Source organism: Blastococcus sp. SYSU DS0616 (genome assembly GCF_054051015.1).
Genome location: NZ_JBJHAJ010000021.1, coordinates 1 through 53,265, shown reverse-complemented (window position 1 = coordinate 53,265; position 53,265 = coordinate 1). Strand labels below are relative to the sequence as shown.

72 protein-coding genes (1 of these 72 only partly in view) are annotated in these 53,265 nt (G+C 73.2%); 14 read left to right on the top strand and 58 right to left on the bottom strand.

Features of this window, described 5'->3' with window-relative positions; genetic code table 11:
• Positions 1-426: the final stretch of a PspC domain-containing protein gene (locus tag ACI79K_RS15510; protein WP_456600113.1), read on the top strand. The gene continues 504 nt to the left of window position 1, outside the view; only the last 426 of its 930 coding nucleotides appear in the window; its start codon lies beyond the left edge, outside the window; its stop codon occupies positions 424-426.
• Positions 419-712, top strand: a complete 294-nt coding sequence (locus ACI79K_RS15505) for a hypothetical protein (RefSeq protein ID WP_456600112.1) — start codon at positions 419-421, stop codon at positions 710-712. The genes ACI79K_RS15510 and ACI79K_RS15505 overlap by 8 nt, the downstream gene beginning before the upstream one ends.
• A gap of 69 nt (positions 713-781) precedes the next feature.
• On the opposite strand, the gene ACI79K_RS15500 is transcribed toward ACI79K_RS15505, so the two are convergent.
• The gene (locus tag ACI79K_RS15500) at positions 782-1,870 is read right to left on the bottom strand and encodes a sodium:calcium antiporter (RefSeq protein WP_456600111.1); all 1,089 of its coding nucleotides are present in this window, start codon (positions 1,868-1,870) and stop codon (positions 782-784) included.
• 106 nt (positions 1,871-1,976) lie between these two features.
• Positions 1,977-2,561, bottom strand: coding sequence for a dienelactone hydrolase family protein (locus tag ACI79K_RS15495; RefSeq protein ID WP_456600110.1), 585 nt, complete (start codon positions 2,559-2,561; stop codon positions 1,977-1,979).
• A gap of 63 nt (positions 2,562-2,624) precedes the next feature.
• Between ACI79K_RS15495 and ACI79K_RS15490 the strand changes: the two genes are divergently transcribed.
• The gene (locus ACI79K_RS15490) at positions 2,625-3,323 is read left to right on the top strand and encodes a helix-turn-helix transcriptional regulator (protein ID WP_456600109.1); all 699 of its coding nucleotides are present in this window, start codon (positions 2,625-2,627) and stop codon (positions 3,321-3,323) included.
• A 90-nt stretch (positions 3,324-3,413) separates the two neighbouring features.
• Here ACI79K_RS15490 and guaA read toward each other — a convergent pair whose 3' ends face one another.
• Genes guaA through guaB form a run of 3 tightly spaced genes read right to left on the bottom strand, consistent with a single transcriptional unit; the run spans position 3,414 to position 7,625 of the window.
• Positions 3,414-4,976: a glutamine-hydrolyzing GMP synthase gene (gene guaA, locus ACI79K_RS15485; RefSeq protein ID WP_456600108.1), complete on the bottom strand. Its 1,563-nt coding sequence runs from the start codon at positions 4,974-4,976 to the stop codon at positions 3,414-3,416.
• 4 nt (positions 4,977-4,980) lie between these two features.
• Positions 4,981-6,108, bottom strand: coding sequence for a GuaB3 family IMP dehydrogenase-related protein (locus ACI79K_RS15480; RefSeq protein ID WP_456600107.1), 1,128 nt, complete (start codon positions 6,106-6,108; stop codon positions 4,981-4,983).
• A gap of 2 nt (positions 6,109-6,110) precedes the next feature.
• On the bottom strand, positions 6,111-7,625 hold the full coding sequence (guaB, locus tag ACI79K_RS15475; protein ID WP_456600106.1) for an IMP dehydrogenase: 1,515 nt from the start codon (positions 7,623-7,625) through the stop codon (positions 6,111-6,113).
• A gap of 137 nt (positions 7,626-7,762) precedes the next feature.
• Between guaB and ACI79K_RS15470 the strand changes: the two genes are divergently transcribed.
• Positions 7,763-8,161 carry a DUF5319 family protein gene (locus tag ACI79K_RS15470; RefSeq protein ID WP_456590407.1) on the top strand — a complete coding sequence of 133 codons (399 nt, stop codon included), beginning with the start codon at positions 7,763-7,765 and terminating at the stop codon, positions 8,159-8,161.
• Positions 8,162-8,474: 313 nt separating this feature from the next.
• On the opposite strand, the gene ACI79K_RS15465 is transcribed toward ACI79K_RS15470, so the two are convergent.
• Positions 8,475-9,185 (bottom strand): response regulator transcription factor, encoded by a 711-nt coding sequence (locus ACI79K_RS15465; protein ID WP_456590408.1) that lies wholly within the window; start codon positions 9,183-9,185, stop codon positions 8,475-8,477.
• Between the two features lie 362 nt (positions 9,186-9,547).
• Between ACI79K_RS15465 and ACI79K_RS15460 the strand changes: the two genes are divergently transcribed.
• A complete protein-coding gene (locus ACI79K_RS15460) occupies positions 9,548-9,847 on the top strand; it encodes a WhiB family transcriptional regulator (RefSeq protein ID WP_456597866.1) in 300 nt (99 codons plus the stop codon).
• Positions 9,848-10,043: 196 nt separating this feature from the next.
• On the opposite strand, the gene groL is transcribed toward ACI79K_RS15460, so the two are convergent.
• Together groL and groES are read right to left on the bottom strand one after the other, a co-directional pair.
• Positions 10,044-11,687, bottom strand: a complete 1,644-nt coding sequence (gene groL, locus ACI79K_RS15455) for a chaperonin GroEL (protein WP_456590410.1) — start codon at positions 11,685-11,687, stop codon at positions 10,044-10,046.
• Between the two features lie 148 nt (positions 11,688-11,835).
• Positions 11,836-12,144, bottom strand: a complete 309-nt coding sequence (groES, locus tag ACI79K_RS15450; RefSeq protein WP_014377938.1) for a co-chaperone GroES — start codon at positions 12,142-12,144, stop codon at positions 11,836-11,838.
• A gap of 196 nt (positions 12,145-12,340) precedes the next feature.
• Between groES and ACI79K_RS15445 the strand changes: the two genes are divergently transcribed.
• Entirely contained in the window at positions 12,341-13,576 is a 1,236-nt protein-coding gene (locus ACI79K_RS15445) for a THUMP-like domain-containing protein (protein WP_456600105.1), read from the top strand.
• Between the two features lie 67 nt (positions 13,577-13,643).
• On the opposite strand, the gene tsaD is transcribed toward ACI79K_RS15445, so the two are convergent.
• From tsaD to ACI79K_RS15425, 4 genes are all read right to left on the bottom strand, one after another.
• A complete protein-coding gene (tsaD, locus tag ACI79K_RS15440) occupies positions 13,644-14,678 on the bottom strand; it encodes a tRNA (adenosine(37)-N6)-threonylcarbamoyltransferase complex transferase subunit TsaD (protein WP_456600104.1) in 1,035 nt (344 codons plus the stop codon).
• 67 nt (positions 14,679-14,745) lie between these two features.
• On the bottom strand, positions 14,746-15,201 hold the full coding sequence (gene rimI / locus ACI79K_RS15435; protein ID WP_456600103.1) for a ribosomal protein S18-alanine N-acetyltransferase: 456 nt from the start codon (positions 15,199-15,201) through the stop codon (positions 14,746-14,748).
• Positions 15,198-15,836, bottom strand: coding sequence for a tRNA (adenosine(37)-N6)-threonylcarbamoyltransferase complex dimerization subunit type 1 TsaB (gene tsaB / locus ACI79K_RS15430; protein ID WP_456590414.1), 639 nt, complete (start codon positions 15,834-15,836; stop codon positions 15,198-15,200). Before tsaB ends, rimI begins: the two co-directional genes overlap by 4 nt.
• 6 nt (positions 15,837-15,842) lie before the next feature.
• Positions 15,843-16,367 (bottom strand): GNAT family N-acetyltransferase, encoded by a 525-nt coding sequence (locus ACI79K_RS15425; RefSeq protein ID WP_456600102.1) that lies wholly within the window; start codon positions 16,365-16,367, stop codon positions 15,843-15,845.
• A gap of 261 nt (positions 16,368-16,628) precedes the next feature.
• Between ACI79K_RS15425 and ACI79K_RS15420 the strand changes: the two genes are divergently transcribed.
• The gene (locus tag ACI79K_RS15420) at positions 16,629-17,045 is read left to right on the top strand and encodes a hypothetical protein (RefSeq protein ID WP_456600101.1); all 417 of its coding nucleotides are present in this window, start codon (positions 16,629-16,631) and stop codon (positions 17,043-17,045) included.
• A 15-nt stretch (positions 17,046-17,060) separates the two neighbouring features.
• On the opposite strand, the gene tsaE is transcribed toward ACI79K_RS15420, so the two are convergent.
• The 12 genes from tsaE to ACI79K_RS15360 form a co-directional block, all read right to left on the bottom strand.
• On the bottom strand, positions 17,061-17,513 hold the full coding sequence (tsaE, locus tag ACI79K_RS15415) for a tRNA (adenosine(37)-N6)-threonylcarbamoyltransferase complex ATPase subunit type 1 TsaE (RefSeq protein WP_456600100.1): 453 nt from the start codon (positions 17,511-17,513) through the stop codon (positions 17,061-17,063).
• Positions 17,510-18,148, bottom strand: a complete 639-nt coding sequence (locus ACI79K_RS15410) for a uracil-DNA glycosylase (protein ID WP_456590418.1) — start codon at positions 18,146-18,148, stop codon at positions 17,510-17,512. Before ACI79K_RS15410 ends, tsaE begins: the two co-directional genes overlap by 4 nt.
• 44 nt (positions 18,149-18,192) lie before the next feature.
• Positions 18,193-19,398, bottom strand: a complete 1,206-nt coding sequence (locus ACI79K_RS15405) for an alpha/beta fold hydrolase (protein WP_456600099.1) — start codon at positions 19,396-19,398, stop codon at positions 18,193-18,195.
• Positions 19,398-20,534 (bottom strand): alanine racemase, encoded by a 1,137-nt coding sequence (gene alr / locus ACI79K_RS15400; protein ID WP_456590420.1) that lies wholly within the window; start codon positions 20,532-20,534, stop codon positions 19,398-19,400. The genes ACI79K_RS15405 and alr overlap by 1 nt, the downstream gene beginning before the upstream one ends.
• Positions 20,531-21,997: an NAD(P)H-hydrate dehydratase gene (locus ACI79K_RS15395; RefSeq protein WP_456600098.1), complete on the bottom strand. Its 1,467-nt coding sequence runs from the start codon at positions 21,995-21,997 to the stop codon at positions 20,531-20,533. Before ACI79K_RS15395 ends, alr begins: the two co-directional genes overlap by 4 nt.
• The gene (locus ACI79K_RS15390) at positions 21,994-22,380 is read right to left on the bottom strand and encodes a holo-ACP synthase (RefSeq protein ID WP_456590422.1); all 387 of its coding nucleotides are present in this window, start codon (positions 22,378-22,380) and stop codon (positions 21,994-21,996) included. The genes ACI79K_RS15395 and ACI79K_RS15390 overlap by 4 nt, the downstream gene beginning before the upstream one ends.
• 78 nt (positions 22,381-22,458) lie before the next feature.
• Positions 22,459-24,336 (bottom strand): glutamine--fructose-6-phosphate transaminase (isomerizing), encoded by a 1,878-nt coding sequence (gene glmS, locus ACI79K_RS15385; RefSeq protein WP_456590423.1) that lies wholly within the window; start codon positions 24,334-24,336, stop codon positions 22,459-22,461.
• A gap of 84 nt (positions 24,337-24,420) precedes the next feature.
• Positions 24,421-25,767, bottom strand: a complete 1,347-nt coding sequence (gene glmM, locus ACI79K_RS15380) for a phosphoglucosamine mutase (protein WP_456590424.1) — start codon at positions 25,765-25,767, stop codon at positions 24,421-24,423.
• A 20-nt stretch (positions 25,768-25,787) separates the two neighbouring features.
• Positions 25,788-26,207 (bottom strand): 30S ribosomal protein S9, encoded by a 420-nt coding sequence (gene rpsI / locus ACI79K_RS15375; protein ID WP_456590425.1) that lies wholly within the window; start codon positions 26,205-26,207, stop codon positions 25,788-25,790.
• Positions 26,204-26,647: a 50S ribosomal protein L13 gene (rplM, locus tag ACI79K_RS15370; RefSeq protein ID WP_456590426.1), complete on the bottom strand. Its 444-nt coding sequence runs from the start codon at positions 26,645-26,647 to the stop codon at positions 26,204-26,206. Before rplM ends, rpsI begins: the two co-directional genes overlap by 4 nt.
• A 224-nt stretch (positions 26,648-26,871) precedes the next feature.
• Entirely contained in the window at positions 26,872-27,357 is a 486-nt protein-coding gene (locus ACI79K_RS15365; protein WP_456590427.1) for a beta-class carbonic anhydrase, read from the bottom strand.
• The gene (locus ACI79K_RS15360; protein WP_456600097.1) at positions 27,350-28,360 is read right to left on the bottom strand and encodes a PfkB family carbohydrate kinase; all 1,011 of its coding nucleotides are present in this window, start codon (positions 28,358-28,360) and stop codon (positions 27,350-27,352) included. Before ACI79K_RS15360 ends, ACI79K_RS15365 begins: the two co-directional genes overlap by 8 nt.
• A 59-nt stretch (positions 28,361-28,419) precedes the next feature.
• On the opposite strand from ACI79K_RS15360, the gene moeA reads away from it, so the two are divergent.
• From moeA to ACI79K_RS15345, 3 genes are read left to right on the top strand one after another with little or no spacing between them, the layout of a single operon-like run.
• Positions 28,420-29,622 carry a molybdopterin molybdotransferase MoeA gene (gene moeA, locus ACI79K_RS15355; RefSeq protein WP_456600096.1) on the top strand — a complete coding sequence of 401 codons (1,203 nt, stop codon included), beginning with the start codon at positions 28,420-28,422 and terminating at the stop codon, positions 29,620-29,622.
• Positions 29,619-30,092 carry a cyclic pyranopterin monophosphate synthase MoaC gene (moaC, locus tag ACI79K_RS15350; RefSeq protein WP_456600095.1) on the top strand — a complete coding sequence of 158 codons (474 nt, stop codon included), beginning with the start codon at positions 29,619-29,621 and terminating at the stop codon, positions 30,090-30,092. The genes moeA and moaC overlap by 4 nt, the downstream gene beginning before the upstream one ends.
• Complete coding sequence (locus tag ACI79K_RS15345) at positions 30,089-30,589, top strand: MogA/MoaB family molybdenum cofactor biosynthesis protein (protein WP_456590431.1); 501 nt, start codon at positions 30,089-30,091, stop codon at positions 30,587-30,589. Before moaC ends, ACI79K_RS15345 begins: the two co-directional genes overlap by 4 nt.
• Before the next feature lie 140 nt (positions 30,590-30,729).
• Here ACI79K_RS15345 and fdhD read toward each other — a convergent pair whose 3' ends face one another.
• Complete coding sequence (gene fdhD / locus ACI79K_RS15340; protein ID WP_456600094.1) at positions 30,730-31,557, bottom strand: formate dehydrogenase accessory sulfurtransferase FdhD; 828 nt, start codon at positions 31,555-31,557, stop codon at positions 30,730-30,732.
• Positions 31,558-31,597: 40 nt separating this feature from the next.
• On the opposite strand from fdhD, the gene mobA reads away from it, so the two are divergent.
• The 4 genes from mobA (at position 31,598) to ACI79K_RS15320 (ending at position 34,462) form a co-directional block, all read left to right on the top strand.
• Positions 31,598-32,188: a molybdenum cofactor guanylyltransferase gene (gene mobA / locus ACI79K_RS15335; RefSeq protein WP_456600093.1), complete on the top strand. Its 591-nt coding sequence runs from the start codon at positions 31,598-31,600 to the stop codon at positions 32,186-32,188.
• A gap of 9 nt (positions 32,189-32,197) precedes the next feature.
• The gene (locus tag ACI79K_RS15330; RefSeq protein ID WP_456590434.1) at positions 32,198-32,863 is read left to right on the top strand and encodes an NAD(P)H-binding protein; all 666 of its coding nucleotides are present in this window, start codon (positions 32,198-32,200) and stop codon (positions 32,861-32,863) included.
• Between the two features lie 70 nt (positions 32,864-32,933).
• On the top strand, positions 32,934-33,836 hold the full coding sequence (locus ACI79K_RS15325) for an alpha/beta fold hydrolase (RefSeq protein ID WP_456600092.1): 903 nt from the start codon (positions 32,934-32,936) through the stop codon (positions 33,834-33,836).
• On the top strand, positions 33,836-34,462 hold the full coding sequence (locus ACI79K_RS15320) for a TetR/AcrR family transcriptional regulator (protein ID WP_456600091.1): 627 nt from the start codon (positions 33,836-33,838) through the stop codon (positions 34,460-34,462). Before ACI79K_RS15325 ends, ACI79K_RS15320 begins: the two co-directional genes overlap by 1 nt.
• Here the strand turns inward: ACI79K_RS15320 and truA are convergent.
• The 33 genes from truA to rpsJ form a co-directional block, all read right to left on the bottom strand.
• Positions 34,440-35,309, bottom strand: coding sequence for a tRNA pseudouridine(38-40) synthase TruA (gene truA / locus ACI79K_RS15315; protein WP_456600090.1), 870 nt, complete (start codon positions 35,307-35,309; stop codon positions 34,440-34,442). The two genes, ACI79K_RS15320 and truA, sit on opposite strands and share 23 nt — an antisense overlap.
• Before the next feature lies 1 nt (position 35,310).
• Positions 35,311-35,685 carry a hypothetical protein gene (locus tag ACI79K_RS15310; RefSeq protein ID WP_456590438.1) on the bottom strand — a complete coding sequence of 125 codons (375 nt, stop codon included), beginning with the start codon at positions 35,683-35,685 and terminating at the stop codon, positions 35,311-35,313.
• Entirely contained in the window at positions 35,682-36,290 is a 609-nt protein-coding gene (rplQ, locus tag ACI79K_RS15305) for a 50S ribosomal protein L17 (RefSeq protein ID WP_456590439.1), read from the bottom strand. The genes ACI79K_RS15310 and rplQ overlap by 4 nt, the downstream gene beginning before the upstream one ends.
• A gap of 177 nt (positions 36,291-36,467) precedes the next feature.
• Positions 36,468-37,544 carry a DNA-directed RNA polymerase subunit alpha gene (locus ACI79K_RS15300; protein ID WP_456590440.1) on the bottom strand — a complete coding sequence of 359 codons (1,077 nt, stop codon included), beginning with the start codon at positions 37,542-37,544 and terminating at the stop codon, positions 36,468-36,470.
• 166 nt (positions 37,545-37,710) lie between these two features.
• Complete coding sequence (rpsD, locus tag ACI79K_RS15295) at positions 37,711-38,337, bottom strand: 30S ribosomal protein S4 (RefSeq protein WP_456590441.1); 627 nt, start codon at positions 38,335-38,337, stop codon at positions 37,711-37,713.
• A 33-nt stretch (positions 38,338-38,370) separates the two neighbouring features.
• Complete coding sequence (rpsK, locus tag ACI79K_RS15290) at positions 38,371-38,778, bottom strand: 30S ribosomal protein S11 (protein WP_091319594.1); 408 nt, start codon at positions 38,776-38,778, stop codon at positions 38,371-38,373.
• 99 nt (positions 38,779-38,877) lie between these two features.
• Positions 38,878-39,258 (bottom strand): 30S ribosomal protein S13, encoded by a 381-nt coding sequence (gene rpsM, locus ACI79K_RS15285; RefSeq protein ID WP_456590442.1) that lies wholly within the window; start codon positions 39,256-39,258, stop codon positions 38,878-38,880.
• A 14-nt stretch (positions 39,259-39,272) separates the two neighbouring features.
• Positions 39,273-39,386, bottom strand: a complete 114-nt coding sequence (rpmJ, locus tag ACI79K_RS15280) for a 50S ribosomal protein L36 (RefSeq protein ID WP_012950458.1) — start codon at positions 39,384-39,386, stop codon at positions 39,273-39,275.
• Positions 39,387-39,453: 67 nt separating this feature from the next.
• Entirely contained in the window at positions 39,454-39,675 is a 222-nt protein-coding gene (infA, locus tag ACI79K_RS15275; protein WP_012950459.1) for a translation initiation factor IF-1, read from the bottom strand.
• Between the two features lie 294 nt (positions 39,676-39,969).
• Positions 39,970-40,827 carry a type I methionyl aminopeptidase gene (gene map, locus ACI79K_RS15270; RefSeq protein ID WP_456590443.1) on the bottom strand — a complete coding sequence of 286 codons (858 nt, stop codon included), beginning with the start codon at positions 40,825-40,827 and terminating at the stop codon, positions 39,970-39,972.
• A gap of 40 nt (positions 40,828-40,867) precedes the next feature.
• On the bottom strand, positions 40,868-41,476 hold the full coding sequence (locus ACI79K_RS15265) for an adenylate kinase (protein WP_456590444.1): 609 nt from the start codon (positions 41,474-41,476) through the stop codon (positions 40,868-40,870).
• Positions 41,476-42,786, bottom strand: coding sequence for a preprotein translocase subunit SecY (gene secY / locus ACI79K_RS15260; protein ID WP_456590445.1), 1,311 nt, complete (start codon positions 42,784-42,786; stop codon positions 41,476-41,478). The genes ACI79K_RS15265 and secY overlap by 1 nt, the downstream gene beginning before the upstream one ends.
• Positions 42,787-42,905: 119 nt before the next feature.
• Entirely contained in the window at positions 42,906-43,349 is a 444-nt protein-coding gene (gene rplO / locus ACI79K_RS15255) for a 50S ribosomal protein L15 (RefSeq protein ID WP_456590446.1), read from the bottom strand.
• 13 nt (positions 43,350-43,362) lie between these two features.
• Positions 43,363-43,542, bottom strand: a complete 180-nt coding sequence (rpmD, locus tag ACI79K_RS15250; protein ID WP_284491275.1) for a 50S ribosomal protein L30 — start codon at positions 43,540-43,542, stop codon at positions 43,363-43,365.
• A gap of 1 nt (position 43,543) precedes the next feature.
• Positions 43,544-44,158, bottom strand: a complete 615-nt coding sequence (gene rpsE / locus ACI79K_RS15245) for a 30S ribosomal protein S5 (protein ID WP_026857030.1) — start codon at positions 44,156-44,158, stop codon at positions 43,544-43,546.
• Positions 44,159-44,207: 49 nt separating this feature from the next.
• Positions 44,208-44,630, bottom strand: coding sequence for a 50S ribosomal protein L18 (gene rplR, locus ACI79K_RS15240; RefSeq protein ID WP_456590447.1), 423 nt, complete (start codon positions 44,628-44,630; stop codon positions 44,208-44,210).
• Positions 44,630-45,169 (bottom strand): 50S ribosomal protein L6, encoded by a 540-nt coding sequence (gene rplF, locus ACI79K_RS15235; protein WP_456590448.1) that lies wholly within the window; start codon positions 45,167-45,169, stop codon positions 44,630-44,632. The genes rplR and rplF overlap by 1 nt, the downstream gene beginning before the upstream one ends.
• Before the next feature lie 14 nt (positions 45,170-45,183).
• The gene (gene rpsH / locus ACI79K_RS15230) at positions 45,184-45,594 is read right to left on the bottom strand and encodes a 30S ribosomal protein S8 (protein WP_456590449.1); all 411 of its coding nucleotides are present in this window, start codon (positions 45,592-45,594) and stop codon (positions 45,184-45,186) included.
• A gap of 165 nt (positions 45,595-45,759) precedes the next feature.
• Positions 45,760-45,945 carry a type Z 30S ribosomal protein S14 gene (locus tag ACI79K_RS15225; protein ID WP_091929101.1) on the bottom strand — a complete coding sequence of 62 codons (186 nt, stop codon included), beginning with the start codon at positions 45,943-45,945 and terminating at the stop codon, positions 45,760-45,762.
• A gap of 19 nt (positions 45,946-45,964) precedes the next feature.
• Entirely contained in the window at positions 45,965-46,549 is a 585-nt protein-coding gene (gene rplE, locus ACI79K_RS15220; protein WP_456590450.1) for a 50S ribosomal protein L5, read from the bottom strand.
• A gap of 5 nt (positions 46,550-46,554) precedes the next feature.
• Positions 46,555-46,890 (bottom strand): 50S ribosomal protein L24, encoded by a 336-nt coding sequence (gene rplX, locus ACI79K_RS15215; RefSeq protein WP_456590451.1) that lies wholly within the window; start codon positions 46,888-46,890, stop codon positions 46,555-46,557.
• 2 nt (positions 46,891-46,892) lie between these two features.
• Positions 46,893-47,261 (bottom strand): 50S ribosomal protein L14, encoded by a 369-nt coding sequence (gene rplN / locus ACI79K_RS15210; protein ID WP_305998210.1) that lies wholly within the window; start codon positions 47,259-47,261, stop codon positions 46,893-46,895.
• 215 nt (positions 47,262-47,476) lie between these two features.
• Entirely contained in the window at positions 47,477-47,767 is a 291-nt protein-coding gene (rpsQ, locus tag ACI79K_RS15205; RefSeq protein WP_456590452.1) for a 30S ribosomal protein S17, read from the bottom strand.
• Entirely contained in the window at positions 47,764-47,997 is a 234-nt protein-coding gene (gene rpmC, locus ACI79K_RS15200; protein ID WP_097194642.1) for a 50S ribosomal protein L29, read from the bottom strand. The genes rpsQ and rpmC overlap by 4 nt, the downstream gene beginning before the upstream one ends.
• Positions 47,997-48,413, bottom strand: coding sequence for a 50S ribosomal protein L16 (gene rplP, locus ACI79K_RS15195; protein WP_014377986.1), 417 nt, complete (start codon positions 48,411-48,413; stop codon positions 47,997-47,999). The genes rpmC and rplP overlap by 1 nt, the downstream gene beginning before the upstream one ends.
• A 3-nt stretch (positions 48,414-48,416) precedes the next feature.
• Complete coding sequence (gene rpsC / locus ACI79K_RS15190) at positions 48,417-49,328, bottom strand: 30S ribosomal protein S3 (protein WP_456590453.1); 912 nt, start codon at positions 49,326-49,328, stop codon at positions 48,417-48,419.
• Positions 49,328-49,795 (bottom strand): 50S ribosomal protein L22, encoded by a 468-nt coding sequence (gene rplV, locus ACI79K_RS15185; RefSeq protein ID WP_091929107.1) that lies wholly within the window; start codon positions 49,793-49,795, stop codon positions 49,328-49,330. The genes rpsC and rplV overlap by 1 nt, the downstream gene beginning before the upstream one ends.
• Before the next feature lie 20 nt (positions 49,796-49,815).
• Complete coding sequence (gene rpsS / locus ACI79K_RS15180) at positions 49,816-50,097, bottom strand: 30S ribosomal protein S19 (protein WP_236825796.1); 282 nt, start codon at positions 50,095-50,097, stop codon at positions 49,816-49,818.
• Between the two features lie 23 nt (positions 50,098-50,120).
• Positions 50,121-50,954 (bottom strand): 50S ribosomal protein L2, encoded by an 834-nt coding sequence (gene rplB / locus ACI79K_RS15175; protein ID WP_456590454.1) that lies wholly within the window; start codon positions 50,952-50,954, stop codon positions 50,121-50,123.
• 44 nt (positions 50,955-50,998) lie between these two features.
• On the bottom strand, positions 50,999-51,301 hold the full coding sequence (gene rplW, locus ACI79K_RS15170) for a 50S ribosomal protein L23 (RefSeq protein WP_347058012.1): 303 nt from the start codon (positions 51,299-51,301) through the stop codon (positions 50,999-51,001).
• Positions 51,298-52,074: a 50S ribosomal protein L4 gene (gene rplD / locus ACI79K_RS15165; RefSeq protein WP_456590455.1), complete on the bottom strand. Its 777-nt coding sequence runs from the start codon at positions 52,072-52,074 to the stop codon at positions 51,298-51,300. The genes rplW and rplD overlap by 4 nt, the downstream gene beginning before the upstream one ends.
• A complete protein-coding gene (rplC, locus tag ACI79K_RS15160; protein ID WP_456590456.1) occupies positions 52,071-52,736 on the bottom strand; it encodes a 50S ribosomal protein L3 in 666 nt (221 codons plus the stop codon). The genes rplD and rplC overlap by 4 nt, the downstream gene beginning before the upstream one ends.
• Positions 52,737-52,751: 15 nt before the next feature.
• Positions 52,752-53,057 (bottom strand): 30S ribosomal protein S10, encoded by a 306-nt coding sequence (gene rpsJ / locus ACI79K_RS15155; RefSeq protein ID WP_014377994.1) that lies wholly within the window; start codon positions 53,055-53,057, stop codon positions 52,752-52,754.
• Positions 53,058-53,265 lie beyond the last annotated feature (208 nt).

Here is a 53,265-nt window from a genome sequence, read left to right as displayed (position 1 = left end):
CTGCTCACCCTCGGCATCATCCTGGCGGTGGCGCTGGCGATCGCCGACGCGGCGCCGAACGACGCCGGGGTGGGCGACCGCACGTACCGGCCGCAGTCCGTCGCCGACGTGCGCGAGCTCTACGAGGGCGGTGTCGGCACCCTCACCGTGGACCTCTCCGAGGTGCCCGTGGCCGATCTGGCCGACGCCCTCGAGATCCGCGTGGAGCACGGCGTCGGCGACGTCGAGGTCGTCCTGCCCTCCTCCGCGGACGCGAGCGTCCGCGTGGACCAGGGGCTGGGTGAGGCCGACGTCCTCGGTTCCCTCGGGTCCGGCGGTGGCTTCTACCCCGGGACGGGCGCGGCCGAGTGGACCGACGACGGCGAGGCCGAGATCGTGCTCGAGATCGACTCCGGTATCGGACAGGTGGAGGTGTCCCGTGGCTGACTACAGCGAGTTCCCGACCACGCCGACGGCGTGGCAGGAGCAGCAGTGGCAGATGGTGGCGCCGCTGGCGACCGAGGACCACCCGCAGCCGCCACAGCGGCGGAAGCCGGATCTCGTCGCGCTGGTGCCCGGCCTGGTCTTCGTGCTCCTGGCGATCACGACGATGGCCGGCGTGGACCTCGCCCTGGGCCTGCTGGACGACGGTGGCCTGCTCTGGCTGGTCCTGATCGGTGCCGGGATCGCGTTGCTGGTGAAGGAGCTGCGGAAGGCGCGGGGCCGCCGCTGACCGACGGGAGGGGTGGACGCCGGGGGCCCGGGAGCGATGACGCTCCCGGGCCCCCGGCGCTCGCGGCGGCTACCCGACGACGGCCAGGGCGACGGTGCCCACGTAGATCAGCGGGATCGACACGCCCTCGAAGCCGATCCACTTCCGGTCGCGCATGAGCAGCCCTGCGGAGAGCACCGCGGTCATCACCAGCGTGCCGCCGACGAGGACCAGGCTGGTCGGGCCGGCGTCCCGGTAGATCGGCCCCTCCAGGTAGCCGACGTCGGCGACCGAGATCATCAGGATGTCGTAGACGTTCCCGCCGACGATGTTGCCGACGCCGAGGGTCAGCTGGCCCATCCGCACCGCGGTCAGCAGCACGACGAGCTCGGGCAGGGAGCTGATCGCCGTCGTGAGGGTGAATCCCACGACGCCGCTGTCCAGGTCGGCCCGCTCGATGACACTGAGCCCGGCCCGGCCCACGATCCAGCCCGCGACACCGGTCACCAGCCCGAGCGCGGCGAGCAGGCCCCACAGGCGGGCGGTCGAGCGCTCGTCGCCGTTCCCGTTCCCGTTCCCGTCGCCGTCCCCGTCCCCGTCCCCGTCGCCGTCCCCGTTGCCGGTGCCGTTGCCGTTGCCCTCGTCCCCGTCTGCGGTCTGGTCGGTGTGGACCGGCTGCCACATCGGCTCCCGCTGCATCCGCCGGAGCAGCGTCAGCCCGTAGGCGTAGAGGACGGGGATCAGCAGGGTCATGGGGTGGATCCAGCCCAGCCGGAGGTCCGGCGTGGCGTAGGCGATCACCGGAACCGCGAGCATCGCGCTCAGCAGCACCGACTGCAGCACGTTCTGCAGCGACGCCGCCGCGTGCTCCAGGTTCACCCGGCGGTAGAGGAGGTCGGCGATCGCCAGCCACACCGTCTGGAGCGCGATACCGCCGACCGGGTTGGCCAGGGCGAACCCCGGGTCGCCCTCGATCGCGCCGGTGAGCACGGTGACGTTCCCCGGCAGCGAGGTGACCGCCCCCAGCAGCAGGGCACCCCCGATCGCGTCACCGAGGCCGGTGCGCTCGGCCAGGGAGTCGGCGACACGGGTGAGCCGGACCCCCGCGACCACGATGACGACGGCCATCGCGGCGAGCACGCCCAGGCTCGGCCAGAGGGGCCACGGAGCGAAACTCACTCGTCCTCCGGGTCCTCGACTGCAACGGCCGACGACGACCCCACCACACCGACCGGGATCCTGCCGGTCGAGGCCCCCTCCGGAGGGTCTCCGGAGGAGGCGGACCTCAGGCGGCCACCCGCGCGCAGAACTCGAGGACCCGCCGCCACAGCAGCTCGGCGGCGGCGGCGTCGTACTCGCCGGGCAGGCTGACGTCGGTGAACAGGTGGCCGGTCCCCGGGTAGTCGTGGACCTCGATCTCGACTCCCGCACCCCGGGCGTCGGCGACCACGGAGTCGATCCAGTCCTGCTGCCGGAAGGGATCGCCCTCGGTGTAGTGCAGCTGCGCGGGCACACCGTCCGGCCAGCGGTCGGCTCCCAGCACCTGCACCGGCAACGCCCCGGAGAAGAGCAGCAGCCCCGCGCAGCGCCGCTGGGTGGCGACGTACTCGGCCATGCCGGCGCCGTTGGAGAAGCCGGCCGCGAGGAACCCGTCGGGCAGGTGGCGCACCGCCTCCACCGCCCGGGCCATCAGCGCCGGGAACCCGACCTCCTCGACGTGGGCCATCGCCGATGCGTAGTCGTCGAAGACCAGCCCGTCGTACTGGTCGACGACCAGGACGTCGTGCCCGGCGGAGCGGAGCCGTTCGGCCGCCGCCGTGATCCCGGGCCGGACGCCGAGGACGGAGTGGAAGAGCGCGATGGTGGTCATGCGGTCACCCTGCCGGGCTGCTGGTGACACCGTCCTGTCACCGTTTTCTGCCAGGATCCCGGCATGAACCGGACCGACCGGATGCACGCCATCTCGGAGGAGCTGCGCCGCGCCGGCGCACGGGGACGGACGGCGCAGCGACTGGCCGACTGGCTGGAGGTGTCGCCGCGCACGGTCAAGCGGGACGTCTCCGCCCTGCAGCAGGCGGGGGTGCCGATCTGGGCGACCGCCGGGCCGGGTGGCGGCTACGTGCTCGACGCCACGGCCTCCCTGCCGCCGGTCAACCTGAGCCCGGCGCAGGCCGTGGCGCTGGCGGTGGCGCTGGCCGGTGCGTCGGAGGCGCCGTTCGCCGCGGACGGCCGTGCCGCGCTGGAGAAGGTCCTCGATGTCATGGGGCCAGGTGCCCGGGAGTCCGCCCGCGAGCTCGGTGGCCGGGTGTGGGTGCGCGGCGACGAGCGAGGACGACCGGGGGCGGCGTCCGTCGTCGAGGAAGCGCTCCTGCGCCGGCGGGTGGTCGCCATCCGCTACCGCGACGACAGCGGCGCGGTCTCCCGACGTCGGGTGGAGCCGCACCTGCTGGCACGCACCGGCGACCGGTGGTACCTCGTGGCCTGGTGCCGGCTGCGGGACGCGCCGCGCTGGTTCCGCTGGGACCGGATCGAGGCCGCCGATCTCACCACCGAGACGCCTCCCCAGCGCGATCCGGACGCGTTCGGCACACCGCCACCCGACGCGCACACGGTGCGGGTGCCCGCGACGTGAGGCGCTGGAACGACCCAGGTGACGTCCTGGAACGGCCCCCTTCCAGGGACCCGGCCCGAGCGGAGCGAGGGTCGGGGAGGAAGAGGGTCCTTACTCCCACTCGATGGTGCCGGGCGGCTTGCTCGTGACGTCCAGGGTGACCCGGTTGATCTCCTCCACCTCGTTGGTGATCCGGGTGGAGATGCGCGCCAGGACGTCGTAGGGCAGCCGGGTCCAGTCGGCGGTCATGGCGTCCTCGCTGGACACCGGGCGCAGCACGACCGGGTGACCGTAGGTGCGCCCGTCGCCCTGCACGCCGACCGAGCGGACGTCGGCCAGCAGCACCACCGGGCACTGCCAGATCTCGTCGTCCAGCTTGGCCGCGGTGAGCTCCTCGCGGGCGATGGCGTCGGCCCGGCGGAGCACGTCGAGCCGCTCGCGGGTGACCTCGCCGACGATCCGGATGCCCAGCCCCGGCCCGGGGAAGGGCTGGCGCTGCACCAGCCGGTCGGGCAGGCCCAGCTGCCGGCCGACCTCGCGCACCTCGTCCTTGAACAGGGTGCGCAGCGGCTCGACGAGGGTGAAGGTGAGGTCCTCGGGCAGCCCGCCGACGTTGTGGTGGCTCTTGATGTTGGCCGTCCCGCTCCCCCCGCCGGACTCGACGACGTCGGGGTAGAGCGTGCCCTGCACCAGGAACTCCACCGTCTCGCCGTGCGCCTTGGCGTCGGCGACGACGTCGGTGGCCGCCTGCTCGAAGACCCGGATGAACTCGCGGCCGATGATCTTCCGCTTCTCCTCCGGGTCGCTCACCCCGGCGAGCGCCGCGAGGAACTGCTCGCTGGCGTCGACGACCCGCAGGTCCGCGCCGGTGGTCGCCGCGAAGTCGCGCTCGATCTGCTCGGTCTCGCCCGCCCGCATCAGCCCGTGGTCGACGTAGACGCAGGTGAGCCTGTCACCGATCGCCCGCTGGACGAGCGCGGCGGCGACGGCGGAGTCGACCCCGCCGGAGAGCGCGCACAGCGCCCGCCGGTCCCCGATCCGCTCGCGGATCGCCGCCACCTGCTCGTCGACGACGTTGCTCATCGTCCACGTCGGCTCGAGGCCCGCGATGTCGAACAGGAAGTGCTCGAGCACCGTCTGCCCGTGCGCGGTGTGCCGCACCTCGGGGTGGAACTGCACCCCGGCCAGCCGGCGGTCGACGTCCTCGAAGGCCGCGACCGGCGCGCCGGTGGAGGTGGCGGTGACGGTGAACCCGGGCGGGGCCGCGCTGACGGCGTCGCCGTGGCTCATCCACACGTTCTGCTCGACCGGCAGGTCGCCGAACAGCCGCGCCTGCGTGGTGACGGTCAGCGGGGTGCCGCCGTACTCCCGGTCGCCGGTGCGGGAGACGGTGCCGCCGAGCGAGGCGGCCATCGCCTGGAAGCCGTAGCAGATGCCGAAGGCGGGGACGCCGGACCCGAACAGCGTCGGGTCGACCTTCGGCGCCTCGGGTGCGTACACGCTCGACGGCCCGCCGGAGAGCACGATCGCGGCGGGCTTGCGGGCGACGATCTCCTCGGCCGGCACCTCGGAGGACACGATCTCCGAGTAGACCCCTGCCTCGCGGATGCGCCGGGCGATGAGCTGCGCGTACTGGGCGCCGAAGTCGACGACCAGGACGGTCGGGAAGTCCACGCGGTCAGCCTCCGATCACGAGGTCGACCCGCTGGAACTCCTTGAGGTCGGAGTACCCGGTCTTGGCCATGGTGCGGGCGAGCGCACCGAACAGGTTCGTCCGGCCGTCCGCGGAGTCCGCCGGGCCGAGCAGCACCTGCTCCAGCGATCCCGAGGGCTCGACGGGCGCCGACGCTGCTCCGCGCGGCAGGCGGGGGTGCGCGGCCACCGAGTCCCACCACACGCCACCGGCCGGCGCCTCGGCGGCCACCCGCAGCGGCTCCCCCAGCTGGACGGCGTCGGCACCGCAGGCGAGCGCGCGGGCGATCGCACCGCTGGTCTCGATCCGGCCGTTCGCGATGACGTGCACGTACCGGCCGCCGGTCTCGTCGAGGTAGTCGCGGCGGGCCGCGGCGGCGTCGGCGATGGCGCTGGCCAGGGGCACGCGGATGCCCATCACCGCGTCGGTCGTCGAGTAGGTGTCGGCACCCACGCCCACGATGACGCCGGCCGCGCCGGTGCGCATCAGGTGCAACGCGGTCGTGTAGTTGGCCGCGCCGCCCACGATCACGGGGACGTCGAGGTCGGCGATGAACTCCTTGAGGTTGAGCGCGTCGCCCTGGCTGGTCACGTGCTCGGCCGACACGATCGTGCCCTGGATGACGAGCAGGTCCACCCCCGCGGAGAGCGCGGCCGGGGCCAGCTGCTCGGTGTGCTGCGGGGAGATCCGGATCGCCGTCGTCACCCCCGCGTCGCCCATCTCCTTGATGCGGGCGGCGATGAGGTCGGGCTTGACCGGCTCGGCGTAGACCTTCTGCAGCAGCGCCACCGGCGGAGCGCCGGCCGCGGCCGCCTCGGCGATCTCGCGGTAGACCGGCGCCGGGTCGTCGTAGCGGGCCCACAGCCCCTCGCCGTTGAGCACCCCCAGGCCACCCGCGCGCCCCACGGCGATCGCCGTCGCCGGGCTGACGACGGCGTCGCTCGGGCTGGTCACCAGCGGGAGGTCGAACCGGAAGGCGTCGATCTGCCAGGCGGTGGAGACGTCGTCGACGTCACGGGTCCGCCGCGAGGGGACGATGGAGACCTCGTCCAGGTCGTAGCCCCGGCGGGCGAAGCGGTTGAGCCCGATCTCGACGGTGTCGCGCACGCTCATGGTCAGCGCCCCCGGTAGTTGGGGGCTTCGACGGTCATCTGGATGTCGTGGGGGTGGCTCTCCACCAGGCCCGCGGAGGTGATGCGGGTCAGCTGCCCGCGCTCCTTGAGGTCGGCGATGGTGGCCGCTCCGGCGTAGCCCATGGAGGCCTGCAGGCCACCCACGAGCTGGTGCGCCACGCCGGCCAGCGCGCCGCGGTAGGGCACCTGGCCCTCGATGCCCTCCGGCACGAGCTTGTCGTCGGAGAGGACGTCGTCGGCGAAGTACCGGTCGCGGCTGAACGACTGGTTGCCGCGCTTCTGCATGGCGCCCAGGCTCCCCATGCCCCGGTAGGTCTTGTACTGCTTGCCGTTCATGAAGACCAGCTCGCCCGGTGCCTCCTCGACGCCGGCGAACAGACCACCGATCATCACCGTGTCGGCGCCGGCCACCAGGGCCTTGGCGATGTCGCCGGAGTACTGCAGCCCGCCGTCGGCGATGACCGGGACCCCCGCCGGGCCGGCGGCCAGCCACGCCTCGTAGATGGCGCTGATCTGCGGGACGCCGACGCCGGCGACCACGCGGGTGGTGCAGATCGAACCCGGTCCGACGCCGACCTTGACCGCGTCGACCCCGGCGTCGACCAGTGCCTGCGCACCGGCGCGGGTGGCGACGTTGCCGCCGACGACCTCCACCCCGGCATCGCCGCCGAACTCCTGCTTCACGCGGGCGACCATCTCCAGCACCGCGCGCTGATGGCCGTGCGCGGTGTCGACGACGAGCACGTCGACGCCGGCGTCGACCAGCAGGCCGGCCCGCTTGTAGGCGTCCTCGCCGACGCCCAGCGCCGCCCCGACGACCAGTCGCCCGTCGGCGTCCTTGGTGGAGTTCGGGAACTGGTCGCGCTTGACGAAGTCCTTCACGGTGATCAGCCCGCGCAGCCGGCCGGCGTCGTCGACCAGCGGCAGCTTCTCGATCTTGTGCTGGGAGAGCAGGCCCAGGGCGGTGTCCGGGTCGACCCCGACCGGCGCGGTGACCAGCGGCATCGGCGTCATGACGTCGCGCACGAGCCGGTTCATGTCGGTCTCGAAGCGCATGTCCCGGTTGGTGACGATCCCGAGCAGGACGCCGTCGGCGTCGACGACCGGCGCCCCGGAGATGCGGTAGCGCGCCGAGAGCGCGTCGACCTCGGCGAGCGTGTTGTCGGGCGAGCAGGTGACCGGGTTGGTGACCATGCCGGCCTCCGACCGCTTGACCAGGTCGACCTGGCCGGCCTGCTCCTCGGCGGAGACGTTGCGGTGCAGCACGCCCATGCCGCCGACCCGCGCCATGGCGATCGCCATGCGGGCCTCGGTGACGGTGTCCATCGCGCTGGACAGCAGCGGGACCGCCAGGGTGATGCGCCGGGTCACCCGGCTGCTGGTGTCCACCTCCGCCGGGACGACGTCGGACGCCCCGGGGATGAGCAGGACGTCGTCGTAGGTGAGACCGAGGCGGGCGAACTTCGCCGGCAGCTCGGGCACGGAGTCGGGCTGCATGTGCGCGGCCACCCTTCGGCGCGGATCGGGTCGGACACCGGTCGACACACCTCGCGGGCGCGCGGGACCTTGCCCTGATCGTAGGCGGCGGCACGGAGGAGGCGGTGCTCCGCCCGCTCGGCGGCTACCGTGTGACCGTGTCTTCGTTCGACGACGCCTTCGGGCCGGACTTCAGTTCCGCCGACGGCCCAGCCCCTCCGCCGCTCTCGATGGAGGAGCGGGCCGGGGTCCTCGACGACCTGGCCGAGCTCGAGGTCTTCCGCACCCTCTTGGAGCCGACCGGCATCAAGGGCATCGTGGTCGACTGCCCTGACTGCGAGGAGGAGCACCACGTCGACTGGGCGCTGATGCAGGCGAACCTGCGCCAGCTGCTGGACGAGGGGCAGACCGGCCGGCACGAGCCGCCGTTCGACCCGAACCCCGACGACTACGTCAGCTGGGACTACGCCAGCGGGTACGCCGACGGTGTCGCGGCGCTCGCCGAGCGGGACGAGCCCAGCGGCCGGCGCACCGGGCGCCACGCCCGCGACGACTAGAGCTGTGACACTGCGGTCCTCCGGACCGCACCGCGGCCACTTGCCGTCCCCCAGCTGGGCTGAGCGCGTCCGTCGCGCCTGCGCGGACCCTCCGGGCCCACTCGGCGCCACCACACCGCGGCCAGGTGCCGTCCCCCTGCCGAGCTGAGCGCGTCCGTCGCGCCTGCGCGGACCCTCCGGGCCCACTCGGCGCGACCACCCCGGGCCGGGCGCCGTTCCCCCGAGGGCGTGAATGCCTCCGTCGAGAACGCGTCGAGGGCCGCCTCCCGGTTCGGGAGACGGCCCTCAGCGCGTGCGTCGGTCGGGTGACCGCTCAGGTCATGATGCCGCGGCGGAAGCCGGTGGCCACCGCCTCGGCGCGGTCCTTGGCGCCCAGCTTCCGGAACAGCCGCCGGGCGTGGGTCTTGATGGTGTCCTCGGACAGGTAGAGCTCCCGGCCGATCTGGGCGTTGCTCTTGCCCTGGCTCATCCCGGTGAGCACCTGCATCTCGCGCATGGACAGCGCCACGGCCGGGGCGGCGTCACGCACCGTGGACCGCACCGTGGTGGGCGCGGAGCCGGCGAGCGGCGCCGCACCGCTCCACGCGGCCACGGAGGCCGTCGCCTGCTGCGGGATCCGTCCGTCGGCACGCAGCCCCACGCGGGAGAGCCCGAGCCCCATCTCGATCGGGGTGGCGTCCCAGCGCAGGTAGCCGCGGGCCCCGAAGGCCACGGCAGCCCGCACGCTGTCGGCGTCATCGGGAGCGCCGAGCACCAGCACCGGGAGCCCCGGGTGGGACCGGAGCGCCTGCGTGGCGGCGGACAGCCCGGTGTCCACGGCCCGCTGGGTGCCCACGACGAGCACGTCGGGGGTGCGGGTGGCGAGGCGGGCCATGAGCGACTGCGCGTCGCCGACCACCTCCACCCGGCCGACGAAGGGCAGGGCGACCAGCCGCGAGGCGACGTCGTCACGGACCCGCCGTCGCTCGTCGTACACCCACACGGTCGCGCCGTGCACGGGTGCGCGCATCCTGTCGTCGATCACGCCTGCTCCTCGCTCTCCCCGGCCGCGCGGCGGCCGGGTCCCCCCGCCGGCCGGGGAAGGCACCCGGCCGGGTGTCGCTCGGGTGGAGGGCCCACCGGGCCCCCCACCTCCGCGCTGGTCACGCGACCGGTCCGGGTTTCTCCCCCTCCCGGACGCCAGCGCGACCTGGAGCCACCTTGATCGACTCCCGACCGGGGGAACAGACGCCCTCACCCCCGGGGGTGAGCGCCGCACGCGGAGGTGACGCAGGGCGCACCTGGGAAAAGTTGCGAATCGGCTGTGTTTGGACGTGGGACGGCGAGGGCACCGGGCCCCTTGCAGCCGGACAGCCCCCTCCGGCTCAACCGAGTCCTGGAGGAGACATGGCCGACATCCGCAGACTCCCGACGCCCGTGGCCGAGGTCTGGGACTGGCAGCTGCACGGCGCCTGCCGTGGCGAGAACACGTCCCTCTTCTTCCACCCCGACGGCGAGCGGGGGCCGGCCCGGGCGCGACGGCAGTCAGCGGCGAAGGCCGTCTGTGCGCGCTGCCCGGTCGTCGACGCGTGCCTCAAGCACGCGCTGGCCGTCCGCGAGCCCTACGGGGTCTGGGGCGGGATGAGCGAGGAGGAGCGGGCCCGGCTGATCGCCACCGAGCCCGCCGCCGTGGCCGCGGGGGTGTAGCACCCCGCCACGAACGCCGAGAGGGCCCGGTCCAGGAAGTCCTGGACCGGGCCCTCTCGTGTACCCGGACGGCGCGAGCACCGTCCTGGCTCAGCCGGTGGGGTCCTGGCTCACGGTCGACGGGGAGCCAGGACCCCCGGCCCCGTCCAGAGGCTCGCCGCGAGCGTGCGAGCGGCGAGGAGGACGGGGCCCTTTCTCAGTGGCTGTGCCCGTGGCCGTGCGAGTGGCCGTGGGTGTGGTGCCCACCGCCGTCGTGGTCGTGCTCCTCCTCGGGAGCCTCGACGACGGCGGAGTCGGTCGTCAGGACCATCGCCGCGATCGAGACGGCGTTGCCCAGCGCGGCCTTGGTGACCTTCACCGGGTCGATGACCCCCTGCCCGGCCAGGTCGCCGTACTCACCGGTCGCGGCGTTGAAGCCGTTCCCGGTGCCGAGGTCGCGCACCTTGGCGACGACGACGCGGCCCTCGAACCCGGCGTTGTCGGCGATCTGCACCAGCGGGGCCTCCAGCGCGGTGCGGACGGCGCGCGCGCCGGTCAGCTCGTCGCCGGTCAGCTCGAGGGCGTCGATCGCGCTCGCGGCGTGCACCAGCGCCGAGCCACCGCCGGGGATCACACCCTCTTCCACCGCCGCGCGGGTGGCGGCGATGGCGTCCTCGATGCGGTGCTTGCGCTCCTTGAGCTCCACCTCGGTGGCCGCGCCGACCCGGATGACGCCGATGCCGCCGGCCAGCTTGGCCAGCCGCTCCTGCAGCTTCTCGCGGTCCCAGTCGGAGTCGGTCGCGTCGATCTCGCGGCGGATCTGCGCGACGCGGTCGCCGATGGTCTCCGACGTGCCGCCGCCGTCGACGATGGTCGTCGCGTCCTTGGTCACGGTGACCCGGCGCGCGGTGCCGAGCACCTCCAGGCCCACCTGGTCGAGCTTGAGGCCGACGTCCTCGCTGACCACCTGACCGCCGGTGACGACGGCGAGGTCGGTCATGAACGCCGTGCGCCGGTCGCCGAAGTAGGGCGACTTCACGGCGACGACCTTGATGGTCTTGCGGATCGAGTTGACGACCAGCGTGGACAGCGCCTCGCCCTCGACGTCCTCGGCGACGATGAGCAGCGGGCGGCCGCCGGTCGACAGCACCTTCTCCAGCAGCGGCAGCAGGTCGGCCAGAGCACTGATCTTGCCGCTGACCAGCAGCACGAGGGCGTCCTCGAGGACGGCCTCCATGGCCTCGGGGTCGGTGACGAAGTACGGCGAGAGGTAGCCCTTGTCGAACTGGACGCCCTCGGTGACGTCGAGCTCGGTGTCCAGGGTGTTGCTCTCCTCGACGGTGATGACGCCGTCCTTGCCGACGCGCTCCATCGCCTCGCCGATCAGCTCGCCGACCTCGGCGTCCTGGGCGGAGATGGTGGCGACACCCGCGATCGCGTCGCGCTTCTCGACCGGGATGGCGGCGGCGTCGAGCGCGGCGTGCACGGCGTCGACCGCGGCACGCATACCGCGGCCCAGCGCCATCGGGTTGGCTCCGGCGGCGACGTTGCGCATGCCCTCGTGCACCAGCGCCTGGGCGAGCACGGTGGCGGTGGTGGTGCCGTCGCCGGCGACGTCGTTGGTCTTGGTCGCGACGCTCTTCGCCAGCTGGGCGCCGAGGTTCTCGTACGGGTCCTCGAGCTCCACCTCGCGGGCGATGGTGACGCCGTCGTTGGTGATGGTGGGAGCGCCGAACTTCTTGTCGATGACGACGTTGCGGCCACGCGGGCCGATCGTCACCTTCACGGCGTCGGCGAGCTTGTCGACACCGCGCTCGAGGGCGCGGCGCGCATCCTCGTTGAACTTGATGATCTTGGCCATGGGCCCTTCCGATCAGGGAGTGCTGGGCGAAGACGACCGCCCCGGGACCCGGTGTTCGGGTCGCCGGGGCGGACGCAACGTGCTGGAACGGCCCCCTCGCAGGGCCCCGCGGCGAGCGGAGCGAGGCGTGGGGGGCGAGGGGGTCCTTCTACTTCTCCACGACGGCGAGCAGGTCGCGGGCGGAGAGCACGAGGTACTCCTCGCCGGCGTACTTGACCTCGGTGCCGCCGTACTTCGAGTAGATGACCACGTCGCCGACGTTCACGTCGAGCGGAACGCGGTTGCCGTTGTCGTCGATGCGGCCGGGGCCGACGGCGACGACGGTGCCCTCCTGGGGCTTCTCCTTGGCGGTGTCCGGGATGACCAGACCGGACGCGGTGGTGGTCTCGGCCTCGTTGGCCTGGACCACGACGCGGTCCTCCAGCGGCTTGATGCTGACCTTGGTAGCGGTCGTCACGTCGGTGACGCCCCCTTCGGTGTAGGACGGCAGGGATGTTCGATGCTGTGGCACGGGGTCCGGGCACCCGCCGTCGCGGGGGTCGGGCGCCAGCCCGTGTCGTCTGGCACTCTACCCAGGAGAGTGCCAGCCGCTCAACCCGGTCGCCGAGGTGGGTGACGTGGGGGCTGACCAGCCCGTGCGCCACCCTGTGCAGGTGGACCGGCCGACCGACGAGCAGACCGTCGAGACCGTGCGCCAGCTGCGCGCGCTGGTGACCCCGGAGGGCGCCAGGGCGCTGTCGCGCGCGGCGACGTTGCTGGACGAGGGGACCGATGCGGTCACCGCGCTGACGCGGCTGCGCGCCGAGGTGGGCACCGACCTCGCCGGGCCGGCGTGGGGCATCGCCCGGCAGCGACAGAAGGCGCGGCCGACGTTCGGGGCCGACGCGGACCAGATGCTGTTCACCGGCGACACCCTCGAGCAGGCAGGACGTCCGGAGCTCGCCGCCCGGCGCGCGGCCCGCCTGCTGGCCGGAGGGGCCGACTCCGTCGCCGACCTCGGGTGCGCCGCCGGCACCGACACGATCGCCCTCGCCCGCGCGGGCGCTCGGGTGCTCGCCGTCGACGTCGACCCGGTGGCGCGCGAGCTCACCGCCCTGAACGCCGAGGCGCTCGGCGTCGACGACGACGTCTGGGTGGTCGCCGGCGACGCGGTGGAGCTGGTGGCGGCCGCCCGTGGTGGGGAGGTGGCCGGGTGCGGGGCCGCCGTCCTGGACCCGGCCCGGCGGGCGGGTGGGCGGCGGCTGCTGGACCCCGACCGCTGGTCCCCGCCGTGGTCGACCGTCGTCCAGCTGCTGGACCGGGTGCCCACCTCGGTGGTGAAGGTGGCCCCCGGGCTCGACCACGAGCGGGTGCCCGACGGGGTCGAGGCCGAATGGGTGTCGGTCGGCGGTTCGATCGTCGAGGCGCTGCTGTGGGGCCGCGGGCTGTCGACGACGTGGCGTCGCGCCACCCTGCTGCGCGACGACGAGGTGCACGAGCTGACCGCGGACGCCGACCCCGGCCCCGCGCCGGCCGGCCCGGTGCGCGGCTGGCTGCACGAGCCCGACCCCGCCGTCATCCGCTCCGGCCTGGTGTCGCTCGTCGCCGCCGACCTCGGCGCGAGCCTGGTCGACCCGACGATCGCCTACCTGACCTCCGACACCCGCGCGGACTCCCCCTGGGTCAGCTCCTACCGGGTCGACGAGGTGCTGCCGTTCAACCTGAAGAAGCTGAAGGCGCTGCTGCGGGAGCGCGGGGTGGGCCGGGTCGTGGTGAAGAAGCGTGGCTCGGCGATCGAGCCGGAGACCCTGGCCCGCCAGCTGCGCACCGACGCCCCCGGCACCGCGACCGTCGTCGTCACCCGCGTCGCCGGCGCCCCGACCGCGCTGGTCTGCGACGTCACCACCTGACCAGCCGTCGGCCCCGACCATGGGCCCGCCCCGAGCCTGCGAGGGGCGGGGAGGGCGGAGTCGTCTCTCAGCGGCTGACGACGTCGATCGGCAGGGAGCTGTCCGCCCCGAGGTCCGGAGCGGACGGCGCCACCCCGGCGGCGACCAGCCGCGAACCGAGCGCCGCCACCATCGCGCCGTTGTCGGTGCAGAGCTTCGGGCTCGGCACCCGCAGCACGATGCCCGCCTTCGCGCACCGTTCCTCGGCCAGCGCGCGCAGCCGCGAGTTGGCTGCCACTCCCCCGCCCAGCACGAGGTGGTCGACGCCGTGGTCGCGGCAGGCGCGCACGGCCTTGGCGGTGAGCACGTCGGCGACCGCCTCCTGGAACGAGGCGGCCACGTCGGCCACCGGCACCGGCTCCCCGGCGCGCTCCCGGGCCTCGATCCACCGGGCGACGGCGGTCTTCAGCCCGGAGAAGGAGAAGTCGTAGGCCGGGTCGCGCGGACCGGTGAGCCCGCGCGGGAACGCGATGGCGTGCGGATCCCCCTCGCGCGCGGCCTTGTCGATCGGCGGGCCGCCCGGGAACGGCAGCCCAAGCACGCGGGCGACCTTGTCGAACGCCTCCCCGGCCGCGTCGTCGATGGTGCGCCCCAGCGACTGCACCTCCTGCGCCAGGTCGGGCACCAGGAGCAGCGAGCTGTGGCCGCCGGAGACGAGCATCGCGATCGACGGCTCGGCGAGCGGCCCGTGCTGGAGCTCGTCGACGGCGACGTGCGCGGCCAGGTGGTTGACCCCGTAGAGCGGCTTCCCCAGCGCCAGTGCGTACGCCTTCGCGGCCGCGACCCCGACCAGCAGCGCGCCGGTCAGGCCGGGACCCGAGGTCACCGCCACCGCATCGACGTCGGAGGCCCGGATGCCTGCGTCGGCCAGCGCCCGGTGCACCGTCGGCACCATCGCCTCCAGGTGCGCGCGGGAGGCGATCTCCGGGACGACGCCGCCGAAGCGTTCGTGCTCGGCCATCGAGGTGGCCAGCGCATCGGCGAGCAGGGTGTGCCCGCGGACGATGCCCACGCCGGTCTCGTCGCACGAGGTCTCGAACCCGATGACCAGCGGCTCGCTCACGGCGTCCCTCCGTCACATGTCGCTCCCGCGGGGCGCTCCGCTCCTCGCTCGTTCCTCGCTGCGATGCTCACGCCCCTGTCCGCTCCCGCTTCATCACCACGGCGTCCGTGCCGCTCGGTTGGTAGTAGCCGCGCCGCCGGCCGATCTCGGCGAACCCGCGCCGCCGGTAGAGCCCCTGCGCCGTCTCGTTGTCCGCCCGCACCTCGAGCAGCACCACCGGTGCGCCGCGCCGGTCGGCCTCGGCCAGCAGCGCGTCGAGCAGCCGGGCGCCGATCCCCTCGCCCTGCCGGGCGCCGGTGACTCCGATCGTGGCGACGTGCGCCTCGTCGTCGTAGGCGATCAGCCCGGCGTAGCCGACGACCGCCCCCTCGTCCTCGGCCACCAGGTAGTGCCGGGTGTCGGTGCGCGCCAGCTCGTCCCGGTACATGGCGACCGTCCACGTGTCGGGGGCGAAGAGCTCCTCCTCCAGCTCCATCACCGCGGGCAGGTCGGCCAGCCGCATCGGGCGCAGCCGGACGGTCACTTCTGCGACACCGCCTTGATCGAGCTGGGCGGGACGGCGTCGGGGCGGCGCAGGTACAGCGGCACCAGCGGCGCGGCGGACGACGGGTCGGCCAGCTGTGCCGCCGCGGCGCGCAGCAGCCCCGCCGTCGTCACCTCCGCCGGTTGCACGTCGGCACCGAGCCGCTCGGCGAACGCCGGGTCACCGACGAACGGCCCGGTCCGGCCGAGCTCCTCGGGGCGCTCGACGCCCGGGCCGTCGACCCGCCGGTCCTGGTCGTCGTAGGCGGCCCAGTAGACCTCCTTGCGGCGGGCGTCGGTGACCACCGTGCGGGCGCCCGAGCCGACGGCGTCCAGCGAGCAGACCCCCACGACCGGCAGGCCGCGCGCGTCCGCGATCGCCGCCGCGGTGACGATGCCGACCCGCAGACCGGTGAACGGCCCGGGGCCGAGCCCGGTGACGACCGCCTCGACGTCGCCCAGCGCGACACCGGCGTCGGCGAGCACGCCCTCGATCGCCGGGGTCAGCAGCTCGGCGTGCTTCGTGCCCGACGGGACGGCGCGCTCGGCGAGCACCTCCGTGCCGCCGTCAGGGGTCCACCGCGCGAGCCCGGCGACGAGCGTCGGGGTGGCGGTGTCGAGCGCGAGGACCAGCACGACCGCTCAGCGTAGGCGAGTGCCGGCGGCCACCTCGTAGACGATCTCGAGACCGTCCTCCTCGTCGACCTGCTCCCCGACGGCGACGAACCCCTCGCCGAGCACCAGGTCCCGCGAGGCGGTGTTCGCCGGGGCCACCGACGCGCGAACCGTGGTCACCGCCGGCTCGTCGGCCGCCCACGCCAGCAGCGCCCGCAGCGCCGCCCGCGCGTACCCCTGCCGCCGGTGCTCCGGATCGATCGAGTAGCCGACCTCCACCATGCCGGAGGCGTCCGGCGGCCCGTGGAAGCCGGCCCGGCCCACGGTCAGCTCCCGCCCCGGATCGCGGACCACCCGGGTGATCCAGCGGGCGCTGCCCGGGTCGGCCACCACCTGCTCGGCCCGGACCCTCCACACCCAGCGGCACTCCCGCCCGGCGAGGTAGGGGCTCAGGGGCACCGGCGCCGCCGCCTCGGCCGCGGCCAGGTCCCCGTCGGCGAGCGCACGCAGCGCGGTCGGGCCGAGGGCGATGAGCTCCACCCGGCGGTCCACGGGCGGCAGGCTAGCCGTGAGCCGTTGCCCCCGTCACCGGCCGGGCGCTACGGTCGCCGACGTGACTGCCGGGTCGGCCTCGAGCCACGAGCGAGTCAGGGTCCCGGCCCGCCGGTGACCGCCGGGTGGCCGCGAGGGCCGCCCTGCCGAGCACCGCCGTGACGCCGTGCTCCCCGCCGTGGCCCTGCCCGGCCCATTCCCCGTCGTCCCCGTGCGTCTGCCGGACGACGCCCCTCGCCGTACCCCCCTCTGGAGCTCCCCATGCCCAGCGCCACCGCCCTGCACCACCTGATCGTCCTGGTCGAGGACCGCGACGCCGCCGTCTCCTGGATCGTCGAGCTGCTCGACCTCCGCACCCCCTGGGACAACGGGTTCTTCCGGTCCGTGCAGCTCGACGACCAGCTAGTGCTCAACTTCGCCGCCGCTCCGGCCCCGGTCGAGCCGCAGCACTACGCGTTCCTCGTGACCGACGAGCGCTTCGACGTCATCAAGGCTCGGTTCGACGCCGACGGGACGCCGTACCAGGCGGACCCGCCGGGGCGCCGTCCCGGCCAGGTCGGGGAGGTCAACCCCGACGGCAGCGGCCGGCGGCTGTACTTCCGCGGTCCCAGCGGGCACCTGCTGGAGGTGCTGACCGCCCGGTACACCGACGTCCCGGACGCCTCGGCGGCGGGCTGAGGGGGCGGCCGGGTCTCAGCCCCCGTCGAGCCGGGCCGCCCACCCCGGGCCGTGGGGCACGAGCATCGCGGTGCGGACGTCGTCGTCGCGCCGGTCCAGCCGCACCTCCAGGTGCTCGTCGGCCAGCTGCTCGACCAGCCCCTGCCCCCACTCGACGACCGTGACCGACTCCTCGGTGGAGGCGTCGAGGTCGAGGTCGTCGACGTCGGCGTGCCCGCCGAGCCGGTAGGCGTCCACGTGCACCAGCGGGATCCGCCCGCCGCGGTGCACCCGGGCGATGACGAACGTGGGCGAGGTGACCGGTTCCCGGACGCCGAGCCCGGCACCGATGCCCTGGGTGAGCGCCGTCTTGCCCGCGCCGAGCGGGCCGACCAGCACCAGCAGGTCGCCGGGGCGTGCGAGGGCGGCCAGCGCCTCGCCCAGGGCGTGGGTGTCGGCGAGCTCCGGCAGCACGTGCTCGCGCCTCACGCGACCTCCTCCAGCGCCCCGGCGACGGCGGTCAGGTCAGCCAGCAGCCCGGCGCGGGGGGCACCGTTCGGGCCGAACCGGATGGCGGCCGACGGGTGGTAGGTGGCCCAGACGGCGCGGCCGTCGACGTCGTGCGGGCGGCCGCGGACCGCCGCGAGCACCGTGCGCGGGCCGAGGAACCACTTGGCCGAGGAGAGCCCGAGCGCGACGACGACGGGCGTGTCGAGGAGCTCGAGCTGACGGCGGAGCCACCCGCTGCACCGCGCCACCTCGGCAGCCTTCGGTGTGCGGTTGGCCGGCGGCCGGCACTTCACGATGTTGAGCACGGCGGCCTCGGCCCGCGACAGCCCGGCCTCGGCCAGCAGCTGGTCCAGCAAGGCCCCCGACTTCCCGACGAACGGCCGGCCGGTCTCGTCCTCGGTCGCGCCCGGCGCCTCGCCGACCAGCACGAACCTGGGCCGACCGCCGCGCGGGAGGTCCCCGACGACGACGTGCTGCCGGGCCGCGGCCAGCTCGGGGCACGCCACGCAGGAGCGGGCCACGTCCGCGAGGGCCGCCCAGTCCGCGGCCGCTGCCGCGGTGCGGGCGACCTCGTCGGCGGCGGCGTCGAGCCGGGGCGGACGGAGGGCGGCCACCCCCGCACCCTAACCGCGCCGGCAGGCCCGCTCCGGGGGCCGGGTCAGCTCGTCGCGCCCACGCCGAGCCCGGCGGCCACGCGCCGGAGCAGCCCGGCGATCGCCCGGCTCACCTGGTCGGGCTCCTCCAGGGGGACCATGTGACCGGCCCCGGGGACGACGACGTAGTCGACGGCGTTCTCCCCCGTCGCGTCGAGCCGCTCCACGATGAGGTCGCTGTGCTCCTTGGGGATCATCCTGTCCCGGTCCCCGGTGAGCACCAGGGTCGGCACCCGGCGCAGCGGCTCCAGGCGACCGGTCTCGTCCAGGCCGGCGAGCGCCGGGTAGAACTCCGCGATGACGTCGACCGGGGTGCCGGCGATCATCGCGTCGACGTAGCGCACCAGCGCGGGCTCGACGTCGGACGAGCCGAACGAGAGCGCCCGGGTCGCCGCCGAGACGAGGTCGGCGGCCACCCGACGGGTGCGCTCGGCGAAGGCCGGCCGGCGGCGCATCGTCCAGGCGGCGACCGGCAGCACCGCGGCCCGCATCCGGGTGAGCATCTCGGGCAGACCGAAGCTGAGGTCGGCGAGGTTGCCGCTCGAGGTGGAGACGAGTGCGACGCCGCGCACCCGGCTGCCGAACAGGTCCGGTCGCGTCGCGGCCAGGCCCATGATCGTCATCCCGCCCATGGAGTGACCGACGAGGACGACCGGTCCACGCGCCACCCGGGCGTCCAGGACCGCCACGAGGTCGGCCGCCAGCTGCTCGATGGTGGAGTGCTCGGCCGGGCCCCGGCCGGAGGAGCCGTGGCCGCGCTGGTCGTAGAAGACGAGCCGGGCCTGCGGTCGGTGCCCGTTCCCGGTGGCCAGCTCCGCGGCGAGGGTGCGTCGCTGGAACGCCCACGACGCCATCGAGAGCGTGTAGCCGTGCACGAAGACGACGGTCAGGGGTGCGTCGCGGGGCCCGATCTCCTCCACGGAGAGGAGCACGCCGTCGTCGGCGCGCACCAGTGCGGTGCGGTCGGCCGGGCGGGCGTCGGCGCCGAGCGGGTCGGCCTGCCGCAGCCGGCGCTCGGCCCGCGCGGCCGAGAGCTCGGCGGCGGGGCCGAGCTCGGCAGCGCGCACGCGGCGGGCCGCGACCCGGCTGAGCGCCACGCCGGCCGCGGTGCCGGCGGCGGCCAGCCCGACGACGGCACCCAGCAGGCCGGCGGCGTGCGCCGTGGGGTGCTTGTGCGGGCGCCGGGCCGGCCGCGAGCGGTTCCGCGCCATCAGACCGCCCCCGCCGACCCGACGTAGCGGCGGGTGAACCGCCCGCCGATCCGGGTGACCAGCTCGTAGTGGATGGTGCCGACGGCGTCCGCCCACTGCTGGGCGGTCGGCTCTCCACCGTCCCCCGGCCCCCAGAGGACCACCTCGTCGCCGGCGGCGATCGTGTCGTCGCCGACGTCCAGGACGAACTGGTCCATGCACACCCGGCCGGCGATGGTCCGCTGCGTGCCCGCCGCCAGGACGGGGGCGCTGTTGCCAGCGGCCCGCGGCACCCCGTCGGCGTAGCCGACGGGCACCAGGGCCAGGGTGGTCTCGGCCGGGGTCGCGTAGGTGTGGCCGTAGGAGACCCCGGCCCCGGCTGCGACGCGCTTGGTGAGCGCCACGCGGGCCCGCACCGTCATCGCCGGCCGCAGGCCGTGGTCGGCGGCGTCCCCGCCGAGGGGGTCCAGCCCGTAGACGGCGACGCCCGGGCGCACCATGTCGTACCAGGTCCCCGGCAGGGCGACCGTCGCCGCCGAGTTGGCCAGGTGCCGGCGGGCGTCGGTGAGCCCGGCTGCCCGGGCCACCGCGACCGCCTCCTCGAAGACCCGCACCTGCGCGCCGATGGTGGGGTGCGTGGGCGCGTCGGCGTAGGCCAGGTGGCTCCACAGCCCCACGACCACGACGTCGCCGTCGGCCTGCGCGCGGGCGGCCGCGGCCACGAGCGCCGGCCACTCGGCCACCGGGGCGCCCTCCCGGGAGAGCCCGGTGTCGACGAACAGGTGCAGCCGCGCGGTCCGGCCGGTCGCCCGGGCGGCGGCGACGACCTCGGCGAGGCCCCACGCGGCGTTGACCGACACCTCGACGTCCGCGGTCAGCGCAGCGGCGACGTCGGCACCCGGGCCGTTGAGCCAGGCCAGCACCGGCGCGGTGATGCCCGCCGCCCGCAGGGCCAGCGCCTCGCTGATCACCGCCACGCCCAGCTGGTCGGCACCGCCGGCGAGCGCGGCCCGCGCCGAGGGGACGAGACCGTGCCCGTACCCGTCGGCCTTGACGACCGCCATCAGCGGGCGGCCCACCCGTTCGCGCAGCACCGCGGTGTTCCGGGCGATCGCGTCGAGGTCGACGACCACCTCCGCACCGGTTCCGTTCGTCACGCCTCCGAGTCTGGCAGGCCGGCCGGCGAGGTCCCACGGACCCGGCTGATCGCCTCGGGGAGGTGTCGCACGACGTCGCCCGCGAGGAACGGGCCGCCGGCCGCGGCGACCTGCCCGGCCCGCCCGTGGACGTGCGCGGCCACCGCCGCCGCCTCGGCCGCGGACAGACCCGCCGCCAGCAGTGCGCCGGCGATGCCCGAGAGCACGTCGCCGGTGCCCGCGGTGGCCAGCCACGGGGTGCCGGTGCCGTTGACGAACGCGGTGCCCTCCGGATCGGCGACCACGGTGGCGTCGCCCTTCAGCAGGACGACCGCCCCCAGGTCGGCCGCCAGCCGGCGGGTGGCCCCGAGGCGGTCGTCCCCGGGCTCGGCACCGAAGCGGGCGAACTCCCGGTCGTGCGGGGTGAGCACGGTGGCGGCCGCCCGGCGGCGCACGAGCTCGGGCTCGCGGGCGAGCAGGGTCAGCCCGTCGGCGTCGACGAGCACGGGCAGATCGGTGGCGAGCACCTCGGCGAGCACGCTCCGGGCGTCGTCGCCGGTGCCCAGGCCCGGCCCGACCACCCACGCCTGCACGCGGCCGGCGTCCCCCGGCCGGCCGTCGGTGACGATCGCCTCCGGCCACGCGGCCCGCACGCCGTCGGCCGCCGTCCCGGCGTAGCGCACCAGCCCGGGACGGGTCCGCAGCGCCGCACCGGTGCAGAGCACCCCGGCCCCGGGATAGGCGGCCGAGCCGGCGACCACGCCGACGACCCCCTGCGAGTACTTGTCGTCGTCGGCGTCGGGCAGCGGCAGCCGGGCGGCGACGTCGGCGTCGGTCAGCTGGCGGGCGGTCGGTGCCGGCAGGTGCGGCCCGAGCCCGATGTCGACCAGGTGCACCTGCCCGGCGCAGCCGCGGCCGGCCCCGGTGACCAGGCCCGGTTTGACCGCCCCGAAGGTGACGGTGTGGGTCGCCGGGAAGGCAGCGCCCGGCACGGCACCGGTGTCGGCGTCCACGCCGCTGGGCAGGTCGACCGCCACCATGTGCGCCGGCCCAGCGGCGGCCCGCTCGACGAGTGCGGCGGCCGGCTGCCGCAACCCGCCCGTGCCGCCCAGGCCGACGATGCCGTCGAGCACCAGGTCGGCGCGGTCGAGCAGCGGACCGGCCGACCCGGCGTCGACGGTGCGGCCACCGGCCCGGCGGAAGGCGGCGAGGCCGGCCGGGTGCGTGCGGTCGGGAGCCAGCAGGACGGCGGTTACCCGGGCGCCACGGGCAGCGAGCCGGGCGCCGGCGAAGAGGGCGTCGCCGCCGTTGTTCCCCGCGCCCACCAGCAGGGCCACCCGGGCGCCGTACGGGCGGGCGAGCAGCCGCAGGCACACGGTGGCCAGCCCGGCAGCCGCCCGCTGCATGAGGGCGCCGTCCGGGAGGGCGGCCAGCAACGGGGCCTCGGCCGCCCGCACCTCCGCGGCGGTGTGCAGGTCGATCATGTGGCCTCCCGGGTCAGGCCCTCGGCGACGACCACCGCGGAGGCGATGCCGCCGTCGTGGCTCAGCGAGACGTGCCACGACGTGACGCCCAGCTGCGCGGCCCGCCCGGCCACCGAGCCGCGGACGGCCAGCTGCGGGCGCCCGTGCTCGCCGACGGTCACCTCGGCGTCGTGCCAGCGCAGGTCACCGGGCGCGCCGAGGGCCTTGGCGAGCGCCTCCTTGGCGGCGAACCGGGCGGCCAGTGACTCCCCGGTCCGCGGGGCCCCGGAGGGGGTGCGCTGCTCCTCGGCGGTGAACAGCCGGTCGCGCAGCCCCGGCGTGCGGGTGAGCGACTGCGCGAAGCGCTCGACCGGCACGACGTCGATCCCCACCCCGATGATCACCGAGGCGACCGGATGGAACGGCCTCGATGCAGGGGCCCGCGGCGAGCGGAGCGAGTCGTGGGGGGCATCGAGGTCCTTCTACTCGACGGTGACGCTCTTGGCCAGGTTGCGCGGCTGGTCGACGTCGTACCCACGGGTGTCGGCGATCTCGCAGGCGAGCACCTGCAGCGGCACGGTCGTCACCACGGGGGCCATGAGGGTCGGCGTGCGCGGCACCCGGATCAGGTGGTCGGCGAACGGCACCACGTCGTCGTCGCCGTCCTCGGCGATCACGATCGTGCGCGCCCCGCGGGCTCGGACCTCCTGGATGTTGGACACGACCTTGCCGTGCACCGAGTTGCGGCTGCGCGGCGAGGGCACCACGACGACGACCGGGGTGCCCTGGTCGACGACGGCGATCGGCCCGTGCTTCAGCTCGCCCGCGGCGAAGCCCTCGGCGTGGATGTAGGCCAGCTCCTTGAGCTTGAGCGCGCCCTCCAGCGCCACGGGGAACCCCACGTGCCGGCCGAGGAACAGGATGGTGCCCGCGTCGGCGAGCGACCGGCCCAGCGCGCGCACCGGCTCCATCTGCTCCAGCACCTTCTCGACGGCGTCGGGCAGCTGCCGCAGGTCCTCGACGATCGCGGCGATCTCGTCCTCGTACTTGACCCCGCGCACCTGGGCCAGGAAGAGCCCGACGAGGTAGCAGGCGACGACCTGGGCGAGGAACGCCTTGGTCGATGCGACGGCGATCTCGGGGCCGGCGTGGGTGTACAGGACGGCGTCGGACTCCCGGGGGATGGTCGAGCCGTTGGCGTTGCAGATGGCGAGCACGCGGGCCTTCTGCTCCTTGGCGTGCCGCAGCGCCATGAGGGTGTCCATCGTCTCGCCGGACTGGCTGATGACGATGACCAGCGTGGAGCGGTCGAGCACCGGGTCGCGGTAGCGGAACTCGCTGGCGACCTCCACCTCGACCGGGATGCGGGTCCAGTGCTCGATGGCGTACTTGGCGATCAGGCCCGCGTGGTAGCTCGTGCCGCAGGAGACGACGAAGATCTTGTCGATGTCGCGGAGCTCCTGGTCCGACAGCCGGACCTCGTCGAGAACCAGCTCGCCGTTCTCGCCCAGCCGGCCCAGCAGGGTGTCGGCGATCGCCTGCGGCTGCTCGGCGATCTCCTTGAGCATGAACCAGTCGTAGCCGCCCTTCTCGGCGGCGGCGGCGTCCCAGTCGACCGTGTAGGCCGTGGGCTCGGCCGGCGCCCCGTCGAAGCCGGTCACCGTGAGCCCGCGGGTGCGGTCGATCTCGACCACCTGGTCCTGGCCGAGCTCCCGGGCCTCCTTGGTGTGCCCGATGAACGCCGCGACGTCGGAGCCCAGGAAGTACTCGGCCACGCCGTCGGCCGTCTCCCCGATGCCGACCACGAGCGGGCTGCTGCGCCGGGCGGCGACGAGGGTGTCGGGCTCGGCGACGTGGGTGGCGACGAGGGTGAACGCGCCCTCCAGCCGCCGGCAGACCCCGCGCATCGCCTCGGCCAGCCGGCCCGGCCCCTCCGGGGTCGCCCCGTAGACGGCGGCGAGCAGGTGGGCCACCACCTCGGTGTCGGTCTCCGACGTGAACTCCACGCCGGCGGCCTCGCACTCGGCCCGCAGCGCCACGAAGTTCTCGATGATGCCGTTGTGGATCACCGCGACGGTCCCGTCACCGGAGACGTGCGGGTGGGCGTTCCGGTCGGTGGGGCCGCCGTGGGTCGCCCACCGGGTGTGCCCGATGCCGATCGTGGCGGCCGGCAGCGGCTCGTCGGCCAGCACCTTCTCCAGGTTGGCCAGCTTGCCGGCCTTCTTCGCCGTGCTCAGCTCACCGCCGGAGACCACGGCGATGCCCGCGGAGTCGTACCCGCGGTACTCGAGCCGGCGCAGCCCCTCCAGGACGACGTCCAGCGCGTCCTGAGGGCCGACGTATCCCACGATGCCGCACATTTCACCGAGAGTACCGGGGACCGTGGCCCGTTCGTCCCCCGCGCGCGACCGGTCCGCCCCGAGGGGTGAGGCCGGATCCAGCCGTCAGCCGACCGCGGCGACGACCTCCGCGAGCCGCTGGGCGACGGCGTCGGCCTGCTCCTGCGTGGGCGCCTCCACCATGACGCGGATCAGCTGCTCGGTGCCCGACGGGCGCAGCAGCACCCGGCCGCTGTCGCCCAGCTCCGCCTCCACCGCGTTGACCGCGGCGGCGACCTCGTCGCTCTCGGCCACGGCGAGGCGGTCGGAGACCGGCACGTTGACCAGCACCTGCGGCAGCCGCTGCACCACCGAGGCCAGCTCCGCCAGCGAGGCGCCGGTGCCGGCCATGCGGGAGAGCAGGGCCAGCCCGGTGAGCAGGCCGTCGCCGGTGGTGGCGTGCTCCAGGAAGACGAGGTGCCCGCTCTGCTCCCCGCCGAGGCTGAGGTCGTGGGCGCGCAAGGCCTCGAGCACGTAGCGGTCGCCGACGGCCGTCGTGCTCACGGTGATCCCGGCGTCGCGCATCGTGTGGTGGAACCCGAGGTTGCTCATCACCGTCGCGACGACCGTGTCGGACTTCAGCGCACCGCGCTCGTGCAGGTCCAGCGCGCAGATGGCCAGGATGGCGTCGCCGTCGACGACGTCGCCGTCGGCGGTGACGGCGAGGCACCGGTCGGCGTCCCCGTCGTGGGCGAGCCCGATGTCGGCGCCGCGCGCCCGGACGGCCTCGACCAGCGGCCCGAGGTGGGTGGAGCCCACGCCGTCGTTGATGTTCCAGCCGTCGGGCGCGCAGCCGATCGCGTGCACCGTCGCGCCGGCCCGCCGGTAGACCTCGGGGGCGGCCGTGGCGGCCGCTCCGTGGGCGGCGTCCACGACGACGGACAGGCCGGTCAGCGGCCGGACGGCCGTGCCGAGCAGGTGCTCGACGTAGGCGTCGGTGCCGTCGTCGAGTGCGCGGACGCGGCCGACCCCGCCGCCGGTGGGGCGGTGGCCGTCGGAGGAGCCGGAGGCGACGGTCTGCTCGATGGCCGCCTCGACGGCATCGGGCAGCTTGTGCCCGCCCCGGCTGAAGAGCTTGATGCCGTTGTCGGGCATCGGGTTGTGGCTGGCCGAGATCATGACGCCGAGATCGGCGCCGCTGCGGCCGGTCAGCCAGGCCAGCGCCGGCGTGGGGACCACCCCGGCGAGGAGCACCTCAGCTCCGGCGCTCGTGAGGCCCGCGACGACCGCGGCCTCGAGCATCTCCCCGCTGGCACGGGGGTCGCGGCCGACGACCGCGACGGGACGCGAGGTCCCGTCGCGGTCGGCGAGCACGCCTGCGGCGGCGCGTGCCACCGAGAGGGCCAGCTCCGGCGTGAGGTCGGCGTTCGCCCGACCCCGGACGCCGTCGGTGCCGAAGAGTCTGCCCCCCATGGCCGACGCAGCCGTGCCGGTCAGCGCTTGGAGTACTGAGGCGCCTTGCGGGCCTTCTTGAGCCCGTACTTCTTGCGCTCCTTGACCCGCGGGTCACGGGTCAGGAAGCCGGCCTTCTTGAGGGCCGGGCGGTCCTCGCTCTCGACCTCGATGAGGGCGCGGGCGATGGCCAGGCGCAGCGCGCCGGCCTGGCCCGTGACGCCGCCACCCTTGAGGAGGCCGACGACGTCGTACTGCTCGGCCTTCTCGAGGGTCACGAACGGCTCACGGATGAGCTGCTGGTGCACCTTGTTCGGGAAGTACTCCTCGAGGGTGCGGCCGTTGAGCTTGAACTGGCCGGTGCCGGGGAGCAGCCGCACGCGGACGACTGCCTCCTTGCGCCGGCCGACGGTCTGCACCGGACGCCCCTCGGCGTCGGTCACGGTCAGTGCGCTGGTCACTGGGCCACCTGCTTGATCTCGTAGGTCTGGGGCTGCTGCGCGGCGTGCGGGTGCTCCGGGCCGGCGTAGACCTTGAGCTTCTTGATCATCTGCCGACCGAGGCTGTTGTGCGGCAGCATGCCCTTGATCGCGCGCTCGATGACGCGGTCGGGGTGCGTGCGCAGCTGGTCGCCCACGTTGATGGTCTTGAGGCCACCCGGGTGGCCGGAGTGCCGGTAGGCGCGCTTGTCCTCGCGCTTGGACCCGGTCAGGGCGACCTTGCCGGCGTTGACGATGACGACGAAGTCGCCGACGTCCACGTGCGGGGCGTACTGGGGCTTGTGCTTGCCGCGCAGGAGCTGCGCGGTCTGGCTGGCCAGTCGACCGAGCACCACGTCCGTGGCGTCGATGACGTGCCAGGCCCGGGCGACCTCGCCGGGCTTGGGGGTGTACGTGCGCACGGCGCGCGTCCTCCGTCGTCGTCGGGATGGCTGGTGGGATCGCCTCGCCGAGCACGGGAGACGGTTCTGCACGCGCGGCACCAGCCGGCACGCGCGCCAACCGAGCACGATACCAGTCGAAGGACCTCCGTCCTCCTCACCCCTCGCAGGCTCGGGGCGAGCCTCTGGACGGGGGCCGTTCCAGCGTGTCACCGGGACCCTGGACGGGGGCCGCTGACGGCCGGTTACCGGACTTCGCGCAGCCGCCCGGTGTCGACGTCGTAGACCGTCCCCCGCACCTCGCGCGACAGGAGGTAGGGGCAGTCCCGCAGCAGCCGCATCGACTCGCGGACGTCGGCGTCGACGTCGGTGAACGTGCGCGCCGACCACGGGGGACGGCGGCCGGTGGCCTGCTCGACCCGGTCGGCGAAGTCGACGTCGTTGCTCTTCTGCAGCCCGCAGTCGGTGTGGTGGACCAGCACGATCTCCCGGGTGCCGAGCAGGTGCTGCGAGATGGTCAGCGACCGCACGGTGTCCTCGGTGACGACGCCGCCGGCATTGCGGATGACGTGCGCGTCACCGACCTCCAGACCCAGGAGGGGGAACAGCGGCATCCGGGAGTCCATGCACGCCACGACGGCGACCTTCCGGGCCGGGGCCACCGGCTTGCTGCCGGGGAACCGCTCGGCCCACTCCGCGTTCGCTTCGAGCATCCGGTCGATCTCAGCCACGACCGGACGATATCCGGACTCCCAGGCGTCCGCGCTCGCGGGCGACCACGTCGGCCAGCACCGCCGGGTCCAGCGCCGGCCTGCCCCCTGCGTGCGAGACCGTCGCGGCCGCCGCCGCGGCGGCGAGCCAGGCCGCGTCCTCGGGGCCGCCCCTGCCGAGCAGCGCGGCGACGAGCGCCGCCACCCACACGTCCCCGGCTCCGGTCGGGTCGACCGGCGCCTCCCCGAGCAGCGGCACGACGAGCTCGCCATCGGCCCACGCCGGGTCGACCTCGCGCTCCCCCGCCGCGACGCCGAGGGCCGGTCCGGACCGCCAGGCCACCAGGTCGCCCTGCTTCCCCACCGCCATCGCCACCAGCCGGGGGCCCGCCGCCAGCAGCTGCGCCGCGGCGTCGCGGGCGTCCTCCACACGGGGCAGCGGGCGGCCGACCAGGAGCTCGGCCTCGGTGGCGTCGGCCCGGACGACGTCCGCGCGGGCGAGCACCGCCTCCCTCGTCGCCGGGTCCTCCGCGGCGCCGTCGGCCACCACGAGGGCCGTCCGGGGAACGCGCGCCAGCGCCGCGCGCACCGCCGCGCCGGGCTGCTGCAGCTGCAGGCTCAGCACCTGGCAGGCCGCCAGCTGCTCGGCCGCGCCGGCCACGTCGGCGGGGGTCAGCAGCGCGCCGGGCGGCACGTCCTCGACCAGCCGCCGGCGGCCGCCGTCCTCCACCAGGTCGACCAGCAGCGCGGTGGGCGTGCCCGGCCGGGTGACGACGCCGGAGACGTCGATCCCGTCGGCGGCGGCCTGCGCCCGCACGTCGCGTCCCGCGGCGTCGTCGCCGACGACGCCGACCAGCGCCACCGGGACGCCGAGCTGGGTCAGCGCGACCGCCTGGTTCGCCCCCTTCCCGCCGAGCAGCTCCCGGCGCCCCGTGGCCGGGGCCGACCCACCGGCCGCGGGCACCCGCGAGAGCCGGAGCACCAGATCGCGGCCGATCTGGCCCAGCACGACGACCGCTGCCATCCACGCGCCTCCTTCCACCGCCGGTGGCGGGCACGCGGCGATGGGCGAGGATGTGCCCCGTGCGCACGGTCGAGGAACACCAGTCGGTGGTGGACGCCCTGCTGCCCGCCCTGCCCGAGGAGACCGTGCCCCTGTCGGCCGCGCACGGCCGGGTGCTGGCGCGCGACGTCGTCGCCGAGGTGCCGCTGCCGGGCTTCGACAACTCGGCGATGGACGGCTACGCCGGCCGGTGGGCCGAGCTCGCCGGCGACGACGGCGGCCCGGTCCGGCTGCCGGTGGCCGAGGACATCCCCGCCGGGCGCACCGACGTCGTCCCCCTGGCGCCGGGCACCGTCCACCGCATCATGACCGGGGCCCCGCTGCCCCCGGGGGCCGACGTCGTCGTCCCCGTGGAGCTCACCGACGGGGGCACCGACGTCGTGGAGATCCGCGACCGCCCGCCCGCCGGGAGCCACCTGCGGGCGGCTGGCGAGGACATCACCGCAGGCACCGTGGCCCTCCCCGCCGGGGCCCCGCTCGGCGCCGCCCAGCTGGGCCTGGCCGCCGCGGTGGGGGTTTCGGAGCTGGTCGTCCGGCGCCGGCCGCGGGTACTGGTCCTCTCCACCGGCAGCGAGCTCGTCGCACCGGGGCAGCCGCTGGTGCGGGGGCAGATCTACGAGTCCAACTCGGTGCTGCTGGCCGCCGCGGTCGAGGAGGCCGGCGGCATCCCCCGGCGACTGCACTTCGTCCCCGACGACGTGGACCAGTTCCTCGCCACCGTGCGGGCGGAGCTGGCGACGGCCGACCTGCTCATCACCAGCGGCGGGGTGAGCGCCGGCGCCTACGAGGTGGTCAAGGACGCCTTCCGCACGCTCGGCACCGTCGAGTTCGGCAAGGTCGCCATGCAGCCCGGCGGGCCCCAGGGCGCCGGCACGGTCGACGGCGTCCCCGTGGTCACCCTGCCCGGCAACCCGGTGAGCGCCTTCGTCTCCTTCGAGGTCTTCGTCCGCCCGGCCCTGCGCCGGGCACTGGGGCACAGCTCGCCCGCCCGGGTGCGGGTACCCGCCCGGCTCGCCGGCCCGCTGCGCTCCCCCGCCGGTCGCCGGCAGTACCTGCGCGGCCGCTACGAGGGCGGGGAGGTCTCCCAGGTCGGCGGACCCGGCTCCCACCTGGTCGCACACCTGGCCCGGGCCAACTGCCTGGTCGTCGTGCCAGAGGACGTCACCGAACTGCCCGCCGACGCCTCCGTGGACGTCATGCTGATCGAGGGAGCGCTCCAGTGACCGAACCACGCCTCACCCACGTCGACGAGTCCGGCGCCGCCCGGATGGTCGACGTCTCCGCCAAGGCGGTCACCGCCCGGGAGGCCACCGCGGCCGGCCGGGTGCTGGTCAGCGCCGAGGTGGTCGACCTGCTGCGCGGGAAGGGCGTCCCCAAGGGCGACGCCGTCGCCGTCGCGCGGATCGCCGGCATCGCCGGGGCCAAGCGGACGCCGGACCTGGTGCCGCTGTGCCACCCGATCGCCCTGCACGGCGTGACGGTGGACGTCGAGGTCGCCGACGACGCGGTCGAGATCACCGCCACCGCCCGCACCGCCGACCGCACCGGGGTGGAGATGGAGGCGCTCACCGCGGTCACCGTGGCCGGGCTCACCATGATCGACATGGTGAAGGCGGTCGACCCGCGGGCGACGATCACCGACGTCCGGCTGCTGCGGAAGTCCGGCGGCAAGAGCGGGGAGTGGACCCGGTGACCGCCGCGCTCCCGGCCGGCGCGCGCGCCGTCGTACTCACCGCCTCGAACCGGGCCGCGGCTGGCGTCTACGAGGACCGCAGCGGCCAGGTGCTCGCCGCCGGGTTGCGCGAGCTGGGCTTCGCGGTGGAGGGGCCGCACGTGCGGCCCGACGACGCCGCCGAGCTGGAGGCCGTGCTGCGCAACGCGGTGGACCTCGGCGTCGACCTGGTGGTCACCACCGGCGGCACCGGCCTCTCCCCCACCGACGTCACCCCCGAGGCCACCCGGGCGGTGCTCGAGCGGGAGGCGCCCGGCATCGCCGAGGCGGTCCGCCGGTACGGCGCCGAGCACGGGGTCCCCACGGCGGTCCTCTCCCGTGGGCTGGCCGGCACCGCCGCGCGCACGCTGATCGTCAACCTGCCCGGCTCCACCGGCGGGGTGCGGGACGGGCTCGCCGTCCTCGGCCCGCTGCTCCCGCACGTGGTGAGCCAGCTCCGCGGCGGAGACCATGTCTGACGTCGTCCTCCGGACGACATCGCGGCCAGGAGCCGTGCCCCAGCTGCGCTGAGCGTGTCCCTCCCTGCGTCGCGGGAGCCTCCGGCCCCCACTCCTGCGGTCACCTCGCGGGGCGCGCAAGGCCCGTGCAGGTGGCCGCGTCAGTCCAGTGCGATGCGCTCCTGGTGGGTGTAGACGTTGCAGCCGTCGCCACGGAGGAAGCCGACGAGGGTGATGCCGACCTCGCGGGCCAGCTCCACGGCCAGCGACGACGGCGCGGAGACCGCCGCCAGCACCGGGATGCCGGCCATCGCCGCCTTCTGGGTCAGCTCGAAGCTCGCCCGGCCGCTCACCATCAGGACGTGCCCGGCCAGCGGCAGCCGGCCGGCCCGCACGCCGTCGCCGATCACCTTGTCCACCGCGTTGTGCCGACCGACGTCCTCGCGCAGCGCGAGCAGCTCGCCGTCGGCGCCGAACAGCCCGGCGGCGTGCAGGCCACCGGTCTTGTCGAACACCTGCTGCTGGGCGCGGAGCCGGTCCGGCAGCGCCAGCAGGGCCGCCAGTGGGAGCCGCAGGGTGTCGGCGGCGACGTCGAAGGAGGTCTTCGTGCGGATCGCGTCGATGCTCGCCTTGCCGCAGACCCCGCAGGAGCTGGACGTGTAGAAGTTCCGCTCCAGCCCGGTGTCGGGCATCGGCACGCCGGGCGCCAGGTCGACGTCCACGACGTTGTACGTGTTGCGCCCGTCCGCGTCGACCGAGTCGCAGTAGCGCAGGCCCGCGACGTCGTCGGCGCCGCGGATCACGCCCTCGGTCGCCAGGAAGCCGTGCACCAGGTCGAAGTCGTCGCCGGGGGTGCGCATGGTGATCGCCAGCGCGCTACCGCCCAGGCGGATCTCGAGCGGCTCCTCCGCGGCGACCGTGTCGGGCCGGGTGGTGTGCTGCGCGCCGCGGATGCGCAGCACCGGGGTGCGGCTGGTGACTCGTCCCACGCGGAGGACGGTACCCATGCCGTGGGCCTACCGTGTCGGCGTGGACCCGCTGCCCCCGTACTCGGCCGTGGTGCTGGCCGGTGGACGGGCCGAGCGGCTGGGCGGGCAGGCCAAGCCCCAGCTGCGCGTGGGCCGTCGGACGATGCTGACGGCCGTCCTCGACGCCGTCGGCGACGCGCGGCAGCGGATCGTCGTGGGGCCGGCGCAGGAGGTCCCGGGCGATGTCCTCCTGACCCGCGAGGCGCCGCCCGGCGGTGGGCCCGTCGCGGCGCTGCGGGCCGGGCTCGCGGTCGTGGACACCGCCGTCGTCGTCCTCCTCGCCGCCGACCTGCCGTTCCTCACCGCCCACCTGGTCGCGGAGCTGCGCCGACGCCTGCGCCACGACGGTGTCCTGGTGGTCGACGACACCGGTCGCGACCAGCTCCTGCTCGGCGCCTGGCGCACGGCTGCGCTGCGCGCCGCCGTGGCCGCGCCGGACTGCCCTCGCGCCCTGCACCGGGTGGTCTCCGGGCTCGCCGTCGACCGCTTCTCCCCGCCGGTGGCACCCGGCCGCCCGGCGCCGTGGCTGGACTGCGACACCCCCGAGGAGCTGGCGCGCGCCCGGGCGGTAGCCGGCGCGCCCCCCGGGTAGGGCGTGGGCATGCGCATCGTCATCGCTGGGGCCCACGGGCAGGTCGCTCGCCGCCTCGGCCGTCTCCTGTCCGGCCGCGGCGACACCGTCGTCGGGCTCGTCCGCAATCCCGATCACCGGGCCGACCTGGAAGCCGATGGCGTGACGCCGGCGGTGATCGACCTCGAGTCGGCCTCGCTCGAGGAGGTCGCCGAGGTGCTGCAGGGCGCTGACGGGGTCGTGTTCGCCGCGGGCGCCGGGCCGGGCAGCGGGGCCGCCCGCAAGGACAGCGTCGACCGCGGAGCGGCGGTGCTGCTGGCCGACGCCGCCGAGCGGGCGGGGGTGCGGACCTACCTGCTCGTCTCCTCCATGGGGACCGACCTGGTGGCCGGTGGCGCCGCGCCCGACGGCGTCGACGAGGTGTTCGCCGCCTACCTGCGCGCCAAGCTCGCCGCCGAGCAGAACCTGCTCGCCCGCCCCGCCCTCGCGGTCACGGTGCTGCGGCCGGGCGGCCTGACCGACGATCCCGGCACGGGCCGGGTCACCCTCGACAGGCACGTGGAGCGCGGCGAGATCCCCCGCGACGACGTCGCCGCCGTGCTGCTGGCATTCCTCGACTCCCCGCGCGACGGAGCCGTGGTGGAGCTGGTCTCCGGCACGACGCCGGTCGCCGAGGCGGTCGCCTCCGTCCCCTGACGCGGCCCTTCCGCCCGGCGACGCTTGGTGGTACACCTGTATCACCAACGCCGCCGAGGCAGGAGCCGCCATGCCCAACAGGACCGCCCGCCCGTCCGCGTTCACCAGCGATGCAGCGCGGAACAGGTTCCTCGTGCGCTACGACGAGGTGCTGGACCGGGTCTGGCCGGTCCCGGTCGATCCGGTCGACCTGCCGACCACGGCGGGCACCGTCCGGGGATACCGGGCCGGCCCGACCGGCAGCGCCCCGGTCGTCCTGCTCAGCGGCGCGGGTGGCAACGCGATCGGCTGGTACCGCGCCGTCGCCGCGTTGAGCCGGCAGCACCCGGTGCTGGTCGCGGACACACCCGGTGAGCCCGGCCGCTCCCGGCAGACCGCGCCGCCGGCCGACGGGCCGGCGCTCACGGGCTGGCTCGAGGAGGTGCTCGCCGGGGTCGGGGCCCGTGGCGCCCACCTGGTGGGGTGCTCCTACGGCGGCTGGCTGGCCCTGGAGCACGCGCGGGTGCAGCCGGGGCGGATCTCCGCGGTGACGCTCGTGGACCCGGCCGGCCTCCAGCCGCTGACCGGCCGCTTCTACCGCTGGGTGGTCCTCGGCGGGATGGCCGCCGCACTGCCCCGGGGACTGCGCCACCGGGCGGCCCGGCGCCTGGTGAACGGCACGCTCGCCGACGACGACCTCATGGCCCTGGTGTCGGCATCCATGGCCTTCCGGCGCCGGCTCCCCGCCCCCTCGCCGTGGTCGGACGACGAGCTCGAGAGCGTCGCCCCGCCGGTGCAGGTGCTGATCGGCGAGCGCAGCACCATCCACGATGCCACCGCGGTCGCCCGCCGCCTGTCCGCCGTACGGCCGGACTGGCGCGTGGAGGTCGTCCCCGGCACCGGCCACGCGCTGCAGGTCGAGGTTCCCGAGCTGGTGGCCGACCGGGTGCTCTCCTTCCCCCCATCCGTGAGCTGCCCACGCGCGGAGGCCTGATGCCCAGGCGCGTCGACCACGGCGAACGGCGGGCACACATCACAGCGGCTCTGCTGCGCATCGCGAGCAGCCGCGGCCTGCAGGCGGTCACCATGCGGGAGGTCGCCGCCGAAGCGGGGGTGTCGCTGCGCCTGGTGCAGTACTACTTCACCGACAAGCGGACGCTGATGCGGGCCGGCCTGGACGAGCTCGCGGCGCGGTTCGACCGCCGGGTCCGTGAGCGCGCCACCGCGCACGGTGCCGGCCTGCCACCGCGGCTGGCCCTCGAGGTCGTGCTCGGCAGCATCCTGCCCACCGACGAGTCGAGTCGTGCGGACCGCATGGCGTGGACGGCCTACTTCGCCGCAACGCTGACCGACCCCGGGCTGCTGGAGGGCACCACCGACCACCCGGATGCGCTCGCCGACCTGCTGACCGGGTACGTCGTGCGCGCGCAGCAGAGCGGAGATGTCGACGCACAGCGGGACGCCCGCATCGAGGCGGCGAGCCTGCTCGCCTTGGTGAACGGCCTCAGCGACAGCGTGCTCGGCCGGCAGCGGGACGCCGAGGACGCGCTGGCGATCCTGGGCTACCGCCTGGACCGGCTGTTCGACGGCCCGGCCGTCAACCCCGGCGCGCCCGGGTGACCTGGGCACGGGCGGCGAGCTCGGCATCGGGCGGGTAGTCGACGGCCAGCAGCGTCAGGCCGTGGGCCGGGGCGACCGGCACCTCGCTGGACCGCTCGGAGCGTGCCAGGAGGCTCGCCGGCCAGTCGAGCGGGCGCCGCCCCTCACCCACCGCGATCAGGCCCCCCACGAGACTGCGCACCATCGAGTGGCAGAAGGCGTCGGCGGACGCATCGATGCGGAGCACCTCGACGCCGGCGTCCTCCACGGCCCTCGAGACCTTGAGCCGCAGCAGGGTGCGGATCGTCGTCGCCCCCTCGCGGCGCCTGCAGAAGGCCGCGAAGTCGTGCTCACCGAGGAGCAGCCCCGCCGCGAGATCCATGGCGGTGGCGTCGAGCCGACGCGGCCAGGCCACCGTGTCGTTCCGGCGCAGCGGCGGCGGACCCGCCGGGTCGTCGGTCAGCCGGTACGCGTAGTGGCGGGCCAGCGCACCGAAGCGCGCATCGAAGTCCGGGGGCGCCTCGGTCACCGACCGGACCACCACGTCCGACGGCAGGACGCCGCGGAGCCGCCGGACCAGCTTGGCGGCCTGCTCCTCCCACACCCCCCGCGGGACGTCGCAGTGGACGACCTGACCGGTGGCGTGCACGCCGGCGTCGGTGCGGCCGGCGACGGTGAGGTCGACGTCGCGGCGGAGCACCGTGGCCAGACCCCGCTCCAGCTCGTGCTGGACCGTGCGCATCGCCGGCTGGCGGGCCCAGCCGTGGAAGCCGGTGCCGTCGTACTGCACGGCCAGCCGGAGACGGACGAGCCCGCCACCGGAGTCGGTGGCGGGCTCGTCCGTGCGCTGCTGATCGCTCAGCGGCACGTCACTTCGGGTCCGGAGCGGCGTCGCCGCCCTGGTACTGCTGGCTCGCGGTCGCGGCGTCCCCGAGCTCGGCGGCCTCGACCTCCGCCGCCGCGGCCCGGGCCACCTCGGGCGAGAGCGCCGGGTCGTCCACCAAGGCCGCGTTCTCGCGCTGCGGCTCGGGCGTCACGTCACCGTCGTCCTGCCGGTCGCCGTCGGGGTTGTAGACGTCGGTGACGATCTCCTGCGCCTCGTCCGTGACGCTGCCGTCGGTCACCGCGGGCGAGGTGTCGCCACCGGGACCGGTGGTCTCACCCTGGAACGTCGCCCCCTGGTCGCCGCCACCGGCGGACACGCCGGCCGCGCCGGCGCCCGTCACGTCCTCGGGCGAGCTCATCGGGCGTCCGTGTCCTCGGCGTCGGCGGCGGTCTCGCCGGCCGCCTCCTCGGCGACCTGGTCGGCCGCCGCGTCCTCGGCGACGGAGGTCTCCGCGGCAGCGGACTCGTCGACCGGGGTCTCCTCGGCGTCGGCGGTCTCGATCGCGTCCGCGGTGACCTCGCCGGTGGCAGCGGCCGCGCCGGCGCCGGTGGCGAACTGGGTGCCACGGGCGCGCTCGGCCTCGCCGACGGCCTGCTGGCCGACGGTCAGGGCCTCGACCAGCTCGATGACCGCCATCGGGGCATTGTCGCCCTTGCGGGGACCGACCTTGGTGATGCGGGTGTAGCCACCGGGGCGGTTCTCGTAGCGAGGGCCGATCTCGGCGAACAGGGTGTGGACGACGTCCTTGTCACGGATGGTCGTCATCACCTGACGACGCGCGTGCAGGTCACCGCGCTTGGCGAAGGTCACCAGCTTCTCGGCCAGCGGACGCAGCCGCTTGGCCTTCGCCTCGGTGGTGGTGATCCGCCCGTGCTCGAACAGCGAGGTGGCCAGGTTGGCCAGCATCAGCCGCTCGTGCGCGGGGGAGCCGCCGAGACGGGGGCCCTTGGTGGGGGTGGGCATGTCGGTCCTTCCTCAGGCGGCCGGGCGCTCGCTGCCGGCTGCATCCGTGGTGGTGCTGTCGTCCTTGCTGCGGTGGTGCCTGCACTGCTCGTGGCGTCAGTGTGGCGTGCCCCGAGCGGCCCCGCTGCAGGGGCCCACCGCGGACGTGCCGGCGGCGGGGTGCAGCGGGGCCCTTGCTCAGAGCTGCTCGGTCTCCTGGTAGGAGCCCTCGTCGTACTGCGCCTGGTCGTAGCCGGCCGCGTACTCGCCCGTGCCCTGGTAGGCGTCGGTCTCGTAGCCCTCGTCGTAGCTCTCGATCGAGGTGGGGATGAACCCGGGCGGGCTGTCCTTGAGCGCCAGCCCCATGGCGGCCAGCTTCATCTTGACCTCGTCGATCGACTTGGCCCCGAAGTTCCGGATGTCGAGCAGGTCGGCCTCGGAGCGGGTCACGAGCTCACCGACGGTGTGCACGCCCTCGCGCTTGAGGCAGTTGTAGGACCGGACGGTGAGGTCCATGTCCTCGATCGGCATCGAGAAGTTGGCGATGTCGGCGGCCTCGGCCGGGCTGGGCCCGACCTCGATGCCCTCGGCGTCGATGTTCAGCTCGCGCAGCAGCCCGAAGAGCTCGACCAGGGTCGACCCGGCCGAGGCGATCGCGTCCCGCGGGGCGATGGAGGGCTTGGTCTCCACGTCCACCACGAGCCGGTCGAAGTCCGTGCGCTGCTCGACGCGGGTCGCCTCGACGGCGTAGGTGACCTTGCGGACCGGCGAGTAGATCGAGTCGACGGGGATGCGGCCGATCTCCTGGCCCGGCTGCTTGTTCTGCGGGGCCGGCACGTAACCGCGGCCGCGCTCGACGACCAGCTCGACCTCCAGCCGACCCTTGCCGTTCAGGGTGGCGATGTGCAGCTCGGGGTTGTGCACCTCGACGCCGGCCGGCGGCGCGATGTCCGCGGCGGTGACCTCACCCGGGCCCTGCTTGCGCAGGTACATGGTCACCGGCTCGTCGGAGTCGGAGCTGACGACCAGGCTCTTGAGGTTGAGGATGATCTCGGTGACGTCCTCCTTGACGCCCGGCACGGTGGTGAACTCGTGCAGGGTGCCCTCGATGCGGATGCTGGTGACAGCGGCACCGGGGATGGACGACAGCAGCGTGCGCCGCAGGGAGTTGCCGAGGGTGTAGCCGAAGCCCGGCTCGAGCGGCTCGATGATGAACCGCGAGCGCTGCTCCGAGATGGTCTCCTCGGTCAGCGTGGGGCGCTGTGCGATGAGCATTGGGTGTCTCCTTCAGGTCCTCCGGCACCCGCCATATGACGCCGTGAGGGGGTGGTGCTGGCCCCGGCGGACATCTGTCCGTCCGCCGGGACCGGTGGTGCTGGAACGGCCCTGTCGCAGGGGCCCGCCGCGCGGGGAGCGTGTGGCGGGGTGCGACAGGGTCCTTCTACTTCGAGTACAGCTCGACGATCAGCTGCTCCTGGACCGGGGTGTCGATCACCTGACGGGCCGGGATGCCGTGGACGAGCACGCGGAGCTGGGTGCTGATGACCTCGAGCCACGGCGGCACGGGGCGCTCGCCCGCGCGGGCCTGGGCCACCTCGAACGGCATCATCGTGCGCGACTTCTCGGCGACCTCGATGATGTCGTTCTCGCTGACCCGGTACGACGGGATGTCGACCTTGCGGCCGTTCACCCGGATGTGACCGTGGCGCACCAGCTGGCGGGCCATGTCGCGGGACTCGGCGAAGCCGGCCCGGTAGACCACGTTGTCCAGCCGCGACTCGAGGATCTGCAGCAGGACCTCACCGGTCTTGCCCGTCTTGCGGTTGGCCTCTTCGTAGTAGCCGCGGAACTGCTTCTCCAGCACACCGTAGATACGGCGGGCCTTCTGCTTCTCGCGCAGCTGCAGCAGGTACTCGCTGTCCTTGCTGCGGCCCCGGCCGTGCTCGCCCGGCGGGTACGGCCGGATCTCGATCGGGCACTTCGGGGACTCGCACTTGCTGCCCTTGAGGAACAGCTTCATCTTCTCGCGCCGGCACATGCGGCAGTCGGCTCCGGTGTAACGGGCCACGTCTATCTACCTCTTCGTCTCGTCAGTGGCCGGTCAGACCCGGCGGCGCTTCTTGGGGCGGCAGCCGTTGTGCGGCTGCGGGGTGACGTCCTGGATCTGCCCCACCTCAAGGCCGGTGGCCTGGAGCGAGCGGATCGCGGTCTCCCGGCCGGAGCCGGGGCCCTTCACGAAGACGTCCACCTTGCGCATGCCGTGCTCCTGCGCCTTGCGGGCCGCGTTCTCGGCGGCCATCTGCGCGGCGAAGGGGGTCGACTTGCGGGAGCCCTTGAAGCCGACGTGGCCGGCGGAGGCCCAGCTGATCACGTTCCCGCTGGGATCGGTGATCGAGACGATCGTGTTGTTGAACGTGCTCTTGATGTGCGCAGCACCGTGAGCGACGTTCTTCTTCTCCTTGCGGCGGACCTTCTTGGCGCCGGCCGCGGCGCGAGCCCTGGGAGGCATGAGTCTGTCGAGTTCCTTCTCTTCGTGGCCTAGAGAGGCAGCACGCGTGCGCGCCGACGCTCCCCCCTCACGGGATCTGCGGCGACGCGCTCTCGCGGCTTACTTCTTGCCGGCCTTCTTCTTGCCGGCGATGGTCTTGCGCGGGCCCTTGCTCGAGCGCGCGTTGGTCTTGGTGCGCTGACCGTGCACCGGGAGGCCACGGCGGTGCCGCAGACCCTGGTAGCAACCGATCTCCACCTTGCGACGGATGTCGGCGGCCACCTCGCGGCGCAGGTCACCCTCGACGCGGAAGTGCTCGTCGATGTAGTCGCGGAGCTTCAGCAGGTCCTCGTCACTGAGGTCCTTGGCGCGCAGGTCGGGGTTCACACCCGTCGCGGCCAGGGTCTCCTTGGCGTGGTGCTTGCCGATGCCATAGATGTAGGTGAGCGCGATCTCCATCCGCTTCTCGCGGGGCAGGTCGACGCCAGCCAGTCGTGCCATGTTCAGGTACTCCCTCAGCCCTGGCGCTGCTTGTGCCGGGCGTTGTCGCAGATGACCATGACCCGGCCGTGCCGGCGGATCACCTTGCACTTGTCGCAGATCTTCTTCACCGACGGCTGGACCTTCACCGGTGCCGCCCCTCATTCCTCGAAATCGATGTGCCCGGACCGCGCACGCCGTGCGGGTCCGTGACGGTCACTTGTAGCGGTAGACGATGCGACCGCGCGTCAGGTCGTAGGGCGAGAGCTCCACGACCACGCGGTCCTCGGGCAGGATGCGGATGTAGTGCTGCCGCATCTTGCCGCTGATGTGGGCGAGCACCCGGTGCCCGTTCTGCAGCTCGACCCGGAACATCGCGTTGGGCAGCGGCTCGACGACGCGACCCTCGACCTCGATGGCCCCGTCCTTCTTCGCCATGCCCTACACGCACTCCTTGACTCGGTGGTACTGGTTCCTTCGCGCGGCCGCGCCGATGACCGGCTGGACGCGCTCGGGACTTTGCAGATCGGGTGGTGCCGGCGCTCTCGCAGAGGGCGCTCTGCGTCATGCGGCCACAGCACGACGACAGAACGGCGCTAGCGCCACAGAAGATCGTACCCCGATGTCCCACGCGTCACCAACCCGCCCCGGAGTGACAGTGGTGACGTGCTGAACGGCCCGATCAGGGGCTCACTCCCAGCGTGCGAGGGGTGAGGAGGTCGGGGTCCTTCTTCAGGTGCGGGGCGTGATCCCGAACGGCGCCAGACCCGCGACGCCGCCGTCCTCGGCGGTGAGCACCCACGGACCCTCGGGGGTGATGGCGACCGTGTGCTCGAAGTGTGCCGCGCGCGACCCGTCCTTCGTGACGACCGTCCAACCGTCCTCGAGCTCCACGGTGGCGGGGTCGCCGACGGTCACCATCGGCTCGATCGCCAGGGCGAGGCCGGGGACGAGCTTGGGGCCACGGCCCGGCCGCCCGTAGTTCAGCACGTGCGGGTCCTGGTGCATCTCCGTGCCGATGCCGTGCCCGCCGTAGTGGTCGACGATGCCGTACGGGTGGCTCTCGGCCCGGATGACCTGCTCGACCGCGGAGCTGATGTCGGTCAGCCGGCCGCCGGCGACGGCACGGGCCAGCCCCGCCCACATCGACCGCTCCGTCACGTCGAGCAGCGCCGCATCCTCGGCAGAGGGCTCCCCCACCGTCACCGTCACGGCGGAATCCCCGTGCCAGCCGTTCAGGATGGCCCCGCAGTCGATCGAGATGTTGTCGCCCGAGGCGAGCGCCCGGTCCTTGTGCGGGATGCCGTGCACGATCTCGTCGTTGATCGACGCGCAGATGCTGCCGGTGAAGCCGTGGTACCCCAGGAACGAGGGCACGGCACCCGCGCTGCGGATGTGGTCCTCGGCGATCGCGTCGAGCTCACCCGTGGTGACCCCCGGGCGGATGGCAGCGCGGACGGCCGCGATCGCTCCCGCGACGACGAGCCCCGCGCCCCGCATCAGCTCGATCTCGTGCGGCGTCTTTATCTGGATCATGCGTCCACTCCACTTCGCGACCAACGGAAGGCGGCCGAGGATGCCTGCCGTCATCTTCCGCGTCGCTCCTTCACCGCACCGGCCGGCCGGTGGCTCACGCCGGCTGACCGGCCTCGCCGTCATCGTCAGCGCCCAGCGCGCGCAGCGCCCGGGCGGTGACCTCCTCGACCGGACCGATCGCGTCGATGCGCGCGAGCAGCCCCTCGTCCTCGTAGAAGCCTGCCACCGGTGCGGTCTGTTCCCGGTACACGTGCAGCCGGTGCCGCACCGTCTCGGGCTTGTCGTCGTCGCGCTGGACCTCTTTACCGTCCACGATCATGCGCCGACCCGAGAGCCGCCGGACCAGCTCGTCCTCGTCGACCACGAGTTCCACGACGCGGTCGAGCTTCTGCCCCAGCTCGGTGAGGGACTCCCGCAGCTGCTCGGCCTGGGCGATGGTGCGCGGGAAGCCATCGAGCAGGAAGCCCGACTCCGCGTCGTCCTCGGCCAGCCGGTCCTTGACCATGGCGACGGTGATCTCGTCGGGCACGAGGTCGCCGGCGTCCATGTAGACCTTGGCCTTCTGGCCCAGCTCCGTCTTCCCGCTCACGTTGGCGCGGAAGATGTCGCCGGTCGAGATCGCGGGGACGCCGAGCTTGGCGGCGATGATCTGCGCCTGGGTGCCCTTGCCCGCTCCGGGGGGGCCCAGGAGGACGATGCGCACTACTTCAGGAACCCTTCGTAGTTGCGCTGATTCAGTTGCGTCTCGATCTGCTTCACCGTCTCCAACCCCACTCCGACCATGATCAGGACAGCGGTTCCACCGAACGGGAAGTTCTGGTTCTGCCCTTCCTGCGTGATCGACAGGAAGAGGTTCGGCAGGACTGCGACCAGACCCAGGTAGATCGACCCCGGAAGCGTGATCCGGGACAGGACGTACTGCAGGTACTCGGCGGTGGGCCGCCCCGGCCGGATGCCCGGGATGAAGCCGCCGTAGCGCTTCATGTCGTCGGCCCGTTCCTCCGGGTTGAACGTGATCGACACGTAGAAGTACGTGAAGAAGATGATCATCGCGAAGTAGATCGCGACGTGGACCGGGCTGCTCTGGTCGATCACGTAGTTCTCGAAGAACCGACGCACCGCTCCGGTCTCGTTGCCCTGGAGCTGGGTGATCAGCTGGGGCAGGTACAGCAGCGACGAGGCGAAGATGACCGGGATGACGCCGGCCTGGTTCACCTTCAGCGGCAGGTAGGTCGACGTGCCGCCGTACATCCGGCGGCCGACCATCCGCTTGGCGTACTGCACCGGGATGCGGCGCTGCGCCTGCTCGACGTAGACCACGGTGCCGATGATCACGACGGCGAAGGCACACACGACGGCGAAGACGATGCCGCCCCGCGTCTGCAGGATCGAGCCGCCCTCGGCCGGGATCCGCGCGGCGATCGAGGTGAAGATCAGCACGGACATGCCGTTGCCGATCCCCTTCTCGGTCAGCAGCTCGCCGAGCCACATGATCAGCGCGGTGCCGGCGGTCAGCGTGATCACCAGGATCACCGTCGTCCAGACCGACTCCGACGGGATGATCTCCTGGCTGCAGTTCGGGAACAGCTGCCCGCTGCGGGCGAGGGCGATGATGCCGGTGCTCTGCAGCACGGCCAGCGCGATGGTGAGGTAGCGGGTGTACTGGGTCAGCTTGGCCTGACCCGACTGCCCTTCCTTCTTCAGCTGCTCGAAGCGCGGGATCACCACCACCAGCAGCTGCACGATGATGCTCGCGGTGATGTAGGGCATGATCCCCAGCGCGAACACGCTCAACCGGAGCAGCGCGCCGCCGGAGAAGAGGTTCACCAGCGAGTAGAGGTCCCGCTGGTCGGAGGCCTGGGCCTGCTCCAGGCAGCTGTTGATCGCCTCCACCGAGACGCCCGGCCCCGGGACCGCCGCCCCCAGCCGGTAGACGGCGATGATCGCCAGGGAGAACAGCAGCTTGCGCCGGAGATCTGGCGTCCGGAACGCCGCGGCGAACGCCTGCAGCACGTGCCCTCCCCTGTTCGGTCGAGTGAGGTTAGCAAGAGAAGGACCCCGTCCCCCTCACCGCTCGCGAGCTCGCGGTGAGCCTCCGGACGGGGCCGAGGGAGGGGAAGGGGTCCTTCTACTCAGAGAACGGTGGTGCTGCCGCCGGCCGCGGCGATCTTCTCGGCAGCCGAGGCGGAGAAGGCGTTCGCGTGCACGTCGACCTTGATCCCGCCGAGGTCACCGGTGCCCAGCACCTTGACCGGCTGGCCGCGGCGCACCGCGCCGGCCTCGGCCAGCGTGTCCGGGTTGACCGCGCCCCCCTGCGGGAACAGCGCCGCGATCCGGTCGAGGTTGACGACCTGGAAGACGACCTTGTTGTTGTTCTTGAAGCCCGAGAGCTTGGGCAGCCGCATGTTCAGCGGGGTCTGCCCACCCTCGAACCGCGCGGAGACGGTGCCCCGCGCGCCGGTGCCCTTGGTACCGCGCCCGGCCGTCTTGCCCTTGGAACCCTCACCACGACCCACGCGGGTCTTCTTGGTGTGGGCGCCGGGGGCCGGACGCAGGTGGTGGACCTTCAGTGTCATAGCGAGTCTTTCCTCAGACCTCTTCGACGCGCACGAGGTGCGGCACCGTCGCGACCATCCCGCGGATCTCGGGACGGTCCTCCTGGACGACCGAGTCGTTGATCTTCTTCAGGCCCAGCGAGCGCAGCGTCTGGCGCTGGTTGGGCTTGGTGCCGATCGCGGACTTGACCTGGGTGACCTTCAGCTGCGCCATCTCAGACCCCCTGACCCGCACGCGCACGCAGCATGGCGGCCGGGGCGACGTCCTCGAGGGGCAGACCACGGCGGGCCGCGATCTCCTCGGGGCGGACGAGGTCCTTCAGCGCCTGCATGGTGGCGTGCACGATGTTGATCGGGTTCGACGAACCGAGGCTCTTCGAGAGCACGTCGTGGATACCGGCGCACTCCAGCACGGCGCGCACCGGGCCACCGGCGATGACACCGGTACCGGGGCTCGCCGGCTTGAGGAGCACGACGCCCGCCGCCGCCTCACCCTGCACGGGGTGCGGGATGGTGCTGGCGATGCGCGGCACCTTGTAGAAGTGCTTCTTCGCCTCCTCGACGCCCTTGGCGATCGCCGCGGGCACCTCCTTGGCCTTGCCGTAGCCGACGCCCACGGTGCCGTCACCGTCGCCCACGATCACCAGAGCGGTGAAGCTGAAGCGCCGACCACCCTTGACGACCTTGGACACGCGGTTGATCGCCACCACGCGCTCGATGTAGTTGCTCTTCTCGGCGGGAGCGCCTCCGGGGCCCCGCCCGCCGTCACGACGGTCGCGGCGGTCGTTGCCGCCGCCGGCGCCGCCGCCGCGTCGCTGTGGTCCTGGCATCAGACGTCCCTCTCGATCTGCTCGCTCGTGCTGGTGCGGTGGCTGGTCATCAGAAGTCCAGCCCACCCTCGCGGGCACCGTCGGCCAGCGCGGCGATGCGCCCGGCGTAGCGGTTGCCCCCGCGGTCGAAGACGACCGCCGTGATGCCGGCGGCCTTCGCGCGCTCGGCCACCAGGGCACCCACCTGGCGGGCCAGGGCGGACTTGTCGCCCTCGGCGCCACGCAGGCTGGCGTCCATGGTCGACGCGCTCACCACGGTGCGGCCGACGGTGTCGTCGACCACCTGCACGTGGATGTGGCGCGAGCTGCGCTTGACCACCAGGCGCGGGCGCTCCGGCGTGCCGGCGACCCGCTTGCGCAGCCGGTTGTGCCGACGCAGGCGCGAGACGCGCCGCGCGGTGCTGATGTCGGTGCCGACGGGCTTGCGGCCGCCGGCGGTCTTCCCGTTCGTGGGAGCAGTTGCCTGAGCCATCACTTACCCGTCTTCCCGACCTTGCGCTTGACGACCTCGCCCTGGTACCGCACGCCCTTGCCCTTGTACGGGTCGGGCTTGCGGATCTTGCGGATCTTGGCCGCCACCTCACCGACCAGCTGCTTGTCGATCCCGCTGACCCGCAGGCGGGTCGGGGACTCGACCGCGAAGGTGATGCCCTCCGGGGCCTTCACCGGCACGGGGTGGCTGAAGCCCAGGGCGAACTCGAGGTCCGAGCCGCGCGCCTGGACGCGGTAACCGACACCGACGATCTCGAGGGTCTTGGTGTACCCCTCGGTGACGCCGGTGATCATGTTGGCGATCAGAGTCCGCGAGAGCCCGTGCAGGGCGCGGCTCTGCCGCTCGTCGTTGGGGCGCTGCACCCGCAGCGTGCCGTCCTCGTCGCGCTCGACGGTGATCGGCGCGGCGACCGTGTGGCTGAGCGTGCCCTTGGGTCCCTTCACGCTGACCGTCTGACCGTCGATGGCGACGTCGACACCACCGGGCACGGCGATCGGGAGTCGTCCGATCCGTGACATTGTCGTTCGCTCCCTTACCAGACGTAGGCGAGGACTTCCCCACCCACGCCCTTCTTGTTCGCCTGCTTGTCGGTCAGCAGCCCGGTCGAGGTCGAGATGATCGCGACGCCGAGGCCGCCGAGGACCTTGGGCAGCGCCGTCGACTTCGCGTACACCCGCAGACCGGGCTTGGAGACCCGCCGGACGCCGGCGATGCTCCGCTCGCGGTTCGGGCCGTACTTGAGGTCGACCACCAGCTGCTTGAACGGCTTGCCGTCGGCGTCGGTCTCGTCCACGCGCCACCCCGCGATGTAGCCCTCCTGCTGGAGGATCTCGGCGATGTGCGTCTTGAGCTTCGACGACGGCATGACCGCGGAGTCGTGGTACGCCTGGTTGGCGTTGCGCAGACGCGTCAGCATGTCTGCGATCGGGTCGGTCATGGTCATGACGTAGTGGTGCCTCTCTCGCCGCGGTTCCTCGTGCGCCGGGTCATCGGGGACTTGGCGCGGGGCCTTTCGGCGATCAGTGGTGCGTTGGTGAGGGGATGGAGCGGCCCGGCCCCGTCCCGGGTCCCACCCTGAGCTTGCGAAGGGTGGGGAGGACGGGGTGTTTTACCAGGAACTCTTGCGAACGCCCGGGAGCTCCCCGGCGTGGGCCATCTCCCGCAGGCAGATCCGGCACAGGCCGAACTTGCGGAACACCGAGTGCGGGCGACCGCACCGCTGGCAGCGGGTGTAGCCACGCACCTTGAACTTCGGGGTGCGGGCCGCCTTGTTGATCAGCGCCTTCTTGGCCATCTCTTCTCTCCTGCCCGGCTCAGCGGACGGTCGTGACGACGGGCTGGCCGGCGAAGGGGAAGCCGAGCTGGCGGAGCAGCTCGCGACCCTCCTCGTCGGTGGTCGCGGTGGTGACCAGCGTGATGTCCATGCCGCGGGGACGGTCGATCTTGTCGACGTCGATCTCGCGGAACATCGACTGCTCGTTCAGCCCGAACGTGTAGTTGCCGTGGCCGTCGAACTGCTTGGGGTTCAGGCCGCGGAAGTCGCGGATGCGGGGCAGCGCCAGCGACAGCAGGCGGTCCAGGAACTCCCACATGCGGTCGCCGCGGAGGGTGACCTTCGCGCCGATGGGCATGCCCTCGCGCAGCTTGAACTGCGCGATGGACTTGCGGGCCCGGACGACGGCCGGCTTCTGGCCGGTGATGGCGGTGAGGTCGCGGACCGCGCCGTCCATCAGCTTGGCGTCGCGGGTGGCCTCGCCGACGCCCATGTTGACGACGATCTTCGTCAGGCGCGGGATCTGCATGACGTTCTCGTAGCCGAACTCCGACTGGAGGGCCGGCGTGATCGTCTCGCGGTAGTGGGCGAGCATGCGGGGCAGCTCACGGGTGGGTGCGCTCATGAGGTTCAGAGGTCCTTACCGGTGCGCCGCGAGACCCGGATGCTGCGGCCTTCCTCGTCCTTGCGGTAGCCGACCCGGGTCGGCTTCTCCTCGGAGTCGACCACCATCACGTTGCTCACGTGGATGGGCGCCTCCTGCGTGACGATCCCGCCCTGCTGGGCGCCGCGCTGGGTCGAGCTGATGCGGGTGTGCTTCCGCACGCGACCGACGCCCTCGACCAGGACCCGCTGGAGCTTGGGGTAGGCGGCGATGACGCGGCCCTTGGCTCCCTTGTCCTTGCCGGCCAGCACGAGGACGGTGTCGCCCTTCTTGACCTTCATCGACGGGGTCTTGTCCGCCATGATCACAGCACCTCCGGGGCGAGCGAGATGATCCGCATGAAGCGCTTGTCGCGGAGCTCCCGGCCGACGGGCCCGAAGATGCGCGTCCCGCGCGGGTCGCCGCTGTCGCGGATGATGACCGCGGCGTTCTCGTCGAAGCGGATGTAGGAGCCGTCCGGACGACGGCGCTCCTTCACGGTGCGGACGACGACGGCCTTGACGACGTCACCCTTCTTGACGCCTGCACCGGGCAGCGCGTCCTTCACGGTGCCGACGATGATGTCGCCGATGCCCGCGTAGCGTCGCCCGGAGCCGCCGAGCACCCGGATGCAGAGGATCTCCTTCGCACCGGTGTTGTCGGCGACGCGCAGCCGCGACTCCTGCTGGATCACGTCCTACTCCCAAATACTTGTGGTGACAGCCGGGCCGGAACGGTGAACCGGCTGTCCGGCACTCGCGTGCGGACGCACCGGCGGCAGTTGCCGCCGGTGCGTCCGAAGCACGGGTACCGGGATGTGACGCGCGACCCCCTCGAGCCACGAGGTGCGCGCCAGTCGTTCAGCGTACTCCTACCTGGGGCGACCCTGCCGGGCCGCCTCCTGCAGGACTACTTGGCCTTCTCGATGACCTCGACCAGCCGCCACCGCTTGGTGGCCGACGTCGGCCGGGTCTCCATGATCTGCACGCGGTCACCGACACCGGCGACGCCCTGCTCGTCGTGCGCCTTCAGCTTGCTCGTCCGGCGGATGACCTTGCCGTACAGGCCGTGCTTCACGCGGTCCTCGACCTCGACGACGATGGTCTTCTCCATCTTGTCGCTGACGACGAGGCCCTCGCGGACCTTGCGGTAGCCACGGCCGGCCAGGCCGGGGCCGGACGACTCCTGGGTCTCGCTCATGCCACACCCTCGTTCGGGGCGACCGAGAGACCCAGCTCGCGCTCGCGCATGATCGTGTAGATCCGGGCGATGTCGCGGCGGACGGTCTGCAGTCGCCGATTGTTGTCCAGCTGGCCGGTGGCCACCTGGAACCGCAGGTTGAACAGTTCTTCCTTCGACTCGCGCAGCCGCGAGGCGAGCTCGTCAGCAGAGAGCTCGCGCAGCTCGGGAGCGGTCAGACCGGCGGCCATCACACTTCTCCTTCACGCGTGATGAAGCGGCACTTCATCGGCAGCTTGTGGATCGCACGACGCATGGCCTCGCGGGCCACGGGCTCGGCGACCCCGGACAGCTCGAACAGCACGCGACCGGGCTTGACGTTGGCCACCCACCACTCGGGCGAACCCTTACCGGAACCCATGCGGGTCTCGGCGGGCTTCTTCGTCAGCGGACGGTCGGGGTAGATCGAGATCCACACCTTCCCGCCACGACGGATGTGCCGGGTCATCGCGATACGCGCCGACTCGATCTGCCGGTTGGTGACGTAGGCCGGCTCCAGGGCCTGGATGGCGTACTCACCGAAGTTGATCTCGGTGCCGCCCTTGGCCCGGCCGGAGCGGCTCGGGTGGTGCTGCTTGCGGTGCTTGACGCGCCGTGGGATGAGCATGGCTCAGCTCTCCGTGTTCTCGGTGGCCGTCTCGGCGGCTGCCGTGCCCTGCGGGCCGGCTGCCTCGGCGACGGTCTGCTCGGGAGCGACCTCACCGGAGGTCTGCGCGACCACGGCGTCGGTGGTCTCGGCCACCGGCCCCGTCGTGGACTCGGCGGCGGCGCGGCCGGCCTCGGTGCCACCAGCGGTGGTGCCCGAGGAACCCGAACGGCGCTGGGGCCGCTGCGCGCGCTCACGTCGCTGCTGACGCTGGGCGAGGGCCTCGAGGGCCTCCCGCTCGGCGCGCGAGCCGCTGACGTCGCCCTTGTAGATCCACACCTTGACGCCGATGCGACCGAAGGTCGTACGGGCCTCGTAGATGCCGTAGTCGATGTTCGCCCGGAGGGTGTGCAGGGGCACCCGGCCCTCGCGGTAGAACTCCGAGCGGCTCATCTCGGTGCCGCCGAGGCGACCCGAGCACTGCACCCGGATGCCCTTGACCTGCGGGCTGCGCTGGGCGGACTGCATCGCCTTGCGCATGGCGCGACGGAAGCTCACCCGGCTGGAGAGCTGCTCGGCGACGCCCTGGGCGACCAGCTGCGCGTCGGACTCGGGGTTCTTGACCTCGAGGATGTTCAGCTGCACCTGCTTGCCGGTCAGCTTCTCCAGCTCGCCGCGGATGCGGTCCGCCTCGGCGCCGCGGCGCCCGATGACGATGCCCGGACGGGCGGTGTGGATGTCGACGCGGACCCGGTCACGGGTGCGCTCGATCTCCACCTTGGAGATGCCGGCCCGCTCCATGCCCTTGGACATGAGCTTGCGGATCGCGACGTCTTCCTTGACGTAGTCCTTGTACAGCTTGTCCGCGTACCACCGGGACTTGTAGTCGGTGGTGATCCCGAGCCGGAACCCGTGCGGGTTGACCTTCTGACCCACTATCGGGTCCCTCCCCTCGTGTTGCTGGTGGACTGCTGGGTGGCCGGGCCGGACTGGCCGGTGTCCCGGCGCGCCTTGCGCGACTTCTGCGCGAGGACGGCGCTGCTGGCGACCTCGCTCACCTCGATGGTGATGTGGCTGGTCCGCTTGTTGATGCGGAACGCCCGGCCCTGCGCACGCGGACGGATCCGCTTGAGCGTCGGCCCCTCGTCGACGTACGCCGCGCTGACCACGAGTGCAGCCGGGTCCAGCTGCAGGTTGTGCTCGGCGTTGGCCACCGCGCTGGCGACCACCTTGGCGACCGGCTCGCTCGCCGACTGCGGGGCGAAGCGCAGCAGCGCCAGGGCCTCGTCGGTCGGCAGGTAGCGGATCAGGTCCACCACGCGGCGGGCCTTCATGGGGGTCACGCGGACGAACCGGGCCGTAGCCCGGGCGACCGGCGCCTCCTGTCCCAACTGGGAAGTCATCTGAATCTCTCTCTACCTGGTCAGCCCCGCCGCGAGCGGCGGTCGTCCTTGACGTGCCCGCGGAAGGTGCGCGTGGGCGCGAACTCCCCGAGCTTGTGCCCGACCATCGCCTCGGTCACGAACACCGGGACGTGCTTGCGGCCGTCGTGCACCGCGAGAGTGTGGCCGAGCATGTCGGGGATGATCGTCGAACGGCGTGACCAGGTACGGATCACGTTCTTGGTGCCCTTGGCGTTCTGGGCGTCCACCTTGGCGAGCAGGTGGTCGTCGACGAACGGGCCCTTCTTCAGGCTGCGTGGCATATCTGTCGGACTCCTCTACCCGCTCAGCGCTTCTTGTTGGTGCGCCGGCGGCGCACGATCAGGGCGTCACTTGCCTTCCGCTTGCGCGTCCGGCCCTCCGGCTTGCCCTTCGGGTTCACCGGGTGGCGACCACCGGAGGTCTTGCCCTCACCGCCACCGTGCGGGTGGTCGACCGGGTTCATCGCCACACCGCGGACGGTCGGGCGCTTGCCCTTCCACCGCATACGGCCGGCCTTGCCCCAGTTGATGTTCGACTGCTCGGCGTTGCCCACCTCGCCGACGGTCGCGCGGCAGCGCACGTCGACGTTGCGGATCTCCCCCGACGGCATGCGCAGCTGCGCGAAGCGACCCTCGCGGGCGACCAGCTGGACGCTGGTCCCCGCGGAACGGGCGATCTTCGCGCCGCCACCGGGACGGAGCTCGATGGCGTGAACCACGGTGCCGACCGGGATGTTCCGCAGCGGCAGGTTGTTGCCCGGCTTGATGTCGGCCGTGGGGCCGCACTCCACCGTGTCGCCCTGCTTCAGCCGCGCCGGCGCGATGATGTAGCGCTTCTCGCCATCGGCGAAGTGCAGGAGCGCGATCCGGGAGGTGCGGTTCGGGTCGTACTCGATGTGCGCGACCTTGGCCGGCACGCCGTCCTTGTCGGCACGACGGAAGTCGATCACCCGGTAGGCGCGCTTGTGGCCGCCACCCTGGTGGCGAGCGGTGACCTTCCCGTGCACGTTGCGCCCGCCACGACCGTGCAGCGGTCGGACCAGCGACTTCTCGGGGTGGTCTCGCGTGACCTCGGCGAAGTCGGCGACGCTGGAGCCGCGGCGGCCCGGCGTCGTCGGCTTGTACTTGCGGATAGCCATTGCTGACTCAGTCCTCTATCTCTGGTCCGAAACGGTCACGGCGCTCAGGCGCCGGGACCACCGAAGATCTCGATGCGGTCGCCGGCAGCCACGGAGACGATGGCGCGCTTGGTGTCCTTGCGCTTGCCCATCTGGGTACCCCGGCTGCGCTTGCGCTTGCCCTGGCGGTTGATCGTGTTCACGCCGAGGACCTTCACCTTGAAGATCTGCTCGACCGCAATCTTGATCTGCGTCTTGTTGGCGTCCGGCCGCACGATGAACGTGTACTGGTTGCCATCCAGCAGGCCGTAGCTCTTCTCGGAGATGACCGGGGCGAGCAGGACGTCCCGGGGGTCGCGGACGCTCATGCCTTCTCCTCGGTGGTCTCTTCGACGGTGCCCTCGCCGGCGGCGGGGGCGATGGACGGGATGCCACCGGGGATCTCGGAGGTGGCGAGGTCGGGCAGGTCGGCGCCGGAGCGCTTGCCCTTGGCCGGACCGGCGACGAACTCGGCCAGCGCCGCCTCGGTGAAGATGACCTCGTCGGAGACCAGCACGTCGTAGGTGTTGAGCTGGCCGGCCTCGATGAGGTGCACCTCGGGGACGTTGCGCAGGCTGACCCAGTTGAGGACGTCGTCGCGGTCGAGGACCACCAGGACCCGCTTGGCCTGGGTGACGGCGTTCAGCGTGGCCAGCGCGGCCTTCGTCTTGGGGGCGTCGCCGTCGACGAACGCGGAGACCACGTGCACCCGGCCCTCGCGGGCCCGGTCGGAGAGGGCACCGCGCAGGGCGGCGGCCTTCATCTTCTTCGGGGTCTTCTGCTCGTAGTTGCGCGGCTGCGGGCCGTGGACGATGCCACCACCGGTGAACTGCGGCGCGCGGATCGAGCCCTGGCGGGCACGCCCGGTGCCCTTCTGGCGGTACGGCTTCGCGCCACCGCCGGCGACCTGACCCCGCGACTTGGTGGCGTGGGTGCCCTGGCGGGCAGCCGCCAGCTGCGCGACGACGACCTGGTGCATCAGGGAGACGTTCGCACTGGCGTCGAAGAGCTCACCGGGCAGCGTCACGCTGCCGGAGGTCTCCCCCGCCGGGGTGCGGACGTCGACCTGGCGGTCGGTGCGCGTCTCGGTCGATGAGGTCACTTGTCGTCACTCCCCACGGGACCGCCCTTGACGGCCGAACGGACGAGCACGAGGCCGCCCTTCGGGCCGGGGATGGCGCCCTTGATCAGCAGCAGACCCCGCTCGGTGTCCACCTTGTGGACGACGAGCGACAGGGTCGTGGTCTTGACCGCACCCATGCGGCCGGCCATGCGCAGGCCCTTGAAGACCCGGCCCGGCGTCGACGCGCCACCGATGGAACCCGGCGACCGGTGCTTGCGCTGGGTGCCGTGCGAGGCGCCGAGGCCCTTGAACCCGTGGCGCTTCATGACACCGGCGGTGCCCTTGCCCTTGCTGGTGCCGATGACGTCGACCTTCGCGACGCCGTCGAACACGTCGGCGGTCAGCTCCTGGCCGACCGTGTAGTTCCCCGCGTCGGAGGTGCGCAGCTCCACCAGGTGGCGCCGCGGCGTCACGCCCGCCTTGGTGAAGTGCCCGCCCTCGGGCTTGTTCACCTTGCGCGGGTCGATCTCACCGAACCCGAGCTGGACGGCGGAGTAGCCGTCGACCTCGGGGGTGCGCACCTGGGTCACCACACACGGGCCCGTCTTGACGACGGTCACCGGCACGAGGCGGTTGTTCTCGTCGAAAACCTGGGTCATCCCCAGCTTCTCGCCGAGGAGACCACGGAATGTGCTCGCCATGTCTGCTGACTGCCCTTACTGAATGTTGACGTCGACCGAGGCCGGCAGGTCGATGCGCATGAGCGCGTCGACCGTCTTCGGCGTCGGGTCGAGGATGTCGATGAGCCGCTTGTGGGTCCGCATCTCGAAGTGCTCGAAGGAGTCCTTGTACTTGTGCGGAGACCGGATCACGGCGTACACGTTCTTCTCCGTCGGCAGCGGCACCGGGCCGACGACGCGCGCTCCGGTCTTCGTCACCGTCTCCACGATGCGCCGCGCCGAGGCATCGATCGCCTCGTGGTCGTAGGCCTTCAGCCGGATGCGGATCTTCTGTCCCGCCATCGCCTGTTCTCGCTCCTGCCGATCGGTTGTGAAAGATCAAGTGGGTCTGTTGACCCGCTGGGTCCAGGACCCGGGAGGGCTCGGGCGGCGTGCCGCCCCGAGCCCATGGCCGGGGGGGGGGGGGGGGCCCCCCCCCCCCCCCCCCCCCCCCGGCGTTTTTTTTTATTTTTTTTTTTTCCGCCCCCCCGCCGTTAATAAATAAAAAAAA

Coding starts and splice junctions, on each gene's coding strand:
- rplE (WP_456590450.1), bottom strand. CDS start 46,549: ATGAGCGCACCCACCCGTGAGCTGCCCCGCATGCTCGCCCACTACCGC.
- guaB (WP_456600106.1), bottom strand. CDS start 7,625: ATGCAGCCCGACTCCGTGCCCGAGCTGCCGGCGAAGTTCGCCCGCCTC.
- ACI79K_RS15405 (WP_456600099.1), bottom strand. CDS start 19,398: ATGGCGCGGAACCGCTCGCGGCCGGCCCGGCGCCCGCACAAGCACCCC.
- glmS (WP_456590423.1), bottom strand. CDS start 24,336: ATGTGCGGCATCGTGGGATACGTCGGCCCTCAGGACGCGCTGGACGTC.
- ACI79K_RS15395 (WP_456600098.1), bottom strand. CDS start 21,997: ATGATCGACCTGCACACCGCCGCGGAGGTGCGGGCGGCCGAGGCCCCG.
- ACI79K_RS15480 (WP_456600107.1), bottom strand. CDS start 6,108: ATGAGCGTGCGCGACACCGTCGAGATCGGGCTCAACCGCTTCGCCCGC.
- infA (WP_012950459.1), bottom strand. CDS start 39,675: ATGGCGAAGAAGGACGGGGCCATCGAGGTCGAGGGTCGCGTCGTCGAG.
- rpsE (WP_026857030.1), bottom strand. CDS start 44,158: ATGCCAGGACCACAGCGACGCGGCGGCGGCGCCGGCGGCGGCAACGAC.
- rpsH (WP_456590449.1), bottom strand. CDS start 45,594: ATGACCATGACCGACCCGATCGCAGACATGCTGACGCGTCTGCGCAAC.
- rpsM (WP_456590442.1), bottom strand. CDS start 39,258: ATGGCACGACTGGCTGGCGTCGACCTGCCCCGCGAGAAGCGGATGGAG.
- rplP (WP_014377986.1), bottom strand. CDS start 48,413: ATGCTCATCCCACGGCGCGTCAAGCACCGCAAGCAGCACCACCCGAGC.
- ACI79K_RS15330 (WP_456590434.1), top strand. CDS start 32,198: ATGCGCATCGTCATCGCTGGGGCCCACGGGCAGGTCGCTCGCCGCCTC.
- ACI79K_RS15495 (WP_456600110.1), bottom strand. CDS start 2,561: ATGACCACCATCGCGCTCTTCCACTCCGTCCTCGGCGTCCGGCCCGGG.
- rplQ (WP_456590439.1), bottom strand. CDS start 36,290: ATGCCCACCCCCACCAAGGGCCCCCGTCTCGGCGGCTCCCCCGCGCAC.
- ACI79K_RS15490 (WP_456600109.1), top strand. CDS start 2,625: ATGAACCGGACCGACCGGATGCACGCCATCTCGGAGGAGCTGCGCCGC.
- rpsK (WP_091319594.1), bottom strand. CDS start 38,778: ATGCCTCCCAGGGCTCGCGCCGCGGCCGGCGCCAAGAAGGTCCGCCGC.
- rpsJ (WP_014377994.1), bottom strand. CDS start 53,057: ATGGCGGGACAGAAGATCCGCATCCGGCTGAAGGCCTACGACCACGAG.
- ACI79K_RS15300 (WP_456590440.1), bottom strand. CDS start 37,544: ATGCTCATCGCACAGCGCCCCACGCTGACCGAGGAGACCATCTCGGAG.
- rplC (WP_456590456.1), bottom strand. CDS start 52,736: ATGGCGAGCACATTCCGTGGTCTCCTCGGCGAGAAGCTGGGGATGACC.
- rplX (WP_456590451.1), bottom strand. CDS start 46,890: ATGGCGGACAAGACCCCGTCGATGAAGGTCAAGAAGGGCGACACCGTC.
- rpsS (WP_236825796.1), bottom strand. CDS start 50,097: ATGCCACGCAGCCTGAAGAAGGGCCCGTTCGTCGACGACCACCTGCTC.
- rpsQ (WP_456590452.1), bottom strand. CDS start 47,767: ATGAGCGAGACCCAGGAGTCGTCCGGCCCCGGCCTGGCCGGCCGTGGC.
- rplW (WP_347058012.1), bottom strand. CDS start 51,301: ATGAGCGTCCGCGACCCCCGGGACGTCCTGCTCGCCCCGGTCATCTCC.
- ACI79K_RS15320 (WP_456600091.1), top strand. CDS start 33,836: ATGCCCAGGCGCGTCGACCACGGCGAACGGCGGGCACACATCACAGCG.
- ACI79K_RS15420 (WP_456600101.1), top strand. CDS start 16,629: ATGCCCAGCGCCACCGCCCTGCACCACCTGATCGTCCTGGTCGAGGAC.
- ACI79K_RS15225 (WP_091929101.1), bottom strand. CDS start 45,945: ATGGCCAAGAAGGCGCTGATCAACAAGGCGGCCCGCACCCCGAAGTTC.
- rpmC (WP_097194642.1), bottom strand. CDS start 47,997: ATGGCCGCCGGTCTGACCGCTCCCGAGCTGCGCGAGCTCTCTGCTGAC.
- rplB (WP_456590454.1), bottom strand. CDS start 50,954: ATGGCTATCCGCAAGTACAAGCCGACGACGCCGGGCCGCCGCGGCTCC.
- ACI79K_RS15360 (WP_456600097.1), bottom strand. CDS start 28,360: ATGGCAGCGGTCGTCGTGCTGGGCCAGATCGGCCGCGATCTGGTGCTC.
- ACI79K_RS15310 (WP_456590438.1), bottom strand. CDS start 35,685: ATGAGCTCGCCCGAGGACGTGACGGGCGCCGGCGCGGCCGGCGTGTCC.
- ACI79K_RS15325 (WP_456600092.1), top strand. CDS start 32,934: ATGCCCAACAGGACCGCCCGCCCGTCCGCGTTCACCAGCGATGCAGCG.
- ACI79K_RS15460 (WP_456597866.1), top strand. CDS start 9,548: ATGGCCGACATCCGCAGACTCCCGACGCCCGTGGCCGAGGTCTGGGAC.
- rplO (WP_456590446.1), bottom strand. CDS start 43,349: ATGACACTGAAGGTCCACCACCTGCGTCCGGCCCCCGGCGCCCACACC.
- groL (WP_456590410.1), bottom strand. CDS start 11,687: ATGGCCAAGATCATCAAGTTCAACGAGGATGCGCGCCGCGCCCTCGAG.
- glmM (WP_456590424.1), bottom strand. CDS start 25,767: ATGGGGGGCAGACTCTTCGGCACCGACGGCGTCCGGGGTCGGGCGAAC.
- rplR (WP_456590447.1), bottom strand. CDS start 44,630: ATGGCTCAGGCAACTGCTCCCACGAACGGGAAGACCGCCGGCGGCCGC.
- rpmD (WP_284491275.1), bottom strand. CDS start 43,542: ATGGCGCAGCTGAAGGTCACCCAGGTCAAGTCCGCGATCGGCACCAAG.
- map (WP_456590443.1), bottom strand. CDS start 40,827: ATGACGGCAGGCATCCTCGGCCGCCTTCCGTTGGTCGCGAAGTGGAGT.
- rplF (WP_456590448.1), bottom strand. CDS start 45,169: ATGTCACGGATCGGACGACTCCCGATCGCCGTGCCCGGTGGTGTCGAC.
- rplV (WP_091929107.1), bottom strand. CDS start 49,795: ATGACTTCCCAGTTGGGACAGGAGGCGCCGGTCGCCCGGGCTACGGCC.